Origin of the sequence: Bradyrhizobium sp. 31Argb, from assembly GCF_043638955.1 — a bacterium.
Taxonomy (GTDB): Bacteria; Pseudomonadota; Alphaproteobacteria; order Rhizobiales; family Xanthobacteraceae; genus Bradyrhizobium.
The window spans coordinates 1-50,773 of sequence record NZ_JBEGDB010000025.1; the positions used below are offsets into that span (position 1 = coordinate 1).

At 62.8% G+C, this 50,773-nt stretch carries 47 protein-coding genes and 1 pseudogene; 31 read left to right on the forward strand and 17 right to left on the reverse strand.

The features are described from left to right. The first annotated feature begins 91 nt into the window (after positions 1-91). From AAFX91_RS07355 to AAFX91_RS07435, 17 genes are all read left to right on the forward strand, one after another. On the forward strand, positions 92-1,399 hold the full coding sequence (locus AAFX91_RS07355) for an LLM class flavin-dependent oxidoreductase (RefSeq protein ID WP_245476694.1): 1,308 nt from the start codon (positions 92-94) through the stop codon (positions 1,397-1,399). An 8-nt stretch (positions 1,400-1,407) separates the two neighbouring features. Beyond that, on the forward strand, positions 1,408-1,920 hold the full coding sequence (locus AAFX91_RS07360; RefSeq protein WP_394566008.1) for a flavin reductase family protein: 513 nt from the start codon (positions 1,408-1,410) through the stop codon (positions 1,918-1,920). Between the two features lie 363 nt (positions 1,921-2,283). Then, entirely contained in the window at positions 2,284-3,444 is a 1,161-nt protein-coding gene (locus AAFX91_RS07365) for a transporter substrate-binding domain-containing protein (RefSeq protein ID WP_130582700.1), read from the forward strand. A 24-nt stretch (positions 3,445-3,468) separates the two neighbouring features. Beyond that, entirely contained in the window at positions 3,469-4,077 is a 609-nt protein-coding gene (locus AAFX91_RS07370) for an ANTAR domain-containing response regulator (protein ID WP_130582701.1), read from the forward strand. Between the two features lie 255 nt (positions 4,078-4,332). Then, positions 4,333-5,589, forward strand: a complete 1,257-nt coding sequence (locus AAFX91_RS07375; protein WP_394566009.1) for an ABC transporter substrate-binding protein — start codon at positions 4,333-4,335, stop codon at positions 5,587-5,589. A gap of 58 nt (positions 5,590-5,647) precedes the next feature. Then, positions 5,648-6,541, forward strand: a complete 894-nt coding sequence (gene urtB, locus AAFX91_RS07380) for an urea ABC transporter permease subunit UrtB (protein ID WP_394566010.1) — start codon at positions 5,648-5,650, stop codon at positions 6,539-6,541. Between the two features lie 2 nt (positions 6,542-6,543). After that, entirely contained in the window at positions 6,544-7,692 is a 1,149-nt protein-coding gene (gene urtC, locus AAFX91_RS07385) for an urea ABC transporter permease subunit UrtC (RefSeq protein WP_394566011.1), read from the forward strand. 3 nt (positions 7,693-7,695) lie between these two features. Beyond that, on the forward strand, positions 7,696-8,445 hold the full coding sequence (urtD, locus tag AAFX91_RS07390; RefSeq protein ID WP_394566012.1) for an urea ABC transporter ATP-binding protein UrtD: 750 nt from the start codon (positions 7,696-7,698) through the stop codon (positions 8,443-8,445). Continuing rightward, the gene (gene urtE, locus AAFX91_RS07395; RefSeq protein WP_130578429.1) at positions 8,445-9,140 is read left to right on the forward strand and encodes an urea ABC transporter ATP-binding subunit UrtE; all 696 of its coding nucleotides are present in this window, start codon (positions 8,445-8,447) and stop codon (positions 9,138-9,140) included. Before urtD (AAFX91_RS07390) ends, urtE (AAFX91_RS07395) begins: the two co-directional genes overlap by 1 nt. 76 nt (positions 9,141-9,216) lie before the next feature. Next, entirely contained in the window at positions 9,217-10,254 is a 1,038-nt protein-coding gene (locus tag AAFX91_RS07400; protein WP_394566013.1) for an aliphatic amidase, read from the forward strand. 89 nt (positions 10,255-10,343) lie between these two features. Further along, on the forward strand, positions 10,344-11,363 hold the full coding sequence (locus tag AAFX91_RS07405) for an alpha/beta fold hydrolase (protein ID WP_394566014.1): 1,020 nt from the start codon (positions 10,344-10,346) through the stop codon (positions 11,361-11,363). A gap of 33 nt (positions 11,364-11,396) precedes the next feature. Further along, complete coding sequence (gene ureE / locus AAFX91_RS07410) at positions 11,397-11,927, forward strand: urease accessory protein UreE (RefSeq protein WP_394566015.1); 531 nt, start codon at positions 11,397-11,399, stop codon at positions 11,925-11,927. 3 nt (positions 11,928-11,930) lie between these two features. Further along, positions 11,931-12,596, forward strand: a complete 666-nt coding sequence (locus AAFX91_RS07415; protein WP_282526989.1) for an urease accessory protein UreF — start codon at positions 11,931-11,933, stop codon at positions 12,594-12,596. A gap of 12 nt (positions 12,597-12,608) precedes the next feature. Continuing rightward, positions 12,609-13,379: an urease subunit gamma gene (locus AAFX91_RS07420; RefSeq protein WP_394566016.1), complete on the forward strand. Its 771-nt coding sequence runs from the start codon at positions 12,609-12,611 to the stop codon at positions 13,377-13,379. Continuing rightward, positions 13,306-15,015 carry an urease subunit alpha gene (gene ureC, locus AAFX91_RS07425; protein ID WP_394566017.1) on the forward strand — a complete coding sequence of 570 codons (1,710 nt, stop codon included), beginning with the start codon at positions 13,306-13,308 and terminating at the stop codon, positions 15,013-15,015. Before AAFX91_RS07420 ends, ureC begins: the two co-directional genes overlap by 74 nt. Positions 15,016-15,019: 4 nt before the next feature. Continuing rightward, positions 15,020-15,676: an urease accessory protein UreG gene (ureG, locus tag AAFX91_RS07430; protein WP_394566018.1), complete on the forward strand. Its 657-nt coding sequence runs from the start codon at positions 15,020-15,022 to the stop codon at positions 15,674-15,676. Beyond that, positions 15,642-16,490, forward strand: a complete 849-nt coding sequence (locus AAFX91_RS07435; protein WP_394566019.1) for an urease accessory protein UreD — start codon at positions 15,642-15,644, stop codon at positions 16,488-16,490. The genes ureG and AAFX91_RS07435 overlap by 35 nt, the downstream gene beginning before the upstream one ends. Before the next feature lie 2 nt (positions 16,491-16,492). Here the strand turns inward: AAFX91_RS07435 and AAFX91_RS07440 are convergent, their stop codons facing one another. From AAFX91_RS07440 to AAFX91_RS07470, 7 genes and pseudogenes are all read right to left on the reverse strand, one after another. After that, positions 16,493-18,811 carry a nitric oxide reductase activation protein NorD gene (locus tag AAFX91_RS07440; protein WP_394566020.1) on the reverse strand — a complete coding sequence of 773 codons (2,319 nt, stop codon included), beginning with the start codon at positions 18,809-18,811 and terminating at the stop codon, positions 16,493-16,495. Continuing rightward, positions 18,808-19,607, reverse strand: a pseudogene (locus tag AAFX91_RS07445) (CbbQ/NirQ/NorQ/GpvN family protein). The gene AAFX91_RS07440 and the pseudogene AAFX91_RS07445 overlap by 4 nt, the downstream one beginning before the upstream one ends. A gap of 245 nt (positions 19,608-19,852) precedes the next feature. Continuing rightward, positions 19,853-21,151, reverse strand: coding sequence for a type III glutamate--ammonia ligase (gene glnT / locus AAFX91_RS07450; RefSeq protein ID WP_282526994.1), 1,299 nt, complete (start codon positions 21,149-21,151; stop codon positions 19,853-19,855). Positions 21,152-21,176: 25 nt separating this feature from the next. Continuing rightward, positions 21,177-22,508 (reverse strand): FMN-binding glutamate synthase family protein, encoded by a 1,332-nt coding sequence (locus AAFX91_RS07455; RefSeq protein ID WP_394566021.1) that lies wholly within the window; start codon positions 22,506-22,508, stop codon positions 21,177-21,179. Positions 22,509-22,517: 9 nt separating this feature from the next. Beyond that, positions 22,518-23,204, reverse strand: coding sequence for a protein glxC (locus tag AAFX91_RS07460; RefSeq protein ID WP_394566022.1), 687 nt, complete (start codon positions 23,202-23,204; stop codon positions 22,518-22,520). Then, on the reverse strand, positions 23,204-24,100 hold the full coding sequence (locus AAFX91_RS07465) for a glutamine amidotransferase family protein (RefSeq protein ID WP_130578416.1): 897 nt from the start codon (positions 24,098-24,100) through the stop codon (positions 23,204-23,206). Before AAFX91_RS07465 ends, AAFX91_RS07460 begins: the two co-directional genes overlap by 1 nt. A 104-nt stretch (positions 24,101-24,204) precedes the next feature. Further along, positions 24,205-24,867 (reverse strand): helix-turn-helix domain-containing protein, encoded by a 663-nt coding sequence (locus AAFX91_RS07470; protein ID WP_130578415.1) that lies wholly within the window; start codon positions 24,865-24,867, stop codon positions 24,205-24,207. Between the two features lie 316 nt (positions 24,868-25,183). Here AAFX91_RS07470 and AAFX91_RS07475 point away from each other — a divergent pair, with 316 nt between their 5' ends. From AAFX91_RS07475 to AAFX91_RS07520, 10 genes are all read left to right on the forward strand, one after another. Beyond that, a complete protein-coding gene (locus AAFX91_RS07475; RefSeq protein WP_394566023.1) occupies positions 25,184-26,497 on the forward strand; it encodes a transporter substrate-binding domain-containing protein in 1,314 nt (437 codons plus the stop codon). Between the two features lie 68 nt (positions 26,498-26,565). Next, the gene (gene urtB, locus AAFX91_RS07480) at positions 26,566-27,468 is read left to right on the forward strand and encodes an urea ABC transporter permease subunit UrtB (protein ID WP_394566024.1); all 903 of its coding nucleotides are present in this window, start codon (positions 26,566-26,568) and stop codon (positions 27,466-27,468) included. Positions 27,469-27,504: 36 nt separating this feature from the next. Beyond that, positions 27,505-28,608: an urea ABC transporter permease subunit UrtC gene (gene urtC, locus AAFX91_RS07485; RefSeq protein ID WP_130578412.1), complete on the forward strand. Its 1,104-nt coding sequence runs from the start codon at positions 27,505-27,507 to the stop codon at positions 28,606-28,608. Between the two features lie 9 nt (positions 28,609-28,617). Further along, the gene (urtD, locus tag AAFX91_RS07490) at positions 28,618-29,361 is read left to right on the forward strand and encodes an urea ABC transporter ATP-binding protein UrtD (RefSeq protein ID WP_394566025.1); all 744 of its coding nucleotides are present in this window, start codon (positions 28,618-28,620) and stop codon (positions 29,359-29,361) included. Positions 29,362-29,363: 2 nt separating this feature from the next. After that, a complete protein-coding gene (urtE, locus tag AAFX91_RS07495; protein ID WP_394566039.1) occupies positions 29,364-30,062 on the forward strand; it encodes an urea ABC transporter ATP-binding subunit UrtE in 699 nt (232 codons plus the stop codon). Between the two features lie 18 nt (positions 30,063-30,080). Next, the gene (locus tag AAFX91_RS07500; RefSeq protein ID WP_282527002.1) at positions 30,081-30,521 is read left to right on the forward strand and encodes a N,N-dimethylformamidase, small subunit; all 441 of its coding nucleotides are present in this window, start codon (positions 30,081-30,083) and stop codon (positions 30,519-30,521) included. 38 nt (positions 30,522-30,559) lie between these two features. Then, positions 30,560-32,959 (forward strand): N,N-dimethylformamidase beta subunit family domain-containing protein, encoded by a 2,400-nt coding sequence (locus AAFX91_RS07505; RefSeq protein WP_394566026.1) that lies wholly within the window; start codon positions 30,560-30,562, stop codon positions 32,957-32,959. A 67-nt stretch (positions 32,960-33,026) separates the two neighbouring features. Then, positions 33,027-34,061, forward strand: coding sequence for a ring-hydroxylating oxygenase subunit alpha (locus tag AAFX91_RS07510; protein WP_394566027.1), 1,035 nt, complete (start codon positions 33,027-33,029; stop codon positions 34,059-34,061). A gap of 13 nt (positions 34,062-34,074) precedes the next feature. After that, entirely contained in the window at positions 34,075-34,380 is a 306-nt protein-coding gene (locus AAFX91_RS07515; RefSeq protein ID WP_130578407.1) for a hypothetical protein, read from the forward strand. A gap of 10 nt (positions 34,381-34,390) precedes the next feature. Beyond that, a complete protein-coding gene (locus tag AAFX91_RS07520; protein WP_394566028.1) occupies positions 34,391-35,038 on the forward strand; it encodes a tetratricopeptide repeat protein in 648 nt (215 codons plus the stop codon). Positions 35,039-35,094: 56 nt separating this feature from the next. Here AAFX91_RS07520 and AAFX91_RS07525 read toward each other — a convergent pair whose 3' ends face one another. Genes AAFX91_RS07525 through AAFX91_RS07550 form a run of 6 tightly spaced genes read right to left on the reverse strand, consistent with a single transcriptional unit; the run spans position 35,095 to position 41,830 of the window. After that, positions 35,095-35,787, reverse strand: a complete 693-nt coding sequence (locus AAFX91_RS07525; protein WP_394566029.1) for a bifunctional 5,10-methylenetetrahydrofolate dehydrogenase/5,10-methenyltetrahydrofolate cyclohydrolase — start codon at positions 35,785-35,787, stop codon at positions 35,095-35,097. A gap of 3 nt (positions 35,788-35,790) precedes the next feature. Then, entirely contained in the window at positions 35,791-36,651 is an 861-nt protein-coding gene (purU, locus tag AAFX91_RS07530; RefSeq protein WP_394566030.1) for a formyltetrahydrofolate deformylase, read from the reverse strand. Positions 36,652-36,695: 44 nt separating this feature from the next. Next, on the reverse strand, positions 36,696-37,310 hold the full coding sequence (locus AAFX91_RS07535; RefSeq protein ID WP_394566031.1) for a sarcosine oxidase subunit gamma: 615 nt from the start codon (positions 37,308-37,310) through the stop codon (positions 36,696-36,698). After that, the gene (locus tag AAFX91_RS07540) at positions 37,303-40,296 is read right to left on the reverse strand and encodes a sarcosine oxidase subunit alpha family protein (protein WP_394566032.1); all 2,994 of its coding nucleotides are present in this window, start codon (positions 40,294-40,296) and stop codon (positions 37,303-37,305) included. Before AAFX91_RS07540 ends, AAFX91_RS07535 begins: the two co-directional genes overlap by 8 nt. A gap of 2 nt (positions 40,297-40,298) precedes the next feature. Further along, positions 40,299-40,553 (reverse strand): sarcosine oxidase subunit delta, encoded by a 255-nt coding sequence (locus AAFX91_RS07545; protein ID WP_394566033.1) that lies wholly within the window; start codon positions 40,551-40,553, stop codon positions 40,299-40,301. Positions 40,554-40,579: 26 nt separating this feature from the next. Beyond that, positions 40,580-41,830 (reverse strand): sarcosine oxidase subunit beta family protein, encoded by a 1,251-nt coding sequence (locus AAFX91_RS07550; protein WP_130578401.1) that lies wholly within the window; start codon positions 41,828-41,830, stop codon positions 40,580-40,582. Between the two features lie 80 nt (positions 41,831-41,910). Here AAFX91_RS07550 and AAFX91_RS07555 point away from each other — a divergent pair, with 80 nt between their 5' ends. The 3 genes from AAFX91_RS07555 (at position 41,911) to AAFX91_RS07565 (ending at position 44,959) form a co-directional block, all read left to right on the forward strand. Further along, positions 41,911-42,873 (forward strand): GlxA family transcriptional regulator, encoded by a 963-nt coding sequence (locus AAFX91_RS07555; RefSeq protein ID WP_394566040.1) that lies wholly within the window; start codon positions 41,911-41,913, stop codon positions 42,871-42,873. Between the two features lie 207 nt (positions 42,874-43,080). Further along, entirely contained in the window at positions 43,081-44,748 is a 1,668-nt protein-coding gene (locus AAFX91_RS07560) for an NAD(P)/FAD-dependent oxidoreductase (RefSeq protein WP_130578400.1), read from the forward strand. A 58-nt stretch (positions 44,749-44,806) separates the two neighbouring features. After that, a complete protein-coding gene (locus AAFX91_RS07565; protein WP_394566034.1) occupies positions 44,807-44,959 on the forward strand; it encodes a hypothetical protein in 153 nt (50 codons plus the stop codon). Positions 44,960-45,722: 763 nt separating this feature from the next. Here the strand turns inward: AAFX91_RS07565 and AAFX91_RS07570 are convergent. After that, positions 45,723-46,049 (reverse strand): hypothetical protein, encoded by a 327-nt coding sequence (locus tag AAFX91_RS07570; protein ID WP_394566035.1) that lies wholly within the window; start codon positions 46,047-46,049, stop codon positions 45,723-45,725. A 57-nt stretch (positions 46,050-46,106) separates the two neighbouring features. Between AAFX91_RS07570 and AAFX91_RS07575 the strand changes: the two genes are divergently transcribed. Then, a complete protein-coding gene (locus tag AAFX91_RS07575; protein ID WP_394566041.1) occupies positions 46,107-47,273 on the forward strand; it encodes an acyltransferase family protein in 1,167 nt (388 codons plus the stop codon). A 130-nt stretch (positions 47,274-47,403) separates the two neighbouring features. Here the strand turns inward: AAFX91_RS07575 and AAFX91_RS07580 are convergent, their stop codons facing one another. The 3 genes from AAFX91_RS07580 to AAFX91_RS07590 all read right to left on the reverse strand — a co-directional run bounded on the left by AAFX91_RS07580 (position 47,404) and on the right by AAFX91_RS07590 (position 50,666). Next, the gene (locus AAFX91_RS07580) at positions 47,404-48,414 is read right to left on the reverse strand and encodes an ornithine cyclodeaminase family protein (protein WP_394566036.1); all 1,011 of its coding nucleotides are present in this window, start codon (positions 48,412-48,414) and stop codon (positions 47,404-47,406) included. 166 nt (positions 48,415-48,580) lie between these two features. Next, positions 48,581-50,035 (reverse strand): short-chain fatty acid transporter, encoded by a 1,455-nt coding sequence (locus AAFX91_RS07585; RefSeq protein WP_394566037.1) that lies wholly within the window; start codon positions 50,033-50,035, stop codon positions 48,581-48,583. Positions 50,036-50,084: 49 nt separating this feature from the next. After that, positions 50,085-50,666: a flavin reductase family protein gene (locus AAFX91_RS07590; protein WP_394566038.1), complete on the reverse strand. Its 582-nt coding sequence runs from the start codon at positions 50,664-50,666 to the stop codon at positions 50,085-50,087. Positions 50,667-50,773: the final 107 nt, after the last annotated feature.

Consider the following 50,773-nt stretch of genomic DNA (forward strand, 5'->3'; position numbering starts at 1 on the left):
AGCAGACCTGAACGAAACGAGAATTGTGTTACCCATGTCGTCGGTTTGAAGTGTTACCCATGTCGCCGGTTGCTCACCGAAAACAAGCAGGATGCACCTTTGCGGGTTTCTGATCGCCGGGCCGGTGGTTCATAGCCACGCAATCTGGAGAAATCCTAAGCATCGCACGGACTTTCTCAGTCTCGGTCACTACGTCGGGATTGCCCGGCTGCTGGAACGGGGAAAGTTCGACTTCATGTTCTTCGCAGACCGGTTGGCCATTGCGGATCGATATGGTGCGAGCCATGAGACCGGTATCCGCCATGCAGATCAGGATGCGACGCGAATGGATCCGGTGCCGATCCTCGGCGCAATTGCGGCGGTGACGAGCCGTATCGGCCTCGGTGCGACGCGCTCGACCACATACGATGCGCCCTACAACATCGCGCGCGAGTTCGCGACGCTGGACCATATCTCCGCTGGCCGCGCGGCGTGGAATGTCGTCACATCCATGAACGACGGCGAGGCGCTAAACTATGGCGACGTTCCGCATCTCGGGCACGATGATCGATACGACCGTGGCGACGAATTCATGGAGGTCGCCTTTGGCCTATGGGACAGTTGGGACAAGGATGCCCTGCTGCTCGACCGCGAAAACGGAATCTATGCGGATCCCGGCAAGGTTCATTACCTGAATCATAAAGGACGGTGGTTTCAGTCGCGGGGGCCTCTGAACATTCCGCGGAGTCCGCAAGGACGGCCCGTCATCATCCAGGCGGGATCGTCCGGTAGGGGCAAGGCTTTTGCGGCTCGCTGGTCCGAGGTGATCTTCGCGCTCCAGCCGAGCTTGGAACGCATGCGAGCGTTCAAGAGCGACGTCGCTACCGCGCTTGTCGATGCGGGCCGGACGCCCGATGCCAGCAAGGTACTGATGGCGATCATGCCGTTCATCGGCGAGAGCCGGGCCGAAGCGGAAGAAAAGAGAGATCTTCACGATTCGCTGGTCAACCCGCTGGTCGGGCTTTCGACCCTCGCTGCCCACGCCAATGCCGATTTCTCTCATTTCTCGCTGGAGGAGAGTGTCGAGCAGCTTCAGTCGTCGGGAAGTCAGGGAAATCTGGCGGCATTGAAAAGCATCGCGGCTGGAAAATCCATCACGATCGCGGACGCCGGTCGTATCTATGGCCAGGGCGTCATGTGCCCAAGGCTGGTCGGGACCGCAAAGGATGTTGCCGAGCAGATGGCGGAAATTGTCACGTCAGGCGCATCGGACGGGTTTGTGGTTTCGCCCGCGTTTCTTCCTGATACCTTCGAGGATTTTGTCGGGAAGGTCGTCCCTGTCTTGCAGAAGAATGGGCTCTTTCGGAGCGAATATGAGGGGGGGACTTTGCGATCTCACCTCGGCTTGGTCGCAACGTAGGACGGCAGATGTCCGAACTCGACAAACGCCTGTCACTTTCCTCGGTCGATGCCGAGCAATTCAGGGCGGCCATGCGGTGCATTGCCTCGACCGTGACCGTCATTACGAGCCGGGCGAATTCCGTGACGAACGGGATGACGGCAACCGCCGTTTGTAGCGTTTCGGCCTCGCCGCCTTGCATTCTTGTCGTCATCAACCAGGCCAATCGTTCGCACTCGCTGATCGAAGAGGCAGGTGTTTTCGCAGTGAATGTGCTGGCGTCGAACCAGTTGCCGTTGGCGCAGCATTTTGCCTCGAGACCGGACGAGCCGCTCGAGAGCGTGGAGCATCACCAGGGGCGGACAGGAGTGCCAATTCTGGGAGGATGCGCGGCCAGCCTGGAATGCCAGCTTGAATCGCAAACGAAATCGGGAACGCACTCGATCTTCGTGGGGCGGGTTGTGTCGGCCTGGGAAACAGGAGCTTCGCCATTGCTTTACTGGAGTGGCCGGTTTGCGAGCCTCGAGAAAGAGCTTCCTTGAGTGCGAGTAAGAAGCTGCGGTTCGTTCGCTCCTGGTGTGTAAAGCGGACCAAAGCTCCACATTGGACGCCGAGTGGGCTTCGCGGCGTAGCGGGCTCGCAACCACGGGCTACGATCTCGCACGCCAACCTACAATTCCTTACGCTTGGTGGTGGCGCGTGACGGTCTCTGGTTAGAATAATGTGTCCGCGAATTGGATTTGGACGATTTCATCACGTCGATAATCCTACAGTCGAGAGAGTAGCACGAACAATGCACCAGGCATTTCTGGCAAACCAGCCACTTTCCTTTTCGAACAGATCGGTAATAAGCTGCTCCCCTTGGACAATGAAGTCGCCGAGAACCTGGAGCAGTTTGCATCATTATGGGTTTGATGGAGAATAATGCCGGTGCATGGCGTGTCGGCGTCCTGTTTTCGCAAACAGGCGTCACATCGACGATCGAGCGGACGCAGCTCAATGCCACCTTGCTGGCGATCGAGGAAATCAACGCGAGAGGAGGCATTCTGGAACGGCCGATCGAGCCGATTTTGTACGACCCTGCCTCCGATCCCAAGAAATTTCGCGCCTTCGCCGAGCGGCTGTTCCAGGTGGACAGGATCAGGCTTCTGTTCGGCTGCTACATGTCGAGCACGCGCAAAGCGGTCCTGCCGGTGGTCGAGGCGCATCGCGGATTGCTGTTCTATCCCACCTTGTATGAGGGCTTCGAATATTCGCGCCACTGCATCTATACGGGGGCTGCGCCCAACCAGAATTCGCTGCAACTCGCCAAATTCCTGCTGTCGGCCTACAACCGATTCCTGTTCGTCGGCTCGAACTACGTCTACCCCTATGAATCGAACCGCGTGATGGCCGATTTCGTGGTGCAGGGAAAGGGCAAGGTGCTGGACGAGATCTACGTGCCGCTGCGTCCGACCCCTGACGATTTCGACAAGGTCATCCACCGCATCAAGAAGACCTCGCCGGACGTCATTTTCTCCACGGTGGTCGGCAGCGGCACGTCCGTGCTTTATCGCGCTTATCGCGCGGCCGGCTTCGATTCGGCGCGCATGCCGATCGCGAGCCTGACCACGAGCGAAGCGGAGGTTGCGGAAATGGGTGCCGAAGCTGCCGAAGGCCACATCACCGCAGCTCCCTTCTTCGAGACGCTTTCCTCGCCGGCGGCAAAGCGCTTCGTCACCAGCTTCAAGGAGAAGTACGGTGCCGACGCTCCCGTCACCGCCTGCGCCGAGGCCGCCTATTTCCAGCTTCATCTGGCGTTTCGCGCGGTCGCGAAATGCGGCTCCGACGATCCCGAACAGGTGCTCGGAAACTTGCGCGACGCCGAATTCGATGCCCCGCAGGGCCGCGTCAGGGTCGATCCGGAGAACAACCACACCTTCCTGTGGCCGCGGATCGCCCGGCTCGACCGGCATGGCCGCTTCCAGACGGTCTGGAATCCCGGCGTGCGGGTGAAGCCTGATCCCTACTGTGTCGTCCAGAGCCTCGACGATTGGTCAGTCGAGCTGCCGGTGCTCCACTCATAAGCATCCCGTAACGGAGAACTGGACGTGGCCATCCAAATTCTTCGGGACTTGCGGGGATTGCGGGTTCACGTCGTGCATCCGGCCGACACCGAGCGCACCAGGCTGGTCGAGCATCTGCGCCGTATCGGGTGCATGGTCGAGACCCAGTGGCCGGTGCCCGATTGCTGGGCGGAAGGCGCCGATATCGTGCTGCTTGCGATCGAGCACGACGTGCGCGAGGAAATCCAACGGCTGTTGAAGTCGGATGCAAACCACCGGCCGACGCTGATCGCCGTGGTCAGTTACGAGGATCCATCCACGCTCCAGCTTGTGCTGGAAGCCGGCGCAGTCGCAGTGATCGAGCGACCGATCAGGCCGTTCGGCCTGCTCACCAATCTGACGATCGCGCGCAGTCTGTGGCTCGAGCGGCGCGAGGCCGAGAAACGCGTGCGCAAGCTTGAGCGCAAGCTCGCCGGTATCCAGCGTATCCAGAAGGCGAAGGTCATTCTGATGGATGGCCAGGGATTGAACGAAGCGGAAGCATACGAGACGATCCGCAGACAAGCGATGTCGAAACGTCTGTCGATGGACGAGATGGCGGCCGCGATCATCCACGCAAATGAGCTGTTGCAATACCGTTTGAAAGGTGATTAGCTTTTGTGGTGTCGCGAGAGGAAATCCTTCTCGCGACTTTTGCTGGACCATCGATGCTGCTGGTTCGGCTCAGGCTAGGTAAGCCCGAAAGATCCGCGAGGGTCTGTCGGGCTTTGTTGCTTTGTGGGGTCGATATCCGCCGCCGACGCATTAGCGTTTTCGGGGGAGCGTCCTGATCTGGGATTTTTCTGGCTTCGAAACAACGCGCTTCGGCGCGAACGGCTTGGTGCGCCTGGACACACGGGGAGCATAGGTATGGCGATCGACAGACGGAGGTTTTTGAGGAATGGCTTGCTCGCGACTGGTACGGTGATCACGTCGCCTGGGGTCTTTCAGACCGGCGCGCGTGCGGCAGGCGAGGTCAAGGTCGGCGTGTTGTTCTCTCTGACCGGTGGTCTTTCGATTATCGAGAAATCGCTGCATGACGCGACGCTGATGGCGATCAGCGAGATCAATGCCGCCGGCGGCGTCAAGGGCATGAAGATCACGGCGATCGTCGAGGACGGCGCTTCCGATCCCAAGACTTACAACGAGAAGGCTTCGAAGCTTGTCATCCAGGACAAGGTGCCGACCGTGTTCGGCTCCTACACCTCGGCGAGCCGTAAGGCGGTGCTGCCGGTGTTCGAGAAGCGCAACAATCTCTACTTCTATCCGACTTATTACGAAGGCTTCGAATGCTCCAAGAACGTCGTCTACACCGGCGCCGTTCCGAACCAGCAGCTTTCGAACTTCATCCCCTGGATCATCAAGACGCTTGGCAAGAAGAAATTCTTCATCGTCGGATCGAACTACATCTATCCGCGCGAGATGGCCAAGGTCTCGAAGATCCTGATCGAGAAGAACGGCGGCGAATGGATCGCCGACGAATATCTCGAGCTCGGCCATTCCGAATGGGGCTCCATGGTCAACAAGATCAAGAGCTCAGGCTGCGACGTCGTGTTGTCCAACGTGGTCGGTGACTCCGTGGTCGCCTTCTACCGCGAATACAAGAACCAGGGCCTCACCCACGATAAATTGCCGATCTGCGCCACCGTGACCTCCGAGATCGAGATCGCGGCGATGGGCGCGGAATATGCGGTCGGCAGCTACACCTCGTTCCCGTATTTCCAAGCGATCGACACCGACCGCAACAAGGCCTTTGTCGAGCGCTACCGCGCCTTCGTGAAGGATCCGAAGGCGGTGACCCACCACGCGCTGGAGTCTTCCTATTTCCAGGCCTTCCTGTGGAAGCAGGCGGCCGAGAAAGCCGCCGAGATCACACCGGTCGCGATTCGCGAGGCGGTGAAGGGACAGGAGTTCGATGCGCCCAACGGCCATGTGAAGATCGATCCCGAGAACCTGCACACCTATCTCACGCCGCGCATCGCGCAGTGGCTCCCGGACGGGCAGGGCAAGATCATCGACGCCTACAAGGAGCCGGTCGTGCCGCTGCCCTATGTCGCCTATGGCGAGACCCCGACCAACCTGTTCTGCACAGGCAAGGGGCTCGATACGGCCAAGCTGAAAACCTGATCGAGGCACACAGCCTCCGCCGCGCGTGCTTGCGCGCGGTGGAGGGTGGGACGGTGGCATGCTCGAAGTTCTTTTTATCGGTCTCAGTCTCGGGTCGATCCTGCTTCTGGTCGCCCTTGGCCTTGCGATCACCTATGGCGCGATGGGCGTGATCAACATGGCCCATGGCGAGATGGTGATGGTCGGCGCCTATGTCACGGTGCTCTCGGGCATCTGGCTCGGCACCAATATTTTCGTGGCGAACCCGCTCGCCTTCATCGTCACCGCGCTGCTCGGCCTCCTGATCGAGCGCGTCGTGGTGCGCAGGCTTTACGGCCGCCTGCTCGACACGCTGCTCGCGACCTGGGGCATCGCCATCCTGATCCAGCAGGCGGTGCGGCTGGAATTCGGCCTGTCGTTTCTCGGCATCCACGTCCAGGGCCTCGGGCCGGGCCTGCAGAACGTTGCCGTGCCGCCGTTCCTGCGGGGCACGTTCTCGATCCTTGGCGCAGATATCAACCGCTACCGCACCTTCATCATCCTGGTGACCGTGATCCTCGCGCTCGTGACCTGGTTCATCATCTATCGCACCTCGATGGGCACGCAGGTGCGCGCCATCATCCGCAATCCGAAGATGGCGGCGGCCTGCGGCATCGACGTGACCCGCGTCAACGCGCTGACGTTTGCGTTTGGTTCAGGCCTTGCGGGCGTTGCGGGCGTGATGATGTCGGGCTTCAAGACGGTGTTTCCCGATATGGGCACGTCGATGGTGGTCGACGGCTTCCTCGTCGTCGTCATGGGCGGCGTCGGCAGTCTGCTCGGCTCGGTGTTGTCAGCCGGCATCCTCGGCGAGATCAACGGCCTCGTCGCGGCCGCGACCAACGACATCCTGGCGCGCGCGGTCGTGTTCGGCGTCGTCATCGCCATCATCGTGCTCAAGCCGAAGGGGCTGTTTGCCCTGAAGGGGCGCTGACGATGCCGGTGAAACGCAAGATCGACTGGGCGATCTATGCCGCGTTCGTGGTGCTGATGATGCTCCTGCCGCTGGTGATGGATGCGTTCTGGCTGAACCGGGCCGCAAAGTATCTCGTCTACGGCATGCTCGGCGTCGCGGTCGCGCTGTCCTGGGGCTATGCCGGCATCCTCAATCTCGGCCAGGGCCTGTTCTTCGGCGCCGGCGCCTACATGCTGGCGATGTCGCTGAAGCTCGCGAGCACCACCAGCCTGCAGCAGGGTTCCGACAAGCCGGTCCCGGACTTCATGCTGTGGAACGCCGAGCCGGGCGCGCCGACCGAGCTCTGCTGCATTAACAAGGCCTCATTCCTGTGGCTGCCGTTCCAGAGCCAGTGGTTCGGCGTTGCGATGGGGCTGATCCTGCCGGTGCTGCTCGCGACGATCCTCGGCACCATCGTGTTCCGCAAGCGTATCTCCGGCGTGTTCGTCTCCATCATCACGCTGGCGCTGGTGCTGCTGGTTCGTCTGGTGGTGATCGACTCGCAGCCCGTCACCAACGGCTTCAACGGGCTTACCGATCTCGGCTGGTTCAATGTCGCGGGCCTCGAGTTCGACCCTTACATCGTTCCCACGTACTATCTCGTCGCGGTCTCGCTCAGCCTGGTCCTTGTCGGCGCGCGGCTCCTGATCGATACGCGCTCCGGACTGATCCTGCAGGCGGTGCGCGATGACCAGAACCGGGCGCGCTATCTCGGCTTCGACGTGCCGGCCTACCAGACCTTCTTTTTCGCGGTCTCGGCGGCAATCGCGGGCTTTGCCGGCATGCTCTACGTGATCGTGTCGGAGTTCGCCTCGCCGACCTTCATGGACCTGACGTTCTCCATCACCATGGTGGTGTGGGCGGCGGTCGGAGGCCGCGCCTCGATCTTGGGCGCCTGCATCGGCGCGATCCTGATCAACACGATTTCGGCGACCGTCAGCGAGACCGAAGGCTTTGCCGAAGCCTGGAAAGCGATCATCGGCCTGATCTTTGTGCTGGTGGTGCTCTATCTGCCGCGCGGCCTTGCCGGGCTCGCGCATGACTTCATCGACCGCTTATTGGCGCGCAAGCCCGCGGCTTCTCCGCAGGCGTTGCAGGTGAGCGAAACCTCGTCGCAGCTCGCGGAGTAGGCGATGGCGCAGGCGGCACTCACCATCGACGGCTTGAGCGTGGATTTCGAGGGCTTCAAGGCCGTCAACGGCGTGACCATGACGGTCGACGACGGCGAGTTGCGCGTGCTGCTGGGCGCCAACGGCGCCGGCAAGACCACGCTGATGGACCTGATTTCCGGCAAGACCAAGTCGACCGACGGTCGCGTTTATCTGCACGATACCGACATCACCAACTGGGAAGAGCACAAGATCGCGCGCGCCGGCATCGGCCGGAAGTTCCAGATCCCAAGCGTGTTCAAGGAGCTTACGGTCCGTCGCAATCTCGAAGTGGCGAGCTGCAAGAAGCCGGGCGTGTTCGCCAATCTGCGCTTCGGCTTCGGCGCGGAGGCGGAGCGCAATGTCGACGAGGTGCTGGAACTGATCGGCCTCATCGAGGAGCAGGACCGCATCGCCGCCTATCTCAGCCACGGCCAGACCCAGTGGCTCGAGCTCGGCCTCCTGATCACGCAAAACCCAAAGATCATCCTGCTGGATGAGCCGACCGCCGGCATGACCCAGGCCGAGACGCACAAGACCTCGGAGATCGTCAACAACCTCAGGGGCCGTCACACCATCATCGTAGTCGAGCACGACATGGCCTTCGTGCGCGAGATCGCCGAGCGCATCACGGTGTTGCATCTCGGCCAGGTGTTGGCCGAGGGAAATGTCGAGCAGATCGAGAACAATCCGAAGGTGCGCGAAGCCTATCTGGGATCGAAGGGGATCTCGTGATGCTCGCCTTCGCCCATGTCGACAGTTTCTATGACCGCAGCCACATCCTGCACGATGTCTGCCTCGACGTGCCCGACGGCGAGGTGACCGCCGTGATGGGCCGCAACGGCACCGGCAAGACCACGCTGTTGAAGACGCTGATGGGGCTGACCGACCGGATGGGCGGCGAGATCAGGTTCGATGGCGACAACCTCGGCGCCAAGCCGACCTTTCAGCGCGCGCGGGCGGGCATCGCCTATGTGCCGCAGGGCCGTGAGATCATCCCGGACTTCTCGATCCGCGAGAACATCCTGATGGGCTCGTTTGCCCGCAGCGACGGCAAGCGCGAGATCCCGCCGCTAGTGGCCGAGCTGTTCCCCTATCTGATCGACAATCTCGACCGCAATGGCGGCGTGCTGTCCGGCGGTCAGCAGCAGCAGCTCGCGATCGCGCGCGCGCTCGCCGCCGATCCGAAGATCATCCTGCTGGATGAGCCCAACGAAGGCATCCAGCCCTCGATCGTCGAGGAGATCGAGAACGTCATCATCCGCCTCAACCGGGACGTCGGGCTCACCGTCGTCCTGGTCGAGCAGAACGTATCGTTCGTCCGCCGCGCCGCGCATCGCTTCGCGATGATGGAGAAGGGGCGCGTGGTGGCGTCGGGCGAGATCGGCGAGCTCAGCGACACGCTGGTTCACCGCCACATGGCGGTGTGAGCTGGATGTCGCGGGGGGCAGGCAACGGTGCGTGAGGACCAAGAACCAGTGACCAGAAAACCGCAAGGAGAGCGATATGCTGCACGGTGATATTACTTCCAGCAACGACACGGTGGGCGTCGCCGTCGTGAACTACAAGATGCCGCGCCTTCACACCAAGGCGGAGGTGCTCGCCAACGCCCGCAAGATCGCCGACATGATCGTCGGCATGAAGACTGGCCTGCCGGGCATGGATCTGGTGATCTTCCCGGAATATTCCACCCACGGCATCATGTACGACTCCAAGGAGATGTATGAGACGGCGTCCGTCGTGCCGGGCGAGGAGACCGAGATCTTTGCCGAAGCCTGCCGCAAGGCGAAGGTCTGGGGCGTGTTCTCGCTCACCGGCGAGCGGCATGAGGAGCATCCGAAGAAGGCGCCCTACAACACGCTGATCCTGATGAACGACAAGGGCGAGATCGTGCAGAAATATCGCAAGATCATGCCTTGGGTGCCGATCGAGGGCTGGTATCCTGGCAACTGCACCTACGTCTCCGAGGGGCCGAAGGGCCTGAAGGTTTCGCTCATCATCTGCGACGACGGCAATTATCCCGAGATCTGGCGTGACTGCGCGATGAAGGGCGCGGAGCTGATCGTGCGTTGCCAGGGCTACATGTATCCGGCCAAGGACCAGCAGGTGATCATGGCCAAAGCGATGGCCTGGGCCAACAACGTCTATGTCGCGGTCGCGAACGCCGCCGGCTTCGATGGCGTCTATTCCTATTTCGGCCATTCGGCGATCATCGGCTTCGACGGCCGCACGCTCGGCGAATGCGGCGAGGAGGATTACGGCGTGCAATATGCCCAGCTCTCGAAGTCGCTGATCCGCGACGCGCGCGCGAATGGCCAGTCGCAGAATCATCTCTTCAAGCTGGTTCATCGCGGCTACACTGGCATGATCAATTCCGGTGACGGCGACCGCGGCGTCGCGACCTGCCCCTACGACTTCTATGCGAAATGGATCGCCGATCCCGAAGGCACGCGCGAGATGGTCGAATCCTTCACCCGCTCGACCGTCGGCACCGAGGAATGTCCGATCGAGGGCATCCCAGCTAAGAAGGTCGCGCATCGCTGAACTGGAGTATGATGCGGCGCCGGCCGAACAGTCGGCCGGCGCACGCGAGACCATGAAAGAAACCATGAAATAAGAGAGGATGCGCCGTCATGACTCTCGATTACGAGATCTACGACCTCGGCGACGTCAGGCTGCAGCGCGGCGCGACGTTGCGCGGCTGCAGGCTGGCGTACAAGACCTTCGGCACGCTGAACGCCGCGAAGGATAACGTCATCGTCTATCCGACCTGGTATTCGGGCCAGCACTACGACAATGAGTGGCTGGTCGGGGAGGGGCGCGCGCTCGACCCGAGCAAATACTTCATCATCATTCCGAACATGCTTGGCAATGGGCTTTCGTCATCGCCGAGCAACACGCCCGAGCCCTATAACGGCCCACGTTTTCCGCAGGTGACGGCCTACGACAATGTGCGCGTGCAGCACCGGCTGGTGACCGAGAAGTTCGGCATCAAGCACATTCGCCTTGTAACCGGCTGGTCGATGGGCGCGCTGCAGACCTTCCACTGGGGCGCGCTCTACCCCGACATGATGGACCTGATCGCGCCGTTCTGCGGCTCGGCGAAATGCTCGCGGCACAATTCCGTCTTCCTCGAAGGCGTGAAGGCGGCGCTGACCGCCGACGCAGTCTGGAAGGAAGGCTGGTACACCGAGAAGCCCGCCCGTGGCTTGCGTGCCGCGGCCCGCGTCTATGCCGGCTGGGGATTCTCCCAGGCATTCTATCGCGAGAAGCTCGATCTCGAGGCGCTTGGTTACTCCTCGCTGGAAGACTTCCTGGTCGCATTCTGGGAAGGTTTCTTCCTGCCCAAGGATCCCAACAATCTCCTGACCATGCTCGGGACCTGGCAGAACGGCGATATCAGCGACAACGAAATCTACAAGGGCGATTTCAAGGCGGCGCTGGGCGCGATCAAGGCCAAGGCCTATGTCATGCCTGGTCAGACCGACCTCTATTTTCCGCCGGAAGACAGCCAGTCCGAAGTGGAGCACATGCCAAACGCCGAGTTCGTTCCGGTTCCCTCGATCTGGGGCCACTTCGCGGGCGGTCCCGGCACCAATCCTGCGGATGTCGATTTCATCGACGCCAAGCTGAAGGAGCTGCTGGCGAAGTGACAGCCTGCAGCACGATGTGGGAAGGAGACTGCGATGCTGCGCATCGAACGCGTGCTCGGTAGCCGGCTGGAGCCGGAATTCTCCGAGGAGCTGCATCGGCTCGAGCACAGCGGCGCAGTCGATATCGTCAACGTGCCCGTGGCGGATCTGGCACGGCGGCGGCTGTTGATCACCACCCGCGGCGGCGTCGAGCTTGCGATCGCACTGCCGCGCCACCAGAAACTGTTCGATGGCGCGGTGCTCGTGCTGGAGAACGACCGCGCGATCGTCGTGCGGGCGGCGACCGAACGCTGGCTGAAGCTCGAGCCGCGCTCGATCGCCGATGCGATCGAGCTCGGTTATCACGTCGGCAATCTGCATTGGCGTGTGCGCTTCGGCGGCGAGGTGCTGTTCGTGGCGCTCGAAGGCCGACCGGAGGATTACATCGCGCGATTGGAGGACATGGTCGCCTCGCGCCGTGTGGGCATCAGCGTGCTCGACGAGGAGGAAGACGTGCCGGATCATGCGGCATCGGAGGACGGCCACGACGGGCATCACGTCAACCAGCACGATCGAAGTCATTAAACGATGCTGTCGACCTTGCGCGCGCTATGGCAGGCGGATGGGGCGTTTCCCAGCGGCTCCTTCGCCTTCTCCTATGGGATTGAGGGCATCGTCGCCCTGCGCCACGGGCTGGACGCGCGCGAATTGAAACGGCTGGTGGCGGCGGCGCTGAAGCATCGCTGGGCCAGCTATGACCGGGTCGCGCTGTTGCGCGCCTTCCGCTGCAATGGCGATCTCGCCGTCATCGCCGCTGTCGATCGCGAGGTGGAGGCCTCGACGCTGGTCGAGAGCTTGCGTGTAGGCTCGCGCCGCAACGGAGCGTCGTTTTTGGCGTCGCATGCCCGGATCGGCAACGATCTTGCGGCCATCCTGCGCGATGTAGTGCGCTCCGGCGAATGCCTCGGCCATATCGCGGTTATGCAGGGCGCGGTGTGGTCCTCGGTCGGGCTCGACGAAAACCTGGCGCAATTGACCTCCGGCTACACCGTCGCCTCGGGCCTGATCACCGCCGCCATCCGGCTTGGCGCGGTCGGTGCGCTGCAGGGGCAGGAGGTGCTGGCTGATTGCCTGCCGCTGATCGAGCAGCTCACGATGAACGAAACGCCGCTCGAACTCGAAAGCTTTGCGCCCTTCCTCGACGTCGCCGCGGCGCGCCACGCGCAGGCCGACCTGCGGCTGTTCGCCAATTGAGAGTGAGATAGCATGCTGCTGACGCCCACGGAGCTGGAACGGTTGACGATCTTCAATGCCGCGGAACTGGCGCGCCGCCGCCGCGCGCGGGGACTGAAGCTGAACTATCCCGAAGCGGTCGCGATCATCACCGACGAGATCCTCGAAGGCGCGCGTGACGGCCGCTCGGTTGCCGACCTCATCGGTTATGGCTCTACGATCCTCTCCACCGACGACGTGCTGCCGGGGATTGCCGCGATGATGCATATCATCCAGGTCGAATGCGTCTTCGGCGATGGCACCAAGCTGGTCACGGTGCATGAGCCGATCCGCCCTCCACCGGGTGCTGCCGCCGATGTCGAGCATCCAGGCGTGATCACCGTACGGGACGGCCAGCTCGAACTCAATGCCGGCCGGCGCAAGGTGAAGCTGGCCGCGGTCAACACCGGCGACCGTCCGATCCAGATCGGCTCGCATTTCCATTTCTTCGAGGTCAACAAGGCGCTCGAATTCGACCGCGCCGCCGCCTTCAACATGCGGCTCGACATTCCCGCCGGCACGGCCGTACGCTTCGAGCCCGGCGCGTCCAAGGAAGTGTCGCTGGTCGAATTCGGCGGACGCCGCGAACTGACCGGGCTCAACAACCTCACCGACGGCCTCGGCACCGATCCGGCCGTGCGGGACGCCGCGCTGGCGCGAGCCAAAGCACGCGACTTCAGGGGGCATAACCGTGGCAATGATCGACCGGCGCGATTACGCCGCGCTTTATGGGCCGACCACCGGCGACTCCGTCCGCCTCGGTGACACCTCGCTGATGGCCGTGGTCGAGAAGGATTACGCCGTCTATGGCGATGAGTGCCTGCACGGCGGCGGCAAGACCTTGCGCGACGGCATCGGCATGGCCGGCATCACCTCGGCCGAAGGTGCGCTCGACTTCCTGCTCTGCAATGTCGTGGTGATCGATCCCGTGATCGGCATCGTCAAGGGCGATCTCGGCATCAGGAACGGGCGCATCGTCGGCATCGGCAAGGCCGGCAATCCAGCGATCATGGACGGCGTCGATCCTCGGCTGATCGTTTCGACCGGCACCACCGTGCGCGATTGCGAGGGCCTGATCGCAACGCCCGGCGCGATCGATGTCCACGTCCATTTCGACAGCGCCGGCCTGGTCGAGCATGCGCTTGCCAGCGGCATCACCACCATGATCGGCGGCTCGCTCGGACCGATCACGGTCGGCATCGATTCCGGCGGCCCCTTCAATACCGGCAAGATGCTGCAGGCCGCCGAAGCCTGGCCGATGAATTTCGGCTTCCTCGGCCGCGGCAACTCGCATCGCGTGCCGCCGATGGTCGAGCAGCTCGAGACCGGCGTCATGGGATTGAAGCTGCACGAGGACTGGGGCTCGATGCCGGCCGCGATCGACACCTGCCTCCGCGTCGCGGACGAATACGATTTCCAGGTCCAGATCCACACCGATACGCTGAACGAATCCGGCTTCGTCGAGAACACGCTGGAAGCGATCGGCGGCCGCACCATTCACATGTATCACACCGAGGGCGCCGGCGGCGGCCACGCGCCCGATATTATCCGTGTCGCCGGCGAGATGCACTGCCTGCCGTCATCGACCAATCCGACCAATCCGTTCACGGTCAACACCTTCGACGAACATCTCGACATGACCATGGTATGCCACCACCTCAATCCGGCGATTCCGGAGGATGTGGCGTTCGCGGAAAGCCGGATCCGCGCGCAGACCATTGCGGCCGAGGACGTGCTGCACGACATCGGCGCCATCTCGATGCTCGGCTCCGACAGCCAGGGCATGGGCCGCATCCACGAGGTGATTTGCCGCACCTGGCAGCTCGCCTCGAAGATGAAGGACCAGCGCGGCGCGCTGCCGGAAGACCGCGCGGGCTTCGGCGACAACGCGCGCATCCGCCGTTATGTGGCGAAGTACACCATCAATGCCGCGAGGACATTCGGCATCGCTGACCATGTCGGCTCGCTAGAAGACGGCAAACTTGCAGACATCGTGGTCTGGCGCCCGGCGTTCTTCGGCATCAAGCCGGAGCTGGTGATCAAGGGCGGCTTCATCGCCTGGGGCGCGATGGGCGACAGCGCGGCCTCGCTGATGACCTGCGAGCCGATGCTGATGCGCCCGCAGTGGGGCGCGTTCGGCCGCGCGCCGGCGGCGCTGTCGGCCTGCTTCGTGCATCCGCTGGCGCTGCAGCGCGATCTCGCCGGCTCGCTCGGCCTGTCGAAGAAATTGCTTCCGGTGAAGGGGACACGCAAGCTCTCCAAGCGCGACATGCTCTGGAACGATCTCTGCCCGAAGATCTCCGTCGACCCTGAAACCTTCGACGTCTTCGTCGACGGCGCGCTTGCGACCTGTGAGCCGGCACGCGAATTGCCGCTGGCGCGGCGCTATATGCTGAGGTGATGCGATGCTCGACAAGCTGCGCCCTGCAGAGCGCACCGCAATCCACGCCAATCCTGCTGCGGCCCGTGTCGGCATCGGCGGTCCCGTCGGCTGCGGCAAGACCGCGCTGATCGAGGCGCTGATCCCGGTCCTGCAGCGCCGCGGTATCGATTTTGCCGTGGTGACGAACGATCTCGTGACCAAGGAGGATGCCGAGCGATTGCGCCGTTCCGGCCTGATCGATCCGGCGCGCGTCTCCGCGGTCGAGGCCGGTGCCTGTCCGCACACGGTGATCCGCGAGGACCCGACGCTCAACATCGCCGCCGGCGACGATCTGGAAGCGCGGTTTCCCGGGCTTGAGCTGATCCTGTTCGAATCCGGCGGCGACAATCTCGCCTCGACCTTCTCGCTCGACCTGGTCGATTGGTGGATGTTCGTGATCGATGTCGCCGGCGGCGACGACATTCCGCGCAAGAAGGGGCCCGGCCTGCTCCGCTGCGACCTCCTCGTCGTCAACAAGGTCGATCTTGCGCCATATGTGGGTGTCGAGCTCGAACCGATGCTGGCAGAGGCGGTCCGGGTGAGGGGCGGACGGCCGGTGCTTGCGACCAACGCGCGCGCCGGTGCCGGTATAGAGGCGGTTGCCGATGCGATCTCTGCCGCTGTCCTCTTCCGCATTTGACTCCGGCCGCAGCGCCGAAGCGCATCTCGCCGCGGACCTTGCCGGCGGCCGCACCGTGCTGCGGCGCCAGCATGTCGGCTACCCCTTTCACGTCACCCGCGGCTTCTATCTGGACGCGGCGCGGCCCGAGCTGCTCACGCTTTATCTGCAGTCGGCCTCCGGCGGGCTCTATGCCGGCGACCGCCTCAAGCTCGATGTGGACGTTGCGGCCAATGCCGCGTTTCACCTGACGACGCAGGCGTCCACCGTCGTGCATGACGGACGCGAGGCCGGCACGCTGCAGCAGCAATCCATCACAGTCGGTCCGGGCGCGTTCTGCGCGATCGCGAGCGATCCCTGTGTGCTGTTTCCCGGCGCCGATCTGTGCCTCGACACCATCGCGACGGTGGCGGAGGATGCGGTGCTGTTCCTGGCCGACGGATTTGCCGTGCACGACCCGCGGCAGGCGGGACGGCCGTTCGCATCGTTCTCCAGCCGGCTGCGCATCCTGCGTCCCGACGGCCGCGTTCTGCTGCTCGATCGCGGATCTATCCGGGGCAATGAGGCGCGCGCCGGCTCGCTCGGCGACATGGCGGCCGCTGCGACCGTCGTGCTGATCGCTCCGCCGGACAAATTGCCCGATGTTGGAACCCTCGGCCAGATCGTTGATGGCTTCGGCTGCCTGTCGGGTGCTTCGCCTGCGCCGAACCAAGCTGGACTCGTGATGCGGATATTGGCGCCGGACGGCGGCACGCTCGCGCGCGGGCTCGAAGCGGCGTTCCATGTCGCCGGACGCGCGGCGCTCGGCTCCGATCTCGTGCGCCGGCGCAAGTAGGCTCAGCGCCGCGCCAGGCGGAAATAGAGTTCGGACAGTCGCCCCGGCAAATCCTCGATCCGGTGCACCATCATCGTGTTGCCGCGCCCGAAGATCCGCGACGCCGCCTGGATGCCGGCCTTGCCGAGCACCACGCCGTAGGCATCGACGCCGGCGTTCTTCAGGCCGAGCGCAGCGCGGCGCGCATCCTCGACCAGGTCGAGCGGATCGGACACGTCGATATCGGACGGCTCGCCGTCGGTCAGCACGATCACCAGCTTGCGGCCGGAATTGGTCTTGCCGATCACCTTTCCCGCATGGCGCAGCGCGGTGCCGAGCCGCGTCGACAGTCCCGATCTCAGCCCGGCGAGCCGGGCCACGCAGCTCCGGTCATACGGCTCCTCGAAGGATTTTACCGTGGTCATTCTGACGTCGTCGCGTCCGTCCGAGGCGAACGCCTTGAGGCTGAAGGGATCGCCGAGCCTTCCCATCGCCTCCGCCAGCACCGCAACCGCCAGGCGCTCGACATCCAGAATGGTCGCGCCGGAGGCGAGCCGGTCGCGCGTCGACTCCGAGACATCGATCAATAGCAGCGCCGCGAGATCGCGATGAACTGATGTCGACGAGCGGAACACGCGCGGATCCGGCTCCTGCCCGATGCGCAGCGCGATGCCGGCGTCGAGCGCGGCGTCGATATCGATGTCGTGGCCCCCATGCTGCCGGTTAAGACGAATGGTGCGGCCGATCCGTACCCCGCGCACCAGTCGTCCGATCCGGCTGCGCAGCGCCTCTGCATGGTCGAGCGCGGCTTCGATCAGGCGCGGATCGCCGACGTACGCCGCCACCTCGCGCACAATGGTCCATTCGGGGCGTTCGATGCCATGCGCGCGGTCCCATTCCGGATATTTTGCGATGATGGTGCCGCGCTCGTCCGGCGCCACCGGCCGGCCGCGTCCGAGCGTTTCACCTTGTTGGTCTGGTTCGTTGCCGTTGCCATCAGGCGCTTCCTGCCGCTCCATCCGCACTGCATCGACCGGCAGTTCCATCACCTCGCCTGAGGGAGGAGCGTTCTCGCCGAAGTCCCATAGTCCCAGGCCGTCGTCGCGATAGACAGGCTCGACGACGTAGGTCTTGACGTTGAACTGCACCCGCATCTGGCCGAGGTCGTTGCCCAGCAGCATGCCGATCTCGCGGCTGATGGCGGGGTCGTCGATGCGAGGCAAGGCCGCCTGAAACATTGCGCGGCCCTTGGCGACAAAGCTGTCGTCATCGACATAGGCGGGATCGAACAGCGCGCGCGCCAGCCGTGCCAGCAAGGTCGGTGCCGCCACCACACCCGACGGCGTCGCCACGTGATAGGGCGCCCACAGCCGCCGCAGGCCCGGCAATTGCCGCATCGCCAGCGTCTCGATACGGGCGTCCTCGATCAGATTGACGAGTGCGATCTGCAGCGGCTTCAGCGTGCCGACCGGAAACAGCCCGTTGCCCAGCACGAGATGCGCCTGCGCATGCGCCGCCGCGGCGCGGAACAGCGCTCGCGCCGCATCGCCCTGCACGCCGCGAAAGGTTTCCGGCAAGCGGATCAAGGGGCCGGCAATCGAGGTCCGCCGCTGCGGCGCCTGGCTGTTGTCGGCGGCAAGGCTGCGCAGCAAAGGCGGCTTGCCCCAGAGCGCAGTGATGAACGCCTTCAGCTCGATCTCGGTTTCCAGGAATGTCACGCTGCCGATATCGCGCGCGATCATACGGCGCGCGAGCTCGTCCTCGAGGTGGAAGAATGCCAGCCGTCGCGCCTTGTTGCCGGATGCCAATTTCAGTCCGGCCGCGACGAAATTCTCGAAGGCGTCGATCGTGCCGGGGGCGAGAATTGCGGCGATGTTGTCTGCGGTCGGCGCAACCGATTCCGGCGCCTGCTGCGCCAGCAGATCCATCACCCGCCACCATCGCGCCAAAGCCGGGCCGCTGCCGAAGAGGCGCGAGGCAATCGGCAGCGCCTTCACCGCGGCGGTCGCAGCCTGCGCGCCGGCGTTTCGGCAGATGTCGGCCGCAATCTGGCCCGCTACCAAAAGCGGTGCGATTTCCCGATGGTCACCTGTGTTCTTGCTCGCCTCCCAATAGGCGATCAGGCAGGCGGGCCCGGCATTGACATGCGCGAGCGTCAGCACGGCGCCGGCCCAGGCTTCGAGCTCGTTCACATCGAAACGCTGCGAGAGATCGTCCCAGGCTATCAGGAACATCGGCCGCAGCGTCTCGCGTTGGAGCATCAAACGATGGATCCGGCGCGTCGCGCTGTCCTCCTCGTCGGGAGGCACCAGCTGCAGCGTGACCTGCTTGGCTGCGTTCACGGCAGGCAGGCCTGGATGGCGTCGCTGAGCGCCGCGCGGATGTCGGGGTTATCGGTGATCGGCAGCACGATGGAGGATTGCACGGCGACGTCGAGCGGCAAGCCTGCGCGCACCATCCGCCCGGCATGGATCAGCATGCGGGTGGAAGCGCCCTCGTCGAGGCCGTGGCCCGCAGATTGCGCGAGCGCTGCGCGATCGCGACCAGGATGCCGGCAAGCTCGTCATCGGTGCCGCACTCGCGGACGATGATGGCGGCTTCCGTGGTCGGCGGCGGATAGGAGAAATCGATCGCGACGAAGCGCTGCTTGGTCGATTCCTTCAGATCCTTGACCGCGCTCTGGTAGCCCGGATTGTAGGAGATCGTGAGCTGGAAATCGCCGTGCGCCGGCACGATCTCGTTGTGCTTCTCCAGCGGCAGGATGCGGCGCGCGTCGGTAAGCGGATGGATCACTACGGTGGTGTCCTGCCGCGCCTCGACGATCTCGTCGAGGTAGCAGATCGCGCCGTGGCGCACCCCGAGCGTCAGCGGCCCGTCGTGCCACACGGTTCCCTGCGGCTCCAGCAGGTAACGCCCTGCGAGATCGGCGGCAGTCATGTCCTCATGCGCTGCCACCGTGATCAGCGGCTTGCCGAGCCGCCAGGCCATGTGCTCGACGAAGCGGGTCTTGCCGCAGCCGGTCGGTCCCTTCAGCATCACCGGCAGGCGCTCGGCATAGGCGGCCTGAAAGGTCTCGATCTCATGGCCGAGCGGCTGGTAGTAGGGCTCGTCGGCGATCCGGTAGGCGTCGAGATTCATGAAACATCCTCCGTGCATGACGAAGGATTGATGCCGCGAGACCGAGCGCCACCGTCCCTCCGTGAATGGGATTGGCAGTCGTTGCCTTGGAACACGCTGCAGCATCGAAGCGTGCGAACAGGCGAATAGCGCCTTGATTCAATTACAGCCCGAAAGGCCGGACAAAACAAGCGGATTCGAGCGGATCGGCCAGATCTCCATGGGCATGTACTGCACCTGAGCGGCAGGCGAACGACGGATCCATGTCAGCAATCCAACGTGGTCTCGCGCTCCCATTGCGTGAGGTGTCGTGAAAAGTCGTTCCACTCCTGGTGCTTGAGCTTCAGATAGGCCGGCACGTATTCGCCGAGGCTGTCGCTCAATAGTCTGGAGCCTTCCAGTGCTCGTAGGGCATCGAGCAGGTTGAGCGGGAGTTTCTTGACGTCCTGCACCAGATGGCCGTCAGTGTACATGTTGATGTCGAGGCGCCTGCCGGGGTCGCGGTTGCTCTGGATGCCATCGAGCCCGGCGGCCAGGATGGCGGCCTGCATGGCATAGGGATTGGCCGCGCCGTCAGCGAGGCGCAGTTCGAACCGTCCCGCTTCAGGTATTCGGATCATGTGCGTCCGGTTGTTGCCCGAGAAGGTGACCGTGTTCGGGCTCCAGGTTGCCCCGGACAGCGTGCGCGGCGCGTTGATCCGCTTGTAGGAGTTCACCGTCGGATTGAGAATGGCCGCCAGCGCGTCGGCAGAATGAATGATGCCGCCGATAAAGGCGTATCCGATCGATGAAATGCCGAGCTCGCCCTTTTCGTCTTCAAAGAGATTCCTGTTGCCCTTCCACAGCGAGACGTGGACGTGACAGCCGTTGCCCGTAAGGCCGGAGAACGGCTTCGGCATGAAAGTCGCGCGAAGCTGATGCTTCTCGGCAATCGACTTCACCATGTATTTGAAAAAGGCGTGGCGGTCGGCGGTAACCAACGCATCGCTATAGTCCCAGTTCATCTCGAACTGGCCGTTCGCGTCCTCGTGGTCGTTCTGGTAGGGATTCCAGCCCAGTTGGAGCATGCCGTCGCAGATTTCGCTGATCACCTCGTAGCGCCGCATCAGCGCCGACTGATCGTAGCAGGGCTTGGCCTGACGATCGGAGATGTCGCCGATGTTCTCCCCGTCCGGCGAGATCAGGAAGAATTCGCATTCGACGCCGCTCTTGAGCTGAAAGCCGCGGTCGGCCGCCGTTGCGATCAGTCTCTTCAGCATATTGCGTGGCGCCTGCTCGACCAGCTTGCCGCCCATCCATGGATCGGCGGCCAGCCAGCCGACCTCCGGCTTCCAGGGAAGTTGAATCAGGCTGTCCGGATCGGGAATGGCAAGGATATCCGGATCGGCCGGCGTCATGTCGAGCCAGGTGGCGAAGCCGGCGAAACCGGCGCCGTTCCTCGCCATGCCTCCGATCGCTTCGGCCGGAACAAGCTTGGCACGCTGGGTGCCCAGCAGATCGGTGTAGGAAATCAGGAAGTACTTGATCTTCCGTTCTTTGGCGGCTTCAGCAAGATCGATCGACATGGTGCCTCTTCATCAGCGGTAAGTGTCAGTATCGGTCCCGGCCAGGAGTCCAATTGGTGCCGACGAGCGGAACGCGCGCGATCGCAGCCGCTTCGACGGTGAGTGCGACAAGGTCTTCAGGTTCGAGATTGTGGACGTGGTTCTTGCCGCAGGCGCGTGCGATTGTCTGCGTTTCCAGCGTAAGAACGGACAGGAAGTTGGCAAGCCGCCGCCCCGCGACGACCGGATCGAGGCGCTTTGCAAGCTCCGGATCCTGCGTGGTGATGCCCGCCGGATCCAATCCCTCATGCCAGTCGTCATAGGCGCCGGCCGTCGTACCGAGCTTGTTGTATTCGCTTTCGAGCGCCGGGTTATTGTCGCCCAGCGCGATCAGCGCCGCCGTGCCGATCGCGACCGCGTCGGCTCCGAGGGCGAGCGCCTTGGCGACGTCGGCGCCGTTGCGAATGCCGCCGGAGATGATCAACTGCACCTTGCGGTGCATGCCCAGTTCCTGGAGCGCCTCCACCGCGGGGCGCACCGCCGCCAGCGTCGGAATACCGACGTTCTCGATGAAGACCTCCTGCGTGGCGGCCGTTCCGCCCTGCATGCCGTCGATCACGACGACATCCGCACCGGCCTTCACGGCCAGGGCCGTGTCGTAATACGGGCGGCTCGCCCCAACCTTCACGTAGATCGGCTTCTCCCAATCGGTGATTTCGCGCAGCTCCTCGATCTTGATCTCGAGGTCATCGGGGCCGGTCCAGTCGGGGTGACGGGAGGCGGAACGCTGATCGATGCCTTCCGGCAGCGTGCGCATCTCGGCCACGCGCCTGGAGATCTTCTGTCCCAGCAGCATGCCGCCGCCGCCAGGCTTGGCGCCCTGGCTGACCACGATCTCGATGGCATCGGCGCGGCGCAGATCGTCGGGGTTCATTCCGTAGCGTGAAGGGAGATATTGGTAGACGAGGAGCGACGAATGAGCGCGCTCCTCGTTGGTCATGCCGCCGTCGCCGGTCGTCGTGCTGGTTCCGACCGCGCTGGCACCGCGGCCGAGCGCTTCCTTTGCCGTGCTCGACAATGCGCCGAAGCTCATGCCGGCAATGGTGACGGGCGTCTTGAGGTGGATCGGCTTTTTCGCAAAGCGAGAGCCGAGCACGACGTCGGTGCCACACTTTTCGCGATAACCCTCCAACGGATAGCGCGATATGGAGGCGCCGAGAAACAGCAGGTCGTCGAAATGCGGTACCCGTCGCTTGGCGCCGCCGCCGCGGATGTCATAGATGCCGGTGGCCGCGGCGCGCTGAATCTCAGAAATCGTGTAGCGGTCGAAGGTTGCTGAGAAGCGCGGTTCCGTTCTTATCGGTTTTGGGGCTGCCATCGTCTGCCGTCAGTAGGATGCAATGTTGTCGATGTGGAAGTTGTAGAGACGGCGTGCCGACCCATACATGCGAAACTCGTCGAGGTTGGCGCCTTCGACGCCGGCCCGGTGGAGCAGTGCGGCGAGGCGGGCCTTGTCCTCCTTCGCCATCGGCTTTTCGATACAGTCGGCGCCGAGACTCTTCACCTTTCCCCGCACGAAGATGGTCGCTTCGTAGATGGAATCGCCGAGGGCCTCTCCGGCATCGCCGAAGACGACGAGGTTGCCGGCCTGGGCCATGAAAGCGCTCATGGCGCCGATCGAACCCTTGACGATGATATCGATGCCCTTCATCGAGATTCCGCAGCGTGCGGCTGCGTCACCATCGACGATCAGCAGTCCGCCGTGACCGGTGGCGCCGGCGGATTGGCTCGCATCGCCCATCACATGAACGACGCCCGACATCATGTTCTCTGCGACGCCCGTTCCGGCATTGCCGTGAATGCGGATCGACGCCTGCTTGTTCATACCGCCGCAGTAATAGCCGACATGTCCGTTGATATCGATTTCGATGGGTGCATCGACGCCCGTTCCGATCGCATGCTTGCCGTTGGAGTTGCTGACTTCCCACAGGGTCTCGTTGGTATCAGGTACGAGACGGTGCAGCGCCGCGTTGAGTTCTCGGACTGTTTGCCGCTCCAGATCGATCACGGGCATTATCGACGTTCCCAAGCGTAGACGGTCGCCGGTTCGGGCTCGAAGACGCGGGCGTTCTCGATGCCTGGCAACGCCGAGAGGGCGCGAAACTCGGAGCCAAATGCGACATAGTCATCGGACTCGGCAAGGATGGCCGGTTTGCAGGCGATCGGATCGCGGAGCACGGCGAAGCCGTCGCGGGTACCGACGACGAAGGTGAAGAAGCCGTCGAGTGCGACAAGGCTGGACGTCAACGCCTGCTTGAGGCTGTCGCCTTCGCGCATCCGCCACGTCAGATAGCCCGCGGCCACCTCGGAATCGTTCTCGGTCTCGAAGACGAAACCTTCGCGCTTGAGGCCGCGCCGGACCGCGTTGTGGTTGGAGAGCGAACCATTGTGGACGAGGCACTGGTCGGCGCCCGTCGAGAAGGGGTGAGCGCCATTAGTGGTGACCGCCGATTCAGTCGCCATGCGCGTATGGCCGATGCCGTGGGTGCCTTGCATCGCGGGCAGCGAGAACTGGTCGGCGACGCGCTCCGGCAGGCCGACCTCCTTGTAGATCTCCATCCGGGAGCCGGCGCTGACGAGATGTATCTCGGGATGATGCTCGCGCAGCCAGGCCAGGGCCTGCGCCTGTTGCTCACGGGGTATCGTCACCACGACATGATTGGAGCGCCGCACCAGATCGACCGGCGCTTTCAGCACCGCGCCGAGCGTCCTCGCCAGATCGCGGTCCACGGCCGCGTCGGCGGCGCGCAGCGTCAGCTTGATGAGATCGTCGGCCCCTGCGCCATAGATCGCTATGCCTGCGCTGTCCGGACCGCGGGCCGACATCGTCGCGAGCATGCGCGAAAGGTGTTCGCCCAGCTCCGGCTGAAGCTGTTCGTTCTTGAGAAACAATCCGACAATGCCGCACATGTGCTGCTCCCTGACCTGGAGAGCAAATGTAGCAGCTTCGGACGCTTCGTCAATCGTGAGGAATAAGTTTTTCCTGATAAGAAATTGGGCGCGATGAGGCAGAATTAGGCGGGGCGCCGCGGATACACGATGATCGAGAGGTAAGTCATCGGCCGCTTCACCAGCACTTCGGGCCCATGCAGCGCGCCGGAGTCGAACAGCATGGAATCGCCCGGGCGTAACCGGTAGCTCTTGTTACCGTGACGGTAGATCACCTCGCCAGTGAGCATGTAGATGAACTCTGTGCCGGCGTGCTGGAATCCCGTATAGGCCTCGGCTTCCTCCTTCAGCGTGATGAGGTAGGGCTCGACGACGACGTCCTCGCCGCTCACATGTCCGAGCAGTTGGTACACATGTCCCACCTTGGTGCCGCGTCGTTCGATGACCACGCCTTGCTTGGCGCGAACGAAGGAGCAGTCGCGCCGCTCCTCGGATGCCGCGAACAGTAAACTAAGCGGCACAGTAAGCGCGTTCGCGATCGACTGTAGCGTGGAAAGCGACGGCGAAATCTGGCCGTTCTCGATTTTCGAAAGCATGCCGGCCGAGATGTTCGCGGCGCTCGCCAGATCAAGCACCGAGAGATCCTGCTGACGTCGGGTATCCCTGATCTTCGCGCCAAGCGCGCGCTCCAGACTTCGGCTGCTTTCGACCGGCGCATTCGAGCCCGTGCGGTAGTCCGAATTCTCGATGACCGTTTCCTTCGGCGTTGCCGCGCTCTTTCTTTTCATCTGCATGTTATCCCGTTCTTATCAGCGCAAGTCGTAACACGATGGCAGGCGGAGGCGGTAAGAATTTTTCAGCCCGCAACCGCGACGTGTGACTTGGCATCTGACTTGGCGCCGCGCCGCGGCTCGTCGGCTCGCAGAACTTCCGAACGATGTCGCGATCAATCGCGGCTGTGCAGTTGCGTCGCCCGACGCAGTAAAAACCGAGCTGTCCTCATTGTAACTGTCAGTGCACAAATTTTACTCTTGAGAAAGTTCGGGTCACTTGTATCGTTTAGAAAATAGATTTCGTGTAGAGAAAATCACTTGAGAGGCTGTTATGCGGGCAGATCGTCGTGGTTTCATGAAGGCAACGCTCGGAGCTGCGACGGTCCTTGCCGCTCCATACGGGTTCGTAAAGAGCATCAATCAGGCGTGGGGAGCTCAGTCCTGGATCAAGAAGGGTGAGCCCATCAAGGTCGGACTCCTGTTTTCGCTCACCGGCGGCCTCGCGGTGCCGGAGGAGGACTCGACGCTCGTGATGCAGTACGCGATCGACGAGATCAACAAGGCCGGCGGCATCGCCGGTCAACCGATCGAGCCGGTGATCGTCGACGCGAAGTCGGACTTCAACGTCTATTCGGAGAAGACCAAGGAACTCATCCTGCGCAATCGGGTCGTCGCGCTGTTCGGCTGCTACACCTCGGCGAGCCGCAAGGCGATCCTGCCGACCGTCATGGCGCAGAACCACCTGCTTTACTACCCGACCTGCTATGAGGGCGCGGAATGCACTCAGAATACGATCTGCACCGGTCCGCTGGCGAACCAGCACTCGAAGGACCTGATCCCGTTCATGGTCCAGCAGTTCGGCAAGAAGGTCTTCTTCGTCGGCTCCAACTATGTCTGGCCGAAGGAATCCAACAAGAACGCCAAGGTCTGGCTGCAGCAGGCTGGCGGCGAACTGCTCGGTGAGGAATACATCCCGCTCGGCAGTTCGGAATTCGGCCCCGTGCTCAACAAGATCCGGGAGGCGAAGCCGAACTTCATCTTCTCGACCGTGGTCGGTGCATCCGACATCGCCTTCCACAAGCAGTTCAAGCAGGAGGGCTTCAAGGTCGACTCGATGCCGATTGCTTCGCTCACTACGGGCGAGATCGAAACCCGCGCGATGGGCAACGAGTTCGGGGCCGGCCACTTTCTCTCGGCGCCGTATTTCCAGGGGCTCGACAATCCGACCAACCACAAGTTCGTGGAGGGATTCCTGAAGAGCAAGTACGGCAAGAACGGTGTCACCCACTACAATATGGAAGAGACCTATCTTTCCGCCTACGTCTTCAAGTACGGTCTCGAAAAGGCCATCGCCAAGGTTGGCCTGGAGGAGGTGACGCCGCGCGCGATCCGCGACAGTACCGGCGGCATCAAGGTCGAGGATGCGGTTTCCCCGGAAGGACTGATCTGGATCGACGATCAGAACTTCAACGCCTGGCTGAAGCCGAAAATCGGCCAGTGCCAGGCCGACGGCAGCTTCAAGATCGTGAAGGCTTCGGCAGAGCACGTCGCGCCGGACCCGTATTCGATCTATCCGGACCTCGGCAAGTGCACGGCGGACGGCCTCAAAGCTGCCGACGGCAAAGTGCGCAAGAGCGTGATCTGAACACAGCGAAAAACAGCAGCCGTGGCGTGCGCGTCGCGCGCCACGGTCGGTCTGGAACGGAGCGAGCTATGGCGGTCGGATCGTTCTTCACGTCCTTCGATCTCAGCGCGTTCATCAACGCGCTGATCCTCGGAATCAGCATTGCCAGCATCTGGCTGATTGCTGCGTTGGGGCTCACGATCATCTATGGCGCGGTCGGCGTGATCAACATGGCCCATGGCGAGTTCATCATGCTCGGCGCCTACAGTTCGTACATGTTGCAGAGCTTCCTCGGGCTGCCTTTTCTGTTGTGCGTTCCGGCTTCTTTCCTGATCGTTGCCGCGGTCGGCCTGATCCTGGAACGCGGATTGATCCGCTACCTCTACAAACGCCCGTTGGATACGCTGCTTGCCACGTTCGGCGTATCGCTTGTGCTCATGCAGGGGGTGCGACTGATCTTCGGCAGCGATCCCAAATATCTTGCGGTACCGCCGATCTTCTCGAGCAACATCCAGTTCGCCTTCGTCAATATTTCCGTTTTCCGCGTAGTGGTGCTCCTGGTCACCATCGCGGTCGTCGTGGCGCTCTGGGCCCTGTTCTACCGGACGCGTTTCGGTGTTCAGGTGCGCGCGGTGATGCAGGACAAGGAGATGGCGGCGTCCTTCGGCGTCAATGCCGATCGCGTCTACATGCTGACCTTCGCGCTTGGCGCAGGCCTTGCCGGTCTCGCGGGATCTCTTTTCGGTGTTCTCAATATCGTTCTGCCCACGATGGGGGCGGCCTATGTGGTGCAAGCCTTCCTGGTGGTCGTGGTCGGCGGCGGCACGCTGGCGGGCAGCGTGGCAGCGGGTGGCGCGACCGGCGAACTGCAATCGATCTTCGCCTATTTCACCAACGACACTTTCGCCCGCTTCGTGCTGTTCGTGATGATCGTGGTGTTCCTCCGGATACGGCCACAGGGCTTGTTCGCGCCATCCGCAAAGCGTCGGTGAAGGCTGCGGCACCGGGATCGGGAAGGGAATGGCGAAATGAATCTCTATCACAAGGTAAGCGCGCAATGGCTGGCCTATCTGGTCTTCTATGCCGTGCTTGCAATGGTGCCTTTGGTCGTGAGCGACAATTTCCTGCTTAATCAGCTCTCGACATATGGCGTGTTCGCAATGCTCGCGCTTTCCGTCAGCCTGTGCTGGGGCTTCGGTGGCATCCTCAATCTCGGACAGGGCATTCCCTTTGGTCTTGGCGCCTACGGCATGGCGATGACCATGCAGATGCAGTCGCAAGACGAATCGAACCCGATGCCGCCCTTCATGCTCAACAACAGCCTGGATCACCTCCCGCTGTTCTGGGTACCCTTTGGCAATACGACGGTCGGCATCGTGCTGGCGCTCGTTGTCCCGACGCTGTTCTGCGCGATCTTCGGCGGGCTGATGTTCCGCGCCCGCGTGTCCGGCCCGTTCTTTGCGATCATGACGCTCGCGATGCTGAGCGCGTGGTACACGCTGATCCTCGACATTCAACCTTATACCAACGGCGTTAACGGCATCACGCCGCCGGCTGCCCTGAAGCTCGGGGAACTGGTGGTCGATCCCTATAGCCCGGGCGCCTACTGGCTGGTGCTCGGTCTGTTGATCGCCGCAACTGTGGTGGCCAAGCTGATGACGCTCAGCCGGTTCGGCCTCGTCGTACAGTCGATCCGCAATGACGCCGAGCGGGTCCGCTTCCTCGGCTACAATGTTGCCGGCTACGAGACCGCCATCTACACCGTGTCCGGCCTCTTTGCTGCCGTGGCCGGCTGCTGCTGGGTCATCCTGACGCAATATGTCTCGCCGGCACAGTTCGATACCACCTTCAGCCTTTCGATAGTGATCTGGGCCGGCATCGGCGGGCGCATGTCGCTGATGGGCGCCATCCTCGGTGCCTTCCTGATCCAGGGCGCGCAGAGCTATCTGGGCGACGCGTTCCTCAATACCTGGCTCCTGATCCTCGGCGGATTCTTCATCCTGGTCGTGCGCTTCCTGCCGAAGGGACTGATCGGGCTGGTCGAAAGTGCGCTGGGCCGGATCTCGATCGGCTCGAAGAAGGGCGGCAACGGCGTTTCCGCCCCGCGCCTCTATCCGCAGCCAGGCGAGTAGGGGGCGGTCATGGGGTTCCTGGAAATCCGCAACCTCTGCAAGAGCTTCGACACCGTCTCGGTGATCAACGACTTCAGCTTCGAGCTCGTGGAACAAACGCTGTGCTGCCTCGTCGGGCCGAACGGCGCCGGCAAGACCACGACCATGGACCTGATCACCGGCCGGCAGAAGCCGACCTCGGGCCGGATTCTGTTCTGCGATGACGATATCACCGGTCTCGACGAGCACGAGATCGCCCGGCGCGGCATCGGCCGCAAATTCCAGGTGCCCGCGGTGTTCCGCGATCTGAAGGTACGGCAGAACCTCGAAGTCGCTTACAGCCGCAGCACCAACCCGCTGAAGGATTTCTTCCGCTTCAGGGAGCCGTTCTTCGCCGAGAAGCTCGAGGAGATCCTCGCGCTGACGGGGCTTGGCAACCGCCTGAACGTCGAAGCGGGCATCCTGTCGCACGGCGAGACCCAGTGGCTCGAGATCGGGATGGTGCTGATGCAGAATCCGCGCCTTCTTCTGTTGGACGAACCGGTCGCCGGCATGACCGAATCCGAGATCGAGAAGACCGCTGAGATATTCAACCGCCTCAAGCAGACCAACACGCTCGTCGTCGTCGAGCACGACATGGCCTTCGTCCGCCAGATCGCCGACATGGTCACGGTGATGCATATGGGCAGCTTGCTCGCCCATGGATCGATCGGCGACATCGAGGCCAATGAACGCGTGCGCGAGGTCTATCTCGGCGAGACGGAGGACGCGTGACCATGTTGCTGTCGATGGACCGCGTCACCTCCTATTACGGCAAGACGCCAATCCTGAAGGATTTCTCCTTCGGCGTGGAAGAGGGCAGGTGCCTCTGTGTGCTCGGCCGCAATGGCGTCGGCAAGACCACGTTGATGCGAACGATTATGGGCCTGACCGACAGGTCGGTTGGCGAGATCACCATCGAGGGGCAGGACATTGCGTCCTCGCCAACCCATCTCCGGGCCAGGCTCGGTATCGGTTACGTGCCGCAGGGGCGCGGAATTCTCTCGGAGTTCACCGTCCGAGAGAACATTCTCCTGGGCACCTTCGCACGCCACGATGGCCGTCCCGAGATTCCCGAGCTTTGCCTCCAGATGTTCCCCTATCTGAAGGCCAATCTCGACCGCCGGGCAGGCCTCCTGTCCGGCGGACAGAAACAGCAGCTTGCGATTGCTCGCGCGCTGGCGGTCGATCCGAAGATCCTTCTGCTCGACGAGCCCACCGAGGGCATCCAGCCCAATATCGTGCATGAGATCGGCGAAACCTTGCTGACGCTCAACCGCAAGCTCGGCATCACGCTTCTCCTGACCGAGCAGCACATCCGCGTGGCTCGGCGGCTGGGGGATGCATTCCTCATGGTCGACAATGGACGCGTGGTCGCCGGCGGCCCGATGGCCGAACTCACCGATGACGTGATCCACAAGTATCTCACCATCTAGTCAACACGGAGCAGATAGATGATTCCGATACCCCGGCCCTCTTCGTCCGATGCGCAGCGCATGATCAAGGAGCACAAGGAATGCATCGACTCCATGAAGGGGGTCGCCGGCAACAGCGTGCTCAAATGCGCGACGCCGGGCGACACCACCACGGTCACGGGAGGCATTCACGAGGACTTCCAGCTCAATCGCGTCCTGCTGCGCATGCGGGCGCAGCCGGCGAAAGGCAAGCTCGTCGTCGTCTGCACCAAGGTCGAAAAGGAGTGGCGCATCGCCCGCCTTTCCGGCATCCGCGGCGTGCCGCCGGAATTCATCAACGACAAGGTCTATGACAATGAGCAGGACCCGCAGCATGACATCTTTCTGATGCGGCTGGAGGAGTTCGCTGAGTACGACGGTTTCCCGGAACACTTCCGCGAGGGGTGGAAACGCCGAGACGACATGTGGGCGACGACCTGAAGGTTCAATGAGAAAAGTCAACTGTTGAGGGCACAATCATGAGTTGGATGACGATCACCGGCTACGCTGACAAGTTCAGCGTCCATCCGGGAGACACCATCAAGTTTTTTGTCAATTGCGACGGACGGGCCGACTACCAGGCGGAGATCGTCAAGATGATCCATGCCGACACCAATCCGCGCGGACCGGGATTCATCGAGGAGAAGATCCAGGCTTCCTGCAACGGCACGTACAAGGGCATGAAGCAGGAGATCTACAGCGGCTCGTACGGATTCGTGGTCGACAAGCCGCAATTCCGTCTGGAAAGCGTAACGCTGCAGTGCTGGATCTGGCCGACCGCGCCGAAGACGCATCCCAAATACTGGAAGCACGGCGCGCAGGGCTTGGTCACCAAGTGGCACGACGGCAACGGATACGGGCTCTTCATCAACGAAGCGGGCTGCGTCGAATTCCGCGTCAACGACCAGGTCATCACCACCGGCGCGCCGCTTCGCGATCATGCCTGGCACTTCGTGGCGGCGTCGTTCGATGCCAAGACCGGAGAAGCCATTCTCTATCACGAGCCGCAGATCGTCTACGCACTTGATCCGGAGATACCACCGGTCACGAAGAAACTCTCGACCAAGCTCACCTATGCGCCGGGAACGCCGGCCGTGATCGCCGGCTATTGCGGCTCGTTCAGCGACGCCCCGCAGGGCAAGGCTTCGGTGCCGGCGGGCATCCTCATCAAGGGACATTACAACGGCAAGATCGACAGTCCGCGGATCTGCAACAGGGCGCTGAGCCGGCTCGAGATCGAGACCATGAAGCTCGGTGCGCAACCGGGTCTCAGCGAGCGGCGCAATTCGGGCCCGACCGGCAAGCTCTCCGAGGCCATCGTCGCATCATGGGATTTCTCCGACGGGATCAACACTCTGGTCGGGAAAGACAAGGGGCCATATTTGTTCCATGCCACGATCGTCAATTGCCCAACCCGGGCGATGACCGGCTACAACTGGGAAGGCCAGGTGTTCGACTGGAAGGTCGCACCGGAACAATACGGCGCCATCCATTTCCATGACGACGATATCGATGACGCCCGCTGGAGCACGAGCTTCGAGTGGAACGTGCCGAAGGGCACGGGCAGCAAGTTCTACGCCGCGAAGCTGACGGCGAAGGACGGAAGCGAGGACTACATCCCGTTCTGGGTGGTGCCTCGCGTCGGCGAAGAGACCGCGAAGATCGCCTTCATGGTGCCGACCATCAGCTACATGGCCTATGCCAACGAGCATCTCGCCAACAATGCCGGCGGCGCCGAACTGCTGGTCTATCGGGTGCCGATCATGCAGCAGCAGAACATGTTCCTGTCGGAGCATCGCGAATACGGTGGATCGATCTACGACACTCACACCGATGGCAGCGGTCTTTGCCTGTCGTCGCGGCTGCGGCCGATCCTCAGCATCCGGCCGAAGTACGATCACTTCCTGGCGCAGGCACCCTGGCAATACCCGGCCGATCTGCACATGATCTACTGGCTGGAGAAGAAGGGCTACGAGTATGACGTGATCACCGACGAGGACGTCACCTATGATGGCCTTGCGCGGCTTGAGAATTACAACGTTATCATCACCGGCTCGCATCCCGAGCACAACAGCGGACCGCAGCTCGATGCGCTCCACAACTACATGCAGCGCGGCGGCCGCTTCATGTATATGGGCGCGGACGGCTGGTACTGGGTGCACTCCTATCATCCCGCATATGACGGACAGGGTCGCGGCATCGTCACGGAGATGAGGCGCTGCGAAAGCGGCATTCGCACCTGGCGTGCCGATCCCGGCGAATATTATCACCAGGGCACGGGCGAACTCGGCGGCATGTGGCGGTTCCGCGGACGCTATCTGCATACGGTAGCCGGCACGGGCATGTCGTCGGAAGGTTTCGACATCTCGACCTACTATTCGAGGACTCCGGAGAGCAACGACACGCGCGTAGCCTGGGCCTTCGAGGGCATCTCCTACGACGAGAAGCTCGGCAATTTCGGTCTCGTCGGCGGCGGCGCCGCGGGCACCGAGCTCGACATCGTGGATACCATGCTCGGCAGCCCGCCGCACACGCTGGTGGTGGCAACCTCCGCAGGCCGCCACACAGAAGGCTATCTGCTGGTCATGGAGGACTACGGCTTCAACCAGCAGGGCCTTGACGGAACTCAGCACCCGCGCGTGCGCTCCGACATCGCCTATCATGAGACGCCAAACGGTGGCGGATCGTTCGCGTTCTCGTCGATCGCCTTCTGCGGCGCGCTGCCCTGGAACAACGGCGACAACAACATCTCGACGCTGGTCGGCAACGTACTGAACCGCTTCATGCAGGACGGTCCATTGCCGATGCCAGATCCGGAGGCGATCATCCATCGTGGCCGCGCCGACTACGACCAGCCGATGAACAAGGCGCGCAAGTAGCGCAGGAGAGGACGACGAAGGCGGCGCGGGTTTTTGCCAGCGCCGCCTCCGTGACGGAGGCGCAACGATGCTGACTCATCCGGATACGGTCTATATCGACGCGGGTATCGATTTCCTCGATCCCCGGCTCTATTCATCGTGTCGCGCGCCGTTCGGGCTCGCGACGATGCTTCCCCGCCGCGCCTATACATCGGAGGTGTTCGAGCGCCTCGAGAACGAAAAGGTCTGGACGCGGGACTGGGTCTGCATCGGCACGTCGCCCGAAATCCCCGATCCGCTCGATCTGCTTCCCTACACGATCGGCCAGCACGCGATCCACGTTCAGCGATTGCCCGATGGCGGTTTGCAGGGACGGTTCAACAAGGCGCAGCACGGCGGCTGCCGGACGATACCGGCACAGTGCCGCACCGGCAAGAAGACCAGATGTTCCTACACCTCCTGCGGATTCAGCCGCGACCGCGACGTCATCCTCGCCAACGCCCTCGCCGAGATGTCGCCGCAGATGGGTCAGTATCTCGGTGCCGTGCCGGAGCGCCTTCTGCCGGTGAAGGTCAGGACCTCTGGCCCGCTGATCTTCGCGAACATCGATCCGACGCTGGACGCCGAACAGCGGCCGCTGCTTCCGGAATGGACGGAGAACCTTGTGCGCCTGGAAGGTCACTGGCAGGAACACCGTTCGAACTGGAAGCTTGCGGGTGCGACGATCGTCGACATCGCGCGCTCCAGCCTCGCCGGTGGCGGCGCCACCAACCATGTCAGCGCCGAATGGACGTTTCCCAATCTCGTTCTTGTCCGGTCCCGCTACGCAACCCTTGTGGTGGTGTTGCAGCCGACCGCACTGGACCAGACGCTCTGGCGGCTCTCCTTCTTCAGCCCGCCTGAGCTCTCGCGTTCCGCACATGAGGCCGCATGCGGCGGCCTCATGCGCCTGCTCGACCAGGCCGCCGGGCAGGCGTCCTCGCTGCAGGAGAAGATTGAGCTCTCGCTCGCGTCGGATCCGTCCGAGTCAAGCCGCGCCGGCTGGCTGTTCAACCAGGCCTTGATTGAGCGGGTCACCCGACATCATGTCGCCTACTGGAGTGCCCCCTTGATGCGAGCTTGAAGGGAGGAGGTGCATGGTTTTCAGCGTACAGCAGGTCAAGTACGAATTCCTCGCCTACATCAAGGAATTCGATCAGTCGTTTTCGAGCTGGTGCGTCGGCATCTCCGACGCGCCGAAACAGACGCTGTTCGAGCAGCACGGCGTGCGTGCCGACGCGGATCCCTGGCTTTACAAGCAGCTCCTGACTCACCGGGCGGCGCGCACGGTCTATGATTATTTCGTGGGTCATCTGAAGACGGCGGGCGTCCAGCCGGCGGGCGACTCCAACGATTTCGACTGTGTGTATCTGTTCAAGATGGCACCCCATACGCGTCAATGAGGAGAAGCCCATGCTGACCACCGCCGATGGAGAAGCCGCCTTTATCGATCGCGACTACGCGAAAGCGCGCGAAATCTGGGAGCCGCTCGCCGAACGGGGCGATGCCGAGGCCGAGGCATGGCTCGGTTCGCTCTATGCCAACGGGTTCGGGATCGAGAAGGATCCGACGCGCGCCTTCGCGCTGTATCTGCGCGCGGCCGAGAAAGGCAATCCGCTCGCGGCGAACAATGTCGGAGCGATGTATGCCAAGGGCGAGGGCGTCGCGACCGATGCGGTGCGGGCGGCGTCATGGTTTCACCGGGCCGCCGAACAGGGCGATGCGCTGGGCCAGTTCAACTACGCCGTCGTGCTCACCAAGGGACAGGGCGTGGACGCTGATATGAAGCAGGCGGTGGAATGGTATCGCCGGGCCGCCGAGCGGGGACATTACCCGTCGCAGGGACGACTCGGCTATTGCTACGCCGAGGGACTCGGCGTTGCCGCCGATCCGATCGAGGCGTTTGTCTGGCTCAGCGCGGCGGCACAGCACGGCGTCGGGCTTGCGATGGCCGAGCTCGAAGAGTTGGTACGTGGCATGGGCGAGGAGCAGAAGCGCGAAGCGCGGCGTCGCCTTGCCGAGCGGCTCAGTGCGCGAAACGCAGCGCGGCTGTCGGCCTGAGTATTGAGGCGGCCGCGCGGCTTCGGCACGAGGTCGCCCCAACCGCGGTGAGCTGCCTACTTGCCGCGCCCGCCGGCGGCCAGCAGGGTATTCTGCAGCAGGCAGGCGATCGTCATCGGCCCGACGCCGCCCGGAACGGGCGTGATCGCACCGGCGATATGCCGGGCCTCTTCAAAGGCGACGTCGCCGACCAAGCGTCCCTTCGCTGCGCCTGCGGTGGGCAGCCGGTTGATGCCGACATCGATCACGATCGCGCCGGGCTTGATCCAGTCGCCGCGGACCATTTCCGGCCGGCCGACGGCCGCGATCAATATGTCGGCCTGGCGGCAGACGGCCGGCAGGTCGCGACTGCGCGAATGGGTCATCGTCACCGTGCAGTCGGCCTGCAGCAACAGTTGCGCGATCGGCTTGCCGACGATGTTCGATCGTCCCACCACGACGGCGTGCAGGCCGCGCAGGTCGGTTGCAACGGTTTGCAGCAGCATCATGCAGCCGAGCGGCGTGCAGGGCACAAGGCTGGGCAGGCCCCGCATCAGGCGTCCGGCATTTTCCGGATGGAAGCCGTCGACGTCCTTGGCCGGATCGACGGCGCGGATGACGCCGTCCGTGTCGATATGTTGCGGCAGCGGAAGCTGCACGGCCAGTCCGGGAATGCAACGGCGCTGCTCCTTCCAGCGTGCGATCTCGGCTGCGATCTGAAGGCGCTGCCGCTCCGCCGCCGCATTGCCGTCAATGATGGTCGCTGTCATCGTTCAATCCCTGAAGACCACGGTCCGGACGCCGTTGAGAATGACGCGGCCGTCGATATGCCAGAACACCGCCCGGGACAGCACGCGCCGCTCTATGTCGCGTCCCTTGCGGACTAGGTCGTCCGGCTGATCCTGATGCGAGATGCGCTCGACGTCCTGCTCGATGATCGGCCCTTCGTCGAGATCGGCCGTCACGTAGTGCGCGGTCGCCCCGATCAGCTTGACGCCACGGTTGTGGGCCTGGTGGTAGGGCCTCGCACCCTTGAAGCCCGGCAGGAAGGAATGGTGGATGTTGATGCAGCGTCCGGCGAGCTTGGCCGACAACTCGTCCGAGAGGATCTGCATGTAGCGCGCGAGGACGACGAGATCGACCTTTCGTTCCTCCACGATCTTCCAGATCGCAGCTTCCTGTTGCGGCTTGGTCCGCGGAGTGACTGGGAGATGGTCGAAGGGAATGCCGGTCAAGTCGTGATGGATGTAGGTCTCGCGCGGATGGTTCGAGACGATGCCTGCGATGTCGATCGCGAGCTCGCCGATCCGCCAGCGATAGAGCAGGTCGGCAAGGCAATGATCGAAGCGCGAAACCAGGATCAGGAGCCGCGGCCGTTCGGCCTGGGTACGCATCGTCCATTTCATCTGCAGGCTGTCCGCGAGTGACAGAAGCGCCTCATGAAAGGCGGCGATCTCGCCGCTGGCTACGAAGTTGAACCGGATGCGGGCGAAGAAGATGTTGGTCTCGACGTCGTCATATTGATGCGCCTCCTGGATGTTTCCACCGCATTCGAACAGGGCGCGGGCGACGGCGGCGACGATGCCGGGGCGGTTCGGGCAAGAGAATGTCAGGATATGGCTGTTGGTCGGCATGGCGGATTGCTTCGGCGCTGAAGGTGTGAGGTCCTGATGAGAAGCTATTGCTGGACTGCCCCTTGCCATTGGCAGCCGAATTCGGCTGCGCTGCTCGCGAACCACTCCCAGAAGCTTTGGGAGAGGCTACGGAACAGGGCGATCTCGAAACAGGCGCTGCCGTCCGCGCCATCGTCGCACCGCCAGATGGTGGCGCCGATATGCGAGACGATCGTGGTGGCCGCGTCGCCTGGCTTGAACGCGCGCGGATCCAGGTCGATGGGGAAGCCTTTGGCGAGCGTGTCCCGGATGGCGGGACCGCCGACGCGAAACACCACATAGCCGCCGCTTTGATCGGATACAGAGGCGAGCGGCGCGACGAGCGCCCGGAGCGAGCCGCTGAACACGTGGCCACCGCCTTCGCTCAATGCCAGCCAATGATGTGGACCGATGCCGGTGAAGGATGCGGAGCCGGCGCGCACGATGGCGGGCCGACCAGGCAGCTCGAGCAGGAAATGCTGTCGGATGCGTTCTCGCAAGGATGCGTCCTGCCCGTGGCGCGCCTGCATGGTGGCGATCCCAAGACCGCAGCGCTCGGTGATCGTCACGCCGCCGCCGGGCTGCTGCGGCAGACCTGCAGCCAGCAAGGCCGGCAGCCCGGAGAGTGCCATGTCAGCCATGGAGACGCTTTCCTTCGGGATCAAAGAAGATGGGGGAGACCAGTTCGATCTCAGTGTCGCCGCCGCGTACCGGATCATAGGCGCGCAGGCGTTGTCCGATCCGTGCCGGCCCGCGCTTGATGAAGCCGAGACCGATCCAGTGTCCGAGCATCGGCGAGAAAGCGACCGACGTGACATAGCCTTGGTCGTTCTCCATGGTCGCCTGGGCTCCTGGCGCCAGAACATGCGCGCCGGCGCGAAGCCGCGTGGCCTTGTCGATGGGCTGGATCCCGACCAGCGCCGGCCGCTCCGGGTCGACGAGTCCAGGGCGCTCCGCCAGCACGCGGCCGATAAAATCCTTCTTCTTCGACATCATGCGACCAAGGCCCAGATCGGCCGCAGTCGTCATGCCGTTGAGTTCGTTGCCGGCGACGTGTCCTTTCTCGATGCGCATCACGCCGAGCGCTTCGGTGCCGTAGGGGATGACGCCGAATTCGGAGCCGGCTTCCATGATCGCTCGAATCGAGGCGTCGCCGAAATTGGCGGGCACTGCGAGTTCATAGGCAAGCTCGCCCGAGAAGGAGACGCGGAAGATTCGCGTGAGCACGCCGCGCCAGATGAATTCGGCGCAGCCGAGATAGGGCAGGGCCGCGTCGGAGACGTCGAACGCGTCGCCCAGCAGGCGCTCCAGCAGCGCCCGCGAGCAAGGACCGGCAATCGAATATTGTGCCCATTGCTCTGTTACGGAGACGAGCTGCACGTCGAGCTCGGGCCAAAGCACCTGGCGGGCATGCTCCAGGTGCTGCATGATCTTGCCCGCATTGGCCGTGGTCGTCGACATCACGAAATGGTCGTCGGCAAACCGGGCGGAGGTCCCGTCGTCCATTGCGATGCCGTCTTCGCGCAGCATCAGGCCGTAGCGAACCTTCCCGACCGGCACGGTCGAGAACATGTTGGCGTAGATCCGGTCGAGGAAACGGCCGGCATCGGCGCCCTGGATATCAATCTTGCCGAGGGTCGAGACATCGCACACCCCGACCCTTGAGCGGGTCTCCCTGACTTCGCGCGAGACGGTTGTTAGCCAGTCGGCTTCGCCCGGTTTCGCGAACCACTGCGCCCGCAGCCACTGGCCGGTTTCGACGAAGCTTGCACCCTGCTGTTCGGCCCAGCGATGTCCGGCGGTGAGGCGGGTCGGCCTGAAGTGCCTGCCTCGATGATGTCCGGCGAATGCGCCGATCGCCACCGGCGTGTAGGGTGGGCGGAACACGGTGGTCCCGACCTCCGATATCGGCCGCCCGGTCAATTGCGCCATCATCGCGTGGCCGTTGACGTTCGAGGTCTTGCCCTGGTCGGTGGCCATGCCGAGCGTCGTATAGCGCTTCAGCAGCTCGACTGACTTGAATCCCTCACGCGCGGCGAGTGCGACATCCTCGCTGGTCACATCGTTCTGGAAATCGACAAAGGCCTTCGAGCGGGAGGCGGCGACATGCCAGAACGGCCTGACGCCGATATGGTCGTCATCGGCTTTGGGCAGGGGCTGAGGTCGTGCCACAAATCCTGCCGCCTCCGCCGCAGCAGTCCCTGCCGCCATGCCTGCACGCAACGCGTCCGCCAGCGTGAATCTGCCGCCCGCCGCGCCTGCCACCGTCATGCCGGGAGGCGCCTTGCCCGGGACGAACGCCGCCAGCGCATCCGACCAGTCCGGCCGTCCGCCGAGATGGGTGGTCAGGCCCAGATTGGGATTCCAGCCGCCCGACACCGCGAGCAGGTCGACCGCAAGCTTGCGCGTCTGCCCGTCTGCGCTGCGAACGGAAATGGCTCTCAGTTCATGCGTTCCATGCGTATCGAGCACCTGCGCGCCACGAAAGATCGCAATTCCCCCAAGCTTGGCTTTGTTCTCCAGGTGCGGGTCGATCTCCGTCCGCGTGTCGAGGATCGCCTCGACCTGAACGCCGGCCTTTCCGAGGTCGAGCGCCGTCGTCCAGGCGTCGTCGGAGTTCGCGAAGACGGCCGCCCGTCTTCCCGGGGCTACCGCGAACCGGTTCAGGTAGGTCCGCACGGCCGAAGCCATCATCACGCCGGGCCGGTCGTTGCCGCCGAAAACGATGTGCCGTTCGATCGCGCCCGATGCCAGCACGCTTTGTCCGGCGACGATCTTCCACAGCCGCTGGCGCGGCTGGTGCGGCGGCGGTGACGGAAGATGATCCGCCACGCGCTCTACCGCGCCGAAGGTACGGCCGTCATAGGCACCGAACACGGTGGTCCGGCGCAGCACCCGCACATTCGTCATCGCGTCGAGTTCGGCCGTTGTGTGCTGCGCCCAGGTCGAGCCCGGGTGGTCGTCGATCTCCCGCGCATCGCCGTTAAGCCGGCCGCCCGGGACGTAGTCCTCGTCGCACAAGATCACGCGGGCGCCGGCGCGCCCGGCCCCGAGTGCGGCAGCAAGGCCGGCCGGTCCGCCGCCGATGACGAGAAGATCGCAGAAGCCACGCATCTTCTCGTAGCTGTCGGGATCGGCCTCGCCACTGGCGCGCCCGAGGCCGGCGGCGCGGCGGATCGCAGGCTCATAGACCTTTTCCCAGAACGAGGCCGGCCACATGAAGGTCTTGTAGTAGAAGCCTGCGGCGAACAGCGGCGAGAACAGCGAATTGATCGCGCTAACATCGAATTTCAGGGACGGCCAGCGATTCTGGCTTTGCGCTTCCAGCCCGTCGAACAGTTCGACCGTCGTCGCACGCGTATTGGGCTCGCGGCGCGATCCCTTCCGCAGTTCGACGAGCGCATTGGGCTCTTCCGGGCCTGCGGTGAGGATGCCGCGCGGCCGATGATATTTGAACGATCGGCCGAGCAGCTTGACGCCGTTGCCGAGCAGTGCCGAAGCGAGCGTATCGCCGGCATAGCCGCCATATGTCCTGCCGTCGAACGAGAAAAGTAGCCGCCGATTGCGGTCGACCAGTCCGCCTGAGCTCAACCTGTGCCGCCCCGCTCGGGATGCCGGATCGCCCATGCTCATTTCCCCGCGAAGCTCGCGCCGAGTACATCATGCGTGCGCGTGTCACGGCTGACGCGCAGCCATCCGCGGCATCCATTGGCGTGATACCAGAGCTCCTCGTGCGGGCCGGCCGGGTTGTCGGGCAGATACATCGCCTCGTAGAATCTGCGCGGAGCATCGGCGGCGGTCGGATCGGGGCGCGGAACGGGATCGCCGTAATAGACGAACTCGCTCAGGTCACGCTCACCGCAATAGGGGCAGGGGATCCGCATGTCTCTTGACCGACAGCCTCCAAGTCTCAGTGCAAATTGGGTTGAGCGCCCTGACCTTTTTCGTCGATCAGGTACCCGGTTTCGAAACGATCGAGACGATAGGCGTCGGCAACCGGATCATGCTGGTCGCGCGCCAGAAGATGCGCGAAGCACCAGCCGGATGCCGGCGTCGCCTTGAAACCGCCGTAACACCAGCCGGCATTGAGATAGAGGCCGTCGATCGGCGTCCGGTCGATGATCGGCGAACCGTCCATCGACATGTCGACCAGACCCGCCCAGGAGCGTAGCAGCCGCAGCCGCCCGATCGCGGGCATCAAGGCCATGCCGCCTTCGCACACGTCTTCGACAACAGGAAGGTTGCCGCGTTGGGCATAGGAGTTGTAGCCGTCGATGTCGCCGCCGAAGACGAGGCCGCCCTTGTCCGACTGACTGACATAGAAATGCCCCGCGCCAAAAGTGACGACGCACGGGATCAAGGGCTTGATGGCTTCCGAGACGAAGGCTTGCAGCAGGTGGCTTTCGATCGGCAACCGCAAGCCGAGCAGCCCGGCAACCCGGGAACTGCTGCCGGCGACGGCAAGTCCGACCTTGCCGCAACGGATGGTTCCCCTGGTCGTGTTGACCCCGATGACCCGATCGCCGTCGCGCAGGAAGCCCGTGACCTCGCAGTTCTGGATGATGTCGACGCCGCGATCGCTCGCGCCGCGGGCATATCCCCAGACGACCGCGTCGTGACGGGCGGTGCCACCGCGCCGCTGCAGCAGTCCGCCCTTGATGGGGAAGCGCGCGTTGTCGAAATCGAGGAATGGCAGCATGCGGCGTACAGCGTCCGCATCGAGCATCTCGGCGTCCGCGCCAGCCAGGCGCATGGCGTTGCCGCGCCGACCAAACGCATCGCGTTGCGCATCCGAATGATAGACATTCAGTACGCCGCGCTGGCTCACCATGGCGTTATAGTTCAGGTCCTGCTCCAGGCCCTCCCACAGCTTCATCGACCATTCGTAGAAGGGCTCGTTGCCGGGCAGAAGGTAGTTGGAGCGGATGATCGTCGTGTTACGTCCGGCGTTGCCGGATCCGATCCAGCCCTTCTCGATGACTGCGACGTTGCGCACACCGTGCTGCTTCGCAAGATAATAGGCCGTTGCGAGCCCGTGCCCGCCCCCACCGACAATGACGATGTCGTAGCTCGAGCGAGGTTCGGCATCGCGCCATACGGGCCGCCAGTCGCGATTGCCGCGAAGGGCCTGGCGGGCGAGGGCGAAAAGCGAATAGCGCATGAGTGGGTCGCTGTGGAGAGCTTGTGGACAGCAAAATGCGCTGATATCCAGGTCACCGCATGGCCAAAAACGACCAGAAATTGTCTGTTCGCGACAAACCGCGGAGCAGCCGGATTGGCTTCCTGCTGATCCCAGGATTTGCGCTGATGTCCTATGCGTCCGCCATCGAGCCGCTTCGTGCCGCCAACGTCCTGACCGGCAAGAACCTCTATCGATGGCGGCATATCGCGATCCAGGGTGACGAGATCGTCGCCTCGAACGGCGTGCGTATCCAGGCGGACGCCTCGATCGCCAATGTCGGACGGCTCGATACCATCGTCGTTTGCGCCGGCGGCAATCCGCAAGTCTTCCATCATCCGCCGACGCTTGCCTTTCTGCGCAAGGTCGCACGCCACGGCGTGAGACTGGGCGGGGTGTCGGCGGGGCCGTATCTTCTCGCCAAAGCGGGGCTGCTCGACGGCTACAGATGTACGGTGCACTGGGAGCACATCCCGGCCTTCACCGAGACCTTTCCGTTCCTTCACCTCGGCCATTCATTGTTCGAGATCGATCGCGACCGCTTCACCTGCGCCGGCGGAATTGCGGCACTCGACATGATGCATGCGCTGATCCGCATCGATCACGGGTCATCGGTCGCCGCAGCCGTCAGCGACTGGTTCCTGCAGACGGAGGTTCGCCGCGGCGAGGTTGCACAGCGCCTTTCGCCGACGGAGCGCTTCGGCGTGCATCACCCGAAGCTCGTCGCGACATTGTCGCGCATGGAGCAGAATATCGAGGTGCCGCTTGCACCGAAACGACTGGCCGGACTCGCGGGTATCTCGGTGCGCCAGCTTGAGCGTCTGTTCGCGCAACATCTCCACACCACGGTCAAAAAACGCTACCTGCAGATACGGATCGAGCGCGCGAGGCTGTTGCTCAGGCAGACCACCATGCCGGTCAGCGAGATCGCGCTTGCCACCGGCTTTTCGACCCCGATGCATTTTTCACGAACCTACCGGGGGCAGTTCGGGCTGACCCCGCGCCAGGAACGAACGGTCGACTAACTAAACGTCAGCTCGTTGTTCTCGTTAACGAGGCGGATCTGCAGGCTGCCGAGTCGGGTTTCCTGCGGGCCTGCCTGTCATCGTGAATCGCCTGTCGATCCGCGGGTGCCGCGCGTCGGTCTTTCGACTGCGGGTGGTTGCTTGCGCCGGCGAAAGGGATTGTAATCGAGCCAATCCGACGCAAAACGAAATCGGGAGCAGGAAACGATGGGAGAGGCCAAAACCCATTACGAGGTGATCGTCGTCGGCGCCGGCGTGGCGGGCATTTACCAGATCAAGCGGCTCGTCGAGCTCGGCATCGACGCCATCGTACTCGATTCGGCTGCCGGCCTCGGCGGCACCTGGTACTGGAACCGCTATCCCGGTTGCCGCTTTGATTCCGAGAGCTACACTTACGGCTTCTCGTTCTCGCGCGAACTCCTCGACGAGTGGCATTGGAAGGAGCGCTTTTCCGGCCAGCCGGAGAATTTGCGCTACCTCAACTACGTCGCCGACAAATTCGATTTGCGCAAGCATATGCAGTTCAATTGCAAGGTCGAGGCGCTGCACTTCGACGCGACGCGCGATCTGTGGCAGGTGAAGATCGGCGACGGCCGTGAGATGACGTGCCGTTTCGTGGTTCTGGCGATCGGCCTGCTTTCAGCGCCGACCATGCCGCGGCTGGAAGGCATCGGGGACTTCCAGGGCCGCTCGTTCCACACCTACTACTGGCCGCATGAGCCGGTCGATCTCGCCGGCAAGAAAGTGGCCGTGATCGGCACCGGCGCCACCGGCATTCAGTTGATCGGCGAGATCGCCGACAAGGTCGGCCGACTCACCGTATTCCAGCGCCGGCCAAACTGGACCGCGCCGCTCAACAACAGCGCGATCTCCGAGGAGGAAATGGCCGACATTCGCTCCCGTTATGACGAGATCTTTGCCGCTTGCGCCCGCACGCCGGGCGGCTTCCTGCACGGGCCCGATCGCCGCGGCTTCTACGAGGTGACGCGCGGGGAGCGGGTGGACCTGTGGGACAAGCTCTATGATGAGCCCGGCTTCGGTATCTGGCTCGCCAATTTCCGCGAAATATTCATGGACGAAGCCGCCAATGCCGAGCTGTCGCAATATATCGCCGATCGCATCCGTCGCCGCGTCAAGGATCCCAAAGTGGCCGAAAAACTAATCCCTAGGGATCACGGCTTTGGGGTGCAGCGCCTGCCGCTGGAGACGAGGTATCTTGAGGCCTATAACCGCGACAATGTGCATCTCGTCGATATCAGCCAGACGCCGCTCGTTCGCGTCACCGAGAAGGGCCTGCGTACCACCGAGCGCGACTATGACGTCGACATCATCGTCTACGCCACCGGATTCGACGCCATCACCGGCGCCTATGACCTGATCGATATCCGCGGCCTGGGCGGCGAGACGCTGGCCGGAAAATGGAAGCATGCACCATCCACCTTCCTCGGCATGCTTGTCCACGGCTTTCCCAATCTCTTGATGCCGACCGGACCGCAAAGTGCGTCCGCTTCGACCAATTTCCCGCGCGGCATCGAGAACGGCGTCAACTGGTGCATGGACCTGCTGCAATACATCTGGGACCGCGGCTACACCCGCGCCGAAGCCACGCGCGAGGCGCAGGAGCGCTGGACCGCGCATGTGGTCAAGATGTACGAGATCATGCTGATGCGCAAAGCCAAGTCATGGTTCACCGGCTACAATTCGAACGTCACCGGTCACGAAGAAGGCACCGTCCGATACTTCGTCTACAACGGCGGCACACCGAAATTCGTCGGCATCATCAACGACGTTGCGGCGAAGGGTTATCAGGAGATCGAGTTCAGCTCGCTCTCGCGTGCCAACGTACAAGCGGCGGTCGCCGGCACGCCAGCTTAGACCTCCGCCTCGTCCGAAGCGTGGCACAGATGGAAAAACAAGCTGCAAGGAGAAGAGAATGGCCGGAGTGAAACAGGATAGGGATGGCGGGGTCGGAATCCTCATATTGAACGAACCCGAGAGCCTGAACGCGATGACGCCCGATCTTGTGTGTACCGAAAACCTCACCCGAGTTGATGACGCGATGGAATCGCTTAAGCTGGCAGAATGATCGGGCTGTTGTGTTTTGCTCTGGCCGTCCTTGGGTCACCGTTCAAGTCAAAGTTGCGGCTCGAAGCGGAGAACGCGGTGCTTCGACATCAGTTGATTGTCTTAAGGCGCAGGCTGCACGGTCGCGTCCGGCTCACGAACCAGGATCGCTGGTTCTTGATCCTGCTGTATCAATGGTTCCCATCAATCCTGGAGATTCTCACCATCATCCGGCCCGAGACGCTTGTGCGTTGGCATAGGGTCGGCTTTGGCTGCTACTGGCGTTGGAACTCGCGCGCATCGGCGAGGTGATTTCCTATGTCCACAGCGTTTTTGGCGCCAATGTGCGGGCGCTGCCCGGCGGCATCGTGGTTCTGACGTAGCAAAACTTTCACAAAAAATATCGCGACGGGTGGTTGGCTGCGGTGCCTCGGCGTTCGTCTCACAATCAGACCCTGAATGCGCGGCCATCTGCGACGCAGACCCGGTGGCGCATTGCTGCCGATTTTGCTGCTGGAGACCGAGCTGATGCCGTCAACACAATCATATCTGCCATCAAAGCGACGAGATGGGCTCGGCAGCGGCGTTGGGTTGGGCACTTCAAACCGTCTCGCGATCGGACAAAACGGTATCGGTTTCTATCGTGCAGCTCTTCTTGTGGGGGTGAGTGCGGTAGCCTTGCTGTCCGCCGGTCTCGGTGCACAGGCAAGGCCGCTGGGGAGCTCGAGCGTTTCCGTGCCCGTGAATGCAACCGCGGAGCAGGCGGCGGCCGCCGCCCAGCAAGCTCAGATTGCTGCCGCGAATGCCCGCAACTCTCTCGAGCGGGCGACGCGCGCGATCGAGGCGATGCAGGCCGTGCAGGCTGCAGCGCGCAGCGCCGCGCAGCACGTGCCGACCGCCGTCCGAGCGAGCCCCCGCGCCACGATGCGAGCTCGACGATACCAGCGATGGCCATGCGCCGGTAATTCCAGATCGCGGCCGAGGTCGAACGGGTCGCTGATGTTGCCGCTGGTGCCGCTTCGCGTGCCCGGACGGCCGGCGAGTCGTTGCCGGTGTTGTCGTCGTCCTTGCCATGGCGCAAGATACATCCCGTGACGGTGATGATGCCACATTAAGCATAGAGTCAACCGCTGCTTGTGCCGGTGGCAGGTCTTGCCTACCCGTTTTCAATGGACTCGGCCAAAAATATCACCCGGTATCATGCTCTCGACAGTTGGCGTGGCATTTGCGCTTGCATGGTCGCGCTGTTTCACTTCGACGTTATCAGCCATCTGTCGTTCCTGCCGCTCACCAGAAATGCCTACCTGTTCGTCGATTTCTTCTTCGTGCTGAGCGGCTTTGTCATCGCCTCGAATTATCGTTCGCGTCTCGCTGAGGGTTTCGGCACGGGCCGGTTCCTGGTCCCGCGGCTTGGGCGGATCTATCCGCTGCATCTCGTGACCTTGCTGCTGTTCATTCCCATCGACGCTGCGAAGGACGGTATTGGCCCAAACCTCTTGCAGGCCATCGTCACCAACATTCTGCTCCTGCAGGGACTCGGCGTTAATCCGCAGAACTGGTTGAACTTCGCGAGTTGGAGCATCAGCACTGAGTTCGCCGCCTATGTGATCTTCGCCGCCGTCGTGAGCAGGATCGGGCCGGCAGCCTGGCCTTGGCTGCTTCCGATCATTGCGGGGCCGGTTGTGCTCGCCACCATCAGCCCAGACGGGATGAATGCGACTTATGACTATGGGTTGGTGCGCTGCCTTTACGGTTTCGCGCTTGGCGTTCTCGCTTTCGATTTACGAGAGCGCTTCCCAGTGTTGCGCGCACGCCTGGTGCCGTCCGCTGAGACATTGCTCGAGGCGGCGAGTTTCATGCTCGTTGTGGGCTATGTTTCGGTCGCTGGAAGCAGCGTCACTCTGCAGGTCGCCTCGCCGCTGGTGTTTACGCTGGTCGTTCTGGTGTTCGCGCGTGAAGGTGGCGCGGTCAGCCGTTGGCTGACGGTTCCGTCCATGCTCATGATCGGGACGCTGACCTATTCGATCTACATGCTGCATCCGCTCGTCAGGGCGGTGGTGCGGGCCATCCTTATGGTCGTCGAACGCCTTAGGCATACGGAATTGTTTATCTCTTACGCGTTGAGCTCGGGCCATGAACCGACGAAAGTTGTCTCTCTAAATGGATCGCTCTGGCTTGGTGATCTCCTGCAAATTGCGATGCTGTTGTTGACCGTCCTGCTATCGGTTGCAACCTATCGTTTTGTCGAAGAGCCCGGGCGTGACTGGGTCAGGCGCTTGCTGGATCGGCGGAAGGTCGGCACAGTACGCAGCGCACAACCGGCTTTCGATGCATGACGCGCCGAGCTCAAAATCCGCCAGAGGTCGCCATAGAAGGGCAAGCCCCACGGCCGTTTTGAACTCTGTCTGTCGAGACGGGATTTGGCATGTGGCGATGCGCTCGGCGAGGCAGCAGGGGGCGCGGCCCTCAATTTCCGTAGCTGTCGCGTTGTTGCGCGATGTGGGCGACGTGCTGGATGCGGGTCTTGTATGCAAGACCTGCGGCGGCAAGATCCGCCAGAGCGGTTCCTACTGCCTTGAACATGGTGATGTCGTCGCGCGATCGTCGCCCGTGAGCGGCTCCGCTGCAGAGTTCGGCTAGCGACGCCTTCAAGTCCTGACGTGAGAGAATTCCCGCCTCGATCGGGTGGACGAGATCACCGGCCTCATGGGCCGCCTCATAGGTATCCACGAATATGGCGGAACGCTTGACGACGTCGTCATCCGATTCCCGCATCGCCGGCGTGAAGGCGCCGATGAGATCGACATGGACGCCGGCCTGCAGCCATTCGCCCTTGATCAGCGGCGACGTTGCCAGAGTGGCCGACGTGACGATATCAGCCGTCCGGACGGCACGTTCAAGGTCGGAGACGAACACAGCATCCAGTCCGGCGTTACGGAGACGATCCACCATCCGAACGGCGCTGTCGGCGTTGACGTTCCACACGCTGATCCGGCGAATGTCGCGGACGGCCCGATAGGCTTCCGGCAAAAGGCTTGCGATCCGACCGGAGCCGAGAATGAGCAGGTTGGTCGCGTCTTCGCGCGCCAGATAGGACGCCGCGAGCGCTGACGTCGCCGCGGTTCGCCTAGCGGTGAGGACGTCACCTGCGACCGTCGCGAGTTGCGCGCCGGTGCCGCTATCGAACAGCAGATAGACCGATGTGAGCGCCGGCATCTTGCGCGCGGCATTGCCAGGGAATACGGCGACCAGCTTGATTCCAAGCAGGTCATCGCCTTCCGATTTCTGCTGCCATGAAGGCATCAGCAACAGCGTTGCGTCCGGCTCGCCGGGAACTGGAATCGTATGATGATGTCGCGGTGGAACCGTGCACCCCCCGACAAAGAAGGTGCGCAGATGCCGGATCAGCTCGTCCATCGGGAGAAGGCGCGTTGCCTCCTTTGCATCAATGGTCTGCAGCGATTGTTTCTCGGTCATGGCTTTTCTCATTGCAAGAATTTGCGTCGCGGCTCTCGCGCGGCGTCCGCATGCTTTCGCGATTGCCGAACCAAATCGACGTTGTGCTCCGGCATGCCGGACGAGGACACGCCGGGACGTCAATGCGGTCGTCCCGGCGTGTCAGTTCGCGCGGCTCAGCGGTCAATCAGGGAAGAATTGGCGGGTGATAGGTGAACGTCGTCATCAGGAGTGCCGCAACGATCATGACGATCGGGAAATGCACAAAGAACTGCACCGAGGTGTAGCCGATCAGGTCTTTTGACTTCAACCCGAGTATGCCGAGCAGCGGAAGCATCCAGAATGGATTGATGAAGTTCGGCAGCGTCTCCGCGATGTTATAGATCATCACGGTCCAGCCCAAATGAGCCCCGATCTCATTGGCCGCCTTCATGATGTGCGGGGCCTCGATGATCCACTTGCCGCCGGCCGACGGGATGAAGAAGCCCAGCACCGCGGAATAGAGCCCGACCAAAAACGAGAAAACGGTCGAATTGGCTGATGCGTCCACAAACCAGTGCGCGATGGTGTCCGACAGCGTCACTCCGCTGCTATTTGGCACCTTGGTCAGCATCTGGGCGATGCCGGCGTAGAAAGGAAACTGCAACAGCACGCCCGAGACGCTTGGCATGGCCTTGGAAAAAGCCTCGAGCAGGCTGCGCGGACGCCAATGCAGGAGGATGCCAAGCACCAGAAAGACGAAATTGTAAGTGTTCAGGCCCGACAGGGTGATCAGCGGATTGCCGGACTGAAAGGTTTGCCAGAGCCAGCCCAGCGCCAGCACGACGATCAAGATTGTCAAAATGGGACTGAACTCGAGAAAGTCGCCGGGCCGTGCCGGCTTCTTCGGCTCAATCCGGTCGTCGTCCAGAGATACGCCAAGCTCCTCAGCGGTCTTGACCTGCGTCGGATTTGGCGCCGTCAGGTAGCAGATCACCGCGGACAGCGCGGTCACGATCACTGTCGTGACCAGATTCTGCCATGTCAGAATCGTCTCGGAGAAACCGATGACGCCGGTGATCGGCAACAGCGAGCTCGGGATGCTGGCCGCATTGGCCTGAAGCTGGGCGGCTGACGACGTAATGCCGAGCGTGAAACCGCAGCCCAGGCCGAGATAGCCAGCCGCGCCGGCCGCGCGATAGTCCAGCCTGATGTCCTTGCGCCGCGCGATTTCGCGCACCAGCAGGCCGGAAAAGATCAGGCTGAGACCCCAGTTCAGCAGCGACAGGACAATACTGAGCACACCGACGAAGACCACAGCGCCGCGCGCGGTGGAGGGTACGGCCGCCAGCCGCCGCAGCACCGCCGCGACAGGTGGCGACATCGCGACCACATAGCCTCCGATCGCGACCAGCGCCATTTGCATCGTGAACGGAATGAGATTCCAGAAGCCGTCGCCGAAGGCGCGGCTGACCGCAAGCGGTGAGCCCCCATGCGCGATGGTGCCGAGCGCGATCACGACCACGGCAATCAGAACGAACACATAGGCATCCGGAAACCAACGCTCAGCGAAGGCGACCATATGCTGCGAGAGCCTTGCAAGCGGGTTGGCCTGCATCGGCATTTTGTCCGGAAAGGAATTTCTATGCGTAGCGTCGGTCATTGCAGCCCCCATTATTATGTCTGTGTTGGTTTCGTCGCGTCATTGCCGGTCAAAGCGCGAGCGTGAGTTCGGAGAGAGGAACCGTCTGGCAGGTCAGGCACTGATCCGTCGCGCCGTCATCGCCGCCGAGTTGTGCGACGTCGCCCTTGACGATGCGCATGGCGCAGCTCTCGCATTGGCCGACACGGCAACCGCTGGGCAGAGACAGGCCTGCCGCCTGGGCGGCATCCAGAAGGGTTCCGAGTTCGGGCGACCAGATAAAGCTCTTGTCGGTACCGACGACGTGAACCGTCTGTGGCTTCAACGTCTGCGGCACGATCGGCGGCGATGCGAACGCCTCCGCAAATACGTCGAAGCGCGGCATGCCCCGTTCGACCAGCCGCGCAGTCATTGATGTCGCGAAGTCCGGCGAGCCGCAAAGATAGACAAGAGGCCTTTGCGGCAGCAGCGGATCGATCGCCGACAGGTCGAGCCGGCCCGCATAATCGTAGTCCTGCGGACAGCGATCCTGCGCGCGCGGCGCTGAAAACGCCGTGACGAGATCGAGCCCTGGCAAGAGGTCTGCAAGCTCCCGCAGCCGGCGGGTAAAAGGATGCTCACCGCCGTTGCGACAGCCGTAGAGCAGAAGCACCTTGGCGACGCGCTCCGTCGGCTCGCGTTCCGCTAGGCCGTGTGGACTCTTGGGATTCTCAAATCAGATTGAACGTGATTCAAGGCTTTCTTTTAGGAGGAAGCCTT

Excerpts from the sequence above, each read along its gene's own strand:
- AAFX91_RS07550 (WP_130578401.1), bottom strand. The coding sequence starts at position 41,830 with ATGCGCTATTCGCTTTTCGCCCTCGCCCGCCAGGCCCTTCGCGGCAAT.
- ureE (WP_394566015.1), top strand. The coding sequence starts at position 11,397 with ATGCTGCGCATCGAACGCGTGCTCGGTAGCCGGCTGGAGCCGGAATTC.
- AAFX91_RS07355 (WP_245476694.1), top strand. The coding sequence starts at position 92 with ATGCACCTTTGCGGGTTTCTGATCGCCGGGCCGGTGGTTCATAGCCAC.
- AAFX91_RS07565 (WP_394566034.1), top strand. The coding sequence starts at position 44,807 with ATGGCCGGAGTGAAACAGGATAGGGATGGCGGGGTCGGAATCCTCATA.
- urtC (WP_394566011.1), top strand. The coding sequence starts at position 6,544 with ATGCCGGTGAAACGCAAGATCGACTGGGCGATCTATGCCGCGTTCGTG.
- AAFX91_RS07520 (WP_394566028.1), top strand. The coding sequence starts at position 34,391 with ATGCTGACCACCGCCGATGGAGAAGCCGCCTTTATCGATCGCGACTAC.
- glnT (WP_282526994.1), bottom strand. The coding sequence starts at position 21,151 with ATGTCGATCGATCTTGCTGAAGCCGCCAAAGAACGGAAGATCAAGTAC.
- AAFX91_RS07360 (WP_394566008.1), top strand. The coding sequence starts at position 1,408 with ATGTCCGAACTCGACAAACGCCTGTCACTTTCCTCGGTCGATGCCGAG.
- urtB (WP_394566024.1), top strand. The coding sequence starts at position 26,566 with ATGGCGGTCGGATCGTTCTTCACGTCCTTCGATCTCAGCGCGTTCATC.
- AAFX91_RS07545 (WP_394566033.1), bottom strand. The coding sequence starts at position 40,553 with ATGCGGATCCCCTGCCCCTATTGCGGTGAGCGTGACCTGAGCGAGTTC.
- urtB (WP_394566010.1), top strand. The coding sequence starts at position 5,648 with ATGCTCGAAGTTCTTTTTATCGGTCTCAGTCTCGGGTCGATCCTGCTT.
- AAFX91_RS07585 (WP_394566037.1), bottom strand. The coding sequence starts at position 50,035 with ATGACCGACGCTACGCATAGAAATTCCTTTCCGGACAAAATGCCGATG.
- AAFX91_RS07560 (WP_130578400.1), top strand. The coding sequence starts at position 43,081 with ATGGGAGAGGCCAAAACCCATTACGAGGTGATCGTCGTCGGCGCCGGC.
- purU (WP_394566030.1), bottom strand. The coding sequence starts at position 36,651 with ATGCCGACCAACAGCCATATCCTGACATTCTCTTGCCCGAACCGCCCC.
- AAFX91_RS07465 (WP_130578416.1), bottom strand. The coding sequence starts at position 24,100 with ATGTGCGGCATTGTCGGATTGTTTCTCAAGAACGAACAGCTTCAGCCG.
- AAFX91_RS07580 (WP_394566036.1), bottom strand. The coding sequence starts at position 48,414 with ATGACCGAGAAACAATCGCTGCAGACCATTGATGCAAAGGAGGCAACG.
- AAFX91_RS07500 (WP_282527002.1), top strand. The coding sequence starts at position 30,081 with ATGATTCCGATACCCCGGCCCTCTTCGTCCGATGCGCAGCGCATGATC.
- AAFX91_RS07365 (WP_130582700.1), top strand. The coding sequence starts at position 2,284 with ATGGGTTTGATGGAGAATAATGCCGGTGCATGGCGTGTCGGCGTCCTG.
- AAFX91_RS07375 (WP_394566009.1), top strand. The coding sequence starts at position 4,333 with ATGGCGATCGACAGACGGAGGTTTTTGAGGAATGGCTTGCTCGCGACT.
- ureG (WP_394566018.1), top strand. The coding sequence starts at position 15,020 with ATGCTCGACAAGCTGCGCCCTGCAGAGCGCACCGCAATCCACGCCAAT.
- AAFX91_RS07420 (WP_394566016.1), top strand. The coding sequence starts at position 12,609 with ATGCTGCTGACGCCCACGGAGCTGGAACGGTTGACGATCTTCAATGCC.
- AAFX91_RS07505 (WP_394566026.1), top strand. The coding sequence starts at position 30,560 with ATGAGTTGGATGACGATCACCGGCTACGCTGACAAGTTCAGCGTCCAT.
- AAFX91_RS07405 (WP_394566014.1), top strand. The coding sequence starts at position 10,344 with ATGACTCTCGATTACGAGATCTACGACCTCGGCGACGTCAGGCTGCAG.
- urtE (WP_130578429.1), top strand. The coding sequence starts at position 8,445 with ATGCTCGCCTTCGCCCATGTCGACAGTTTCTATGACCGCAGCCACATC.
- AAFX91_RS07540 (WP_394566032.1), bottom strand. The coding sequence starts at position 40,296 with ATGGGCGATCCGGCATCCCGAGCGGGGCGGCACAGGTTGAGCTCAGGC.
- urtE (WP_394566039.1), top strand. The coding sequence starts at position 29,364 with ATGTTGCTGTCGATGGACCGCGTCACCTCCTATTACGGCAAGACGCCA.
- AAFX91_RS07475 (WP_394566023.1), top strand. The coding sequence starts at position 25,184 with ATGCGGGCAGATCGTCGTGGTTTCATGAAGGCAACGCTCGGAGCTGCG.
- AAFX91_RS07535 (WP_394566031.1), bottom strand. The coding sequence starts at position 37,310 with ATGGCTGACATGGCACTCTCCGGGCTGCCGGCCTTGCTGGCTGCAGGT.
- AAFX91_RS07460 (WP_394566022.1), bottom strand. The coding sequence starts at position 23,204 with ATGCCCGTGATCGATCTGGAGCGGCAAACAGTCCGAGAACTCAACGCG.
- AAFX91_RS07435 (WP_394566019.1), top strand. The coding sequence starts at position 15,642 with ATGCGATCTCTGCCGCTGTCCTCTTCCGCATTTGACTCCGGCCGCAGC.
- AAFX91_RS07515 (WP_130578407.1), top strand. The coding sequence starts at position 34,075 with ATGGTTTTCAGCGTACAGCAGGTCAAGTACGAATTCCTCGCCTACATC.
- AAFX91_RS07400 (WP_394566013.1), top strand. The coding sequence starts at position 9,217 with ATGCTGCACGGTGATATTACTTCCAGCAACGACACGGTGGGCGTCGCC.
- AAFX91_RS07525 (WP_394566029.1), bottom strand. The coding sequence starts at position 35,787 with ATGACAGCGACCATCATTGACGGCAATGCGGCGGCGGAGCGGCAGCGC.
- urtD (WP_394566025.1), top strand. The coding sequence starts at position 28,618 with ATGGGGTTCCTGGAAATCCGCAACCTCTGCAAGAGCTTCGACACCGTC.
- AAFX91_RS07470 (WP_130578415.1), bottom strand. The coding sequence starts at position 24,867 with ATGAAAAGAAAGAGCGCGGCAACGCCGAAGGAAACGGTCATCGAGAAT.
- AAFX91_RS07570 (WP_394566035.1), bottom strand. The coding sequence starts at position 46,049 with ATGTGGCATCATCACCGTCACGGGATGTATCTTGCGCCATGGCAAGGA.
- AAFX91_RS07575 (WP_394566041.1), top strand. The coding sequence starts at position 46,107 with ATGGACTCGGCCAAAAATATCACCCGGTATCATGCTCTCGACAGTTGG.
- AAFX91_RS07455 (WP_394566021.1), bottom strand. The coding sequence starts at position 22,508 with ATGGCAGCCCCAAAACCGATAAGAACGGAACCGCGCTTCTCAGCAACC.
- AAFX91_RS07510 (WP_394566027.1), top strand. The coding sequence starts at position 33,027 with ATGCTGACTCATCCGGATACGGTCTATATCGACGCGGGTATCGATTTC.
- AAFX91_RS07415 (WP_282526989.1), top strand. The coding sequence starts at position 11,931 with ATGCTGTCGACCTTGCGCGCGCTATGGCAGGCGGATGGGGCGTTTCCC.
- urtD (WP_394566012.1), top strand. The coding sequence starts at position 7,696 with ATGGCGCAGGCGGCACTCACCATCGACGGCTTGAGCGTGGATTTCGAG.
- urtC (WP_130578412.1), top strand. The coding sequence starts at position 27,505 with ATGAATCTCTATCACAAGGTAAGCGCGCAATGGCTGGCCTATCTGGTC.